Consider the following 54,555-nt stretch of genomic DNA (forward strand, 5'->3'; position numbering starts at 1 on the left):
ACCGAGTACGCCTTCGTTAGTTGGCACATCGCGCCAGCCAACGATAGACAATGTTTCGCGTTGCAGCTCTTCTTCAACGATACGGCGCGCAGCGCTTGCCAGCTCGGGGTCTTTATTCAGGAACAGCATCCCGACGGCGTAGTTTTTGGCTAAGCGCCAGCCGCGCTCTTCCGCCACAATCCGGAAGAAACGATCGGGTTTTTGTAACAGCAGGCCGCAACCGTCGCCGGTTTTACCATCGGCAAGGATCGCGCCGCGGTGCTGCATTCGGGCCAGTGCGTGTATAGCGGTGCGCACTACCTTGTGGCTAGGTTCGCCTTCTATGTGGGCGATCAGGCCGAAACCACAGTTATCCCGCTCAAGGGATTTGTCGTACAACATATCAGTGAACCTCCCCAGGCTCTACGGGACGCCCCCTTAATCGATTGCGCGCAAGGCACAGCAAGAGCATGGCGACGGGGTAAGGGCATCTTTGCCTACCTCGCATTCGCCCTCTTTAAATCCTTTTCGCATCGGTACACAAGTTTGAGGACTTGCTATTAAGAGGGAATCTCAATTACTGCATAAATATGATGAGCAGAGCGCTCATCCAGAAAGCTTCCAGCGGATTCCCAACTTATCGAGAATCCACACTTACGTCAAATGGCAATCTTATTTATACAAAAGTGTGCTAAGAGGTGTTTAATATTATGATTTTAAAAAGAATTGTTGTTTTTTTAAAGGCATATAAACTCTCAGGGATGCGTAATCTAGTGTGATCTGTCTCACTATATCCGCAGCCTAAGATTACCTTTCTGTGCTGAATTGTTTTTTTATAGCAGAGTATTTGACTGCTGGTGTTCTTAATGGCAGGAAATAAAACTGTTTTTTGCTGCGTCAAAGATAATTGAAACTCAGTATTGAAGTATAAGTAAATGTTATTACCGCGGGCGTGAATGAAACCGCGTTTATTTTGATTGATTATGCAATGAGGTAAGCGGCCGCGCTGACGATTGATCCAGGTCATCGCCGTCGGAGGCTAAAAATGGCAGGCTTGGCCCCTTTCTTGAGGCCGGTCTATCAGATTATGCAGTTACAAAAATTAGTCAACATGTTTGGTGGGGATCTTACGCGCCGCTACGGCGAAAAGGTACATAAACTGACGCTGCATGGTGGATTTAGCTGCCCGAATCGCGATGGCACAATCGGCCGCGGCGGCTGCACATTTTGTAATGTCGCCTCCTTCGCCGACGAGGCCCAGCAGTACCGTTCGATTGCCGATCAACTGGCGCACCAGGCGCAGTTGGTTAACCGAGCGAAACGCTACCTTGCTTATTTCCAGGCCTACACCAGCACCTTTGCCGAAGTACAGCTGCTGCGTTCAATGTATCAGCAGGCGGTGAGCCAGGCGAATATCGTTGGGCTGTGCGTCGGCACCCGTCCCGACTGCGTTCCCGATGCGGTGCTGGATCTGCTCAGCGAATATCGGGAGCAGGGCTATGAAATCTGGCTGGAGCTGGGATTGCAGACCGCGCATGATAAAACGCTGCATCGTATCAATCGCGGCCATGACTTTGCCTGCTACCAGCGCACCACCCGACTGGCGCGCGAGCGCGGATTAAAGGTCTGCGCGCATCTTATCGTCGGTCTGCCGGGCGAAACCCAGCAGCAGTGCCTGCAAACCTTGCAACGGGTAGTCGAAACCGGGGTCGATGGCATCAAGCTGCACCCGTTGCACATCGTGACCGGCAGCATCATGGCGAAAGCCTGGCAGGCGGGGCGCCTGAACGGTATTGCGCTGGATGATTATACAGTCACCGCCGGTGAGATGATTCGCCATACCCCGCCGGAGGTGATTTATCACCGTATCTCGGCCAGCGCCCGTCGCCCAACGCTGCTGGCGCCGCTGTGGTGCGAAAACCGCTGGACCGGTATGGTCGAGTTGGACAAATACCTTAATACCCATGGCGTTCAGGGGTCGGCATTGGGGACGCCGTGGGTCCTGCCCGCCTGATGTTCCACTTCCTTAACGGCTGATTACCGCCGCATTTTTTGCACAACTTACAGCGTAATGTTCAGAATTGGGTATTATTGTGCGGAGTTGGCGATAAGGAATCCCTCATGAAGCAAATTCGTATGCTGGCGCAGTACTATGTCGATCTGATGATGAAGTTAGGTCTGGTGCGCTTTTCAATGCTGTTGGCTCTGGCGCTGGTGGTGCTGGCTATCGTGGTGCAGATGGCCGTCACGATGGTGCTGCATGGGCAGGTTGAGAGTATCGATGTTATCCGCTCTATATTCTTCGGGCTGCTGATTACCCCCTGGGCGGTCTATTTTCTGTCGGTGGTGGTCGAACAACTGGAAGAGTCGCGCCAGCGACTCTCGCGGCTGGTGGAAAAGCTGGAAGAGATGCGCGAGCGCGATCTTAAGCTTAACGTGCAGCTCAAGGACAATATCGCCCAGTTGAATCAGGAAATTGGCGAACGTGAGAAAGCGGAAGCGGAACGTGAAACCACGCTGGAACAGCTGAAAATAGAGATGAAAGAGCGTGAAGAGACGCAGATTCAGCTGGAACAACAGTCCTCCTTCCTGCGCTCTTTCCTTGATGCCTCACCGGATCTGGTTTTCTATCGTAACGAAGATAAGGAGTTCTCCGGCTGTAACCGGGCGATGGAGCTGTTGACCGGAAAAAGCGAAAAGCAGTTGATTCACCTCAAGCCGCAGGATGTCTATAGCGAAGAAGCCGCGGTGAAAGTGCTGGAGACCGATGAGAAAGTCTTCCGCCATAATGTCTCGCTGACCTACGAACAATGGCTCGATTATCCCGATGGGCGTAAAGCCTGCTTTGAGATCCGCAAGGTCCCCTACTATGACCGCGTGGGCAAGCGCCGTGGCCTGATGGGCTTTGGCCGCGATATTACCGAGCGTAAGCGCTATCAGGACGCGCTGGAGCGCGCCAGCCGGGACAAGACCACCTTTATCTCAACCATCAGCCACGAGCTGCGTACGCCGCTCAACGGCATCGTTGGGCTCAGCCGCATCCTGCTGGATACTGAACTGACCAACGAGCAGGAAAAATATCTGAAAACTATCCATGTTTCAGCGGTGACGCTGGGGAATATCTTCAATGATATTATCGACATGGATAAAATGGAGCGGCGTAAAGTGCAGCTCGATAATCAGGAAGTGGACTTCACCAGCTTCCTTGCCGACCTGGAAAACCTCTCAGGCCTGCAGGCGCAGCAGAAAGGTTTACGCTTTGTGATGGAGCCAACCCAGCCGCTGCCGCATAAAGTGGTAACTGATGGTACGCGCCTGCGGCAGATCCTGTGGAACCTGATCAGCAATGCGGTGAAGTTTACCCAACAGGGCAATGTCACCGTGCGCGTCCGCTATGACGAAGGCGATATGCTGCACTTTGAAGTTGAGGACTCCGGTATCGGTATCCCACAGGCGGAGCAGGACAAAATTTTCGCCATGTATTATCAGGTGAAAGACAGCCACGGCGGTAAACCGGCAACCGGTACCGGGATTGGCCTGGCGGTGTCGCGCCGTCTGGCGCGTAATATGGGCGGCGATATCAGCGTGACCAGCCAGCCGGGGCAGGGGGCGACGTTTACCCTGACCGTACACGCGCAGGCGGTGGCTGATGAAGTCGAAGATACGCTGGCCGAAGACGATATGCCGCTGCCGGCGCTGAACGTGCTGCTGGTGGAAGATATCGAACTGAACGTGATTGTCGCCCGTTCGGTGCTGGAAAAATTGGGCAATAGCGTGGACGTGGCGATGACCGGTAAAGCCGCGCTGGAGATGTTCGAACCCGGCGAATACGACCTGGTGCTGCTGGACATTCAGCTACCGGACATGACCGGCCTCGATATCTCGCGACAGCTAAAACAACGCTATGCCGCCGATGAGCTGCCGCCGCTGGTGGCGCTGACCGCCAACGTCCTGAAGGACAAAAAAGAGTACCTTGATGCCGGCATGGACGATGTGCTGAGCAAGCCGCTGTCGGTACCGGCGTTAACCGCGATCATCAAGAAATTCTGGGATGCGCCGGAAGACGATGGCCATGAGCCGCCCGCGGTGGATGTGGCGAAATCGGCATCGGTACTGGATACCGACATGCTGGAACAATATATCGAGCTGGTGGGGCCGAAGCTGATTACCGACGGGCTGGCGGTGTTCGAGAAGATGATGCCGGGCTACATGTCCGTGCTGGAATCGAATCTCACCGCGCGCGACCAGAAAGGTATCGTCGATGAAGGCCATAAAATTAAGGGGGCGGCGGGGTCGATAGGCTTGCGCCATATCCAGCAATTAGGGCAGCAGATCCAAACGCCAGATTTACCCGCCTGGGAAGACAACGTAGGTGAGTGGGTGGAAGAGATGAAATCCGAGTGGCAAAACGATGTTGCGGTACTGAAGGCCTGGATTGCGGCGGCGGATAAAAAATGACCCCGGATAAACCGGGGTGCGCGAATACTGCGCCAACACCAGGGAACTGGTTGTTGAGCCAGGATTGTTCGAGTGATTTTTTTACACGGCGCAACCTGAGGATTTGGCTTGCTCGCTCATTAAGATAGCAAACCATAAATATTTTGTTACGTGAATCGGTAAAATATGTGAAGCATAGCGAGTAAATCAAAATTATTTACTTGTTTCATAGAGTTGCGCTAAGGGGTTAGCAAGATGAAGAAGATTGGCGTGGTACTAAGCGGCTGCGGCGTTTACGACGGCGCAGAAATTCATGAAGCGGTCATTACCCTGTTGGCCATTGCGCGTCGCGGCGCGCAGGCGGTTTGCTTTGCGCCGGATAAGGCGCAAAGCGACGTGATCAACCATCTGACCGGCGAAACGATGGCGGAAAGCCGCAACGTGCTGATTGAAGCGGCGCGCCTGGCGCGCGGCGCTATTCAGCCTTTGGCCAGCGCCCGCGCGGACGAGCTGGATGCGCTGATTGTGCCCGGCGGCTTTGGCGCGGCGAAAAACCTGAGTAATTTTGCCGCCCAGGGGAGTGAGTGCGCGGTTGACCGCGATTTGCAGACGCTAACGCTGGCGATGCACGAAGCGGGTAAGCCGCTGGGCTTTATGTGTATCGCGCCGGCGCTGTTGCCGAAGATTTTCCCGACGCCGCTGCGGATAACCATCGGTACCGATCCTGATACTGCCGAGGTGCTGGAAGAGATGGGCGCGGAGCACGTGCCGTGCCCGGTTGACGACATCGTGGTCGATGAAGACAACAAAGTGGTGACCACGCCTGCTTATATGCTGGCGCAGAATATCGCCGAGGCCGCCAGCGGTATTGAGAAACTGGTCGATCGCGTACTGGTTCTCGCTGAATGAGTAAGCGTGTTGCGCCGCTGGCGATGATTAAGCGCCTGCTGTTACGCCTGCTGCTGGTTTGTGTGGTGTTCTGGGGCGGCGGTATCGCCGTATTCAGCGTCCTGCCGGTGCCGTTCTCAGCGGTGATGCTGGAGCGCCAGGTTAGCGCCTGGTTCTCCGGTGATTTTCATTATGTCGCCCATTCTGACTGGGTTGGGATGGACGAGATTTCCCCCTGGATGGGGCTGGCGGTGATTGCCGCTGAAGACCAGAAATTCCCCGACCACTGGGGTTTTGACGTACCGGCTATAGAAAAAGCGCTGGCGCATAACGAGCGGAATGAAAATCGAATTCGCGGCGCGTCGACGCTCTCTCAGCAGACGGCGAAAAACCTGTTTTTATGGGATGGCCGTAGCTGGTTGCGCAAGGGTCTGGAAGTGGGGCTGACGGTCGGCATTGAAACGGTCTGGAGCAAGAAGCGCATTCTTACCGTGTACTTGAATATTGCCGAGTTTGGCGACGGTATTTTCGGCGTAGAAGCGGCGGCCCAGCGCTATTTTCATAAGCCGGCCAGCCGTTTGACCCCTGCAGAGGCCGCGCTGCTGGCGGCGGTATTACCGAACCCGATTCGTTTTCGCGCCGATGCGCCATCAGGCTATGTTCATAGCCGACAGGCGTGGATCCTGCGCCAGATGCGTCAGTTAGGCGGCGAAGGCTTTATGCAGGCCAATAAGCTGCATTAACCGCGATCCCGCCGGGAGATGATTAGTCTTCATCAAACCCGGCGTTGAACAGCGCAATCACCGCCGCCAGCGCTTCGACTTCCTGCGGGCCGCTGGCCTCAACCTCAATTTGGCGTCCTTTGGCGGAATCCAGCATCAGCAGGGCGATAACGCTGTTGGCTTCCGCTTCGGTGCCTTCGTCGTTGCGTAGCAACACTTCCGCATCGAAATTCTGCATCAGCTCGAAAAGCTTCATTGCCGGGCGCGCGTGCATGCCCAGCTTGTTGGTGATTTCAACGGTTTGCTTGACGGTCATGATTTACGTTTTTCCAGCGTCCGGTGACGAGATTGCACGTTCTTACCGCGCGAACGGAAGTAGTCAGCCAGCTGTTCGGCAATATAAACCGAGCGATGCTTACCGCCGGTACAACCAATGGCCACCGTCAGATAGCTGCGGTTATTGGTTTCCAGCATCGGCAACCATAGCTCCAGATAGCTACGCGTCTGGTAAATAAAGTTATGCACTTCCGTATGGCGATCGAGGAAGGCGGCAACCGGTTTATCGAGGCCGGTCATGGGGCGCAGCTTCGGATCCCAGTGCGGGTTTGGCAGGAAGCGGACGTCAAAGACGTAATCGGCATCGATAGGGATACCGTGCTTGAAGCCGAATGATTCAAAGACCATCGTCAATTCACGCTCGCGTTTACCTAACAGGCGGGTACGCAGCATCTCGGCCAGTTCATGCACCGACATTTCGGAAGTATCGACGATCAGATCCGCACGGGAGCGCAGCGGCTCAAGCAGATCGCTCTCTTCGTCGATCGCGCTTTCAAGCGACAGATTCTTGCTGGAGAGCGGATGTAAGCGACGAGTATCGCTGTAGCGGCGGATCAGGGTGTTGCGGTCGGCATCAAGGAACAGCAGCTGCGGGGAGAAGGATTCCGGCAGATTCTGCATCGCTTGTTCAAAGATTTCCGGTGATTCCGGCATATTACGCACGTCAATGCTGACGGCCGCGGAGATATCGCGGTCGGCCAGCGTTCGCGCCAGCTCAGGCAACAGCACTACCGGCAGGTTATCCACACAGTAGAAGCCCATATCTTCCAGCGCTCGCAGGGCGACGGATTTCCCCGAGCCAGAGCGGCCGCTGACGATCATCAGTACCATGTACCGTTTCTCCTCAGTACGATAAAGGTTAAGACGCGACTCACGTTAAGCGTCATCGCTGCTTCCTGCTTCGGTGATGATCTCATACAACTCTTCATCGCTCACCGCAGCGCGCAGGCGACGGCAGATGGTTTTGTCCGCCAGACGTTTGGCGACCAGCGAGAGCGTATGCAGATGGGTTTTGGTTTGATCGGCCGGCACCAGTAGCGCAAACAGCAGATCGACCGGCTGATTGTCGATCGCATCGAAGGCGATCGGCGTTTCCAGCTGCACAAAGACGCCAACGGCGCGCAGGGTATCCTCTTCAAGCTTGCCGTGAGGGATCGCAATGCCGTTGCCGATCCCGGTACTGCCCATTTTTTCACGGGTCAGGATCGCTTCAAAGACCACCTGCGGCGGTAAACCTAGCTGCTTCGCCGCCAGTTCGCTGATGATTTCCAGCGCGCGTTTCTTGCTCTGGCAGTGAACCTGGCTACGGGTACAATCCTGGTTAAGGACATTGCTCAGTTGTAGAGCGGAATCGTTGTTCATCATAATTTCACCTGAGCTGCCCTTATCCGCGGGCTGCGGATAAGGGCGATCGCCCGGACAATTAGTGTTGTTTCAGTTTATCTTTATGTTTTGTTAACTGTCTTGCCAGCTTATCGATAAGACCATCGATAGCGGCATACATATCCTGCCCTTCCGCACTGGCATGGATTTCGCCACCGTTGACATGCAAATTGGCGTCCGCGATTTGCGTCACCTTCTCTACTTTTAACACAATATAGACCTGGTTGATCCTATCGAAAAACTGCTCCAGTTTGCTGAACTTCGTGGTAACGAAGTCGCGCATAGCAGGAGTGATCTCGACGTTGTGTCCTGTAATGTTGAGCTGCATAGTGTCTTCCTTATCGGTTGTGTCAGACCAGTTGTTTGCGCTGGTTTGACGGCGGAATGGATAAAGACTCTCGGTACTTAGCAACAGTGCGTCGCGCCACCATAATACCCTGATCGGAGAGCATGGTGGTGAGCTTGCTGTCGCTCAACGGCTTCGCGGGGTTCTCCGCGGCGATTAACTTCTTCACCAGCGCGCGAATGGCGGTAGACGAGGCTTCGCCGCCGCCTTCGGTATTGACGTGGCTGGAAAAGAAATACTTCAACTCAAAAATACCGCGTGGACTGTGCAGATATTTTTGCGTGGTAACGCGTGAAATGGTTGATTCATGCATCTCGACGGCCTGGGCGATATCCGCCAGCACCATCGGTTTCATAAATTCTTCGCCCTGCTCAAAGAAGGCCTGCTGCTGTTCGACGATGCAGCGGCTGACGCGCAGCAGGGTATCGTTACGGCTCTCAAGGCTCTTAATCAGCCAGCGGGCTTCCTGCAGGTTGCTGCGGATAAATTGGCTGTCGGCGTCGTTGCGCGCATTATTGCCCATCGCCGCGTATTGCTGATTAATCTTCAGCCGCGGAATGCTATCGGAATTGAGCTCGACAACCCAGCGGCCGCTAACCTTGCGCACCAGCACATCCGGGATCACGTACTCCGGCTCGCTGGTTTGTATGGACTGCCCCGGGCGCGGATCCAGCGACTGGATCAGGCAAACCGCCTCTTTCAGAACGTCTTCTTTCAAGCGGGTGACGCGCATCAGGCTGCGGAAATCGTGGTTGGCCAGGAGATCAAGATGCTCGCTGATGATCAACCGCGCCTCTTCCAGCCACGGCGTCTCTTTGGCAAATTGTGAAAGCTGGATCAGCAGGCAGTCACGGAGATCCCTGGCGGCGACGCCGACCGGATCGAAACGCTGCACGCGTTTGAGTACCGCTTCCACTTCCTCAATGCCAATTTCATCATCTTCGATACTATCGACAATGTCCTGAATGGGAATAGTAAGGTAGCCGGTATCGTCAACGGCATCGACGATGGAGGTGGCAATCGCGCGGTCGGTATCGGTGAAAGGCGTGAGCTCAACCTGCCACATCAGATAATCCTGCAGGCTCTGGGTGGTTTCACCCTGATAGATCGGCAGTTCATCGTCCTGGTAGTCGACGCCATTACCCGACGGCGTGCCGGCGGTGTAGATTTCATCCCAGCTGGCGTCCAGCGGGAGCTCATCCGGCATCTCTTTTTGTTCGAGCGCGTCGACGGTATCCAGGGACTCGCGGTCCTCGGCTTCTGTGGTTTCAACCTCTTCGTGAAGATCGGTTTGCTCAAGCAATGGGTTACTCTCCAGCGCCTGCTGGAGTTCTTGCTGGAGTTCTAACGTAGACAGCTGCAACAAGCGGATGGCCTGCTGCAGTTGGGGCGTCATGGCAAGCTGTTGGCTTAGCCTTAATTGCAAACCTTGCTTCATGTTCAGGGTCAATATCTCCGGCTAAAACGTCTATAACCTCTACCCTATCAGAGTCTGAAGTCTTCCCCAAGGTACACGCGTTTAACCTGCTCGTCTTCAAGGATTTGCTGCGGGGTGCCGTGGGCGATGAGGTGGCCCTGGCTTACGATATAAGCTCGTTCACAAACCGCCAGCGTCTCCCTGACGTTATGGTCAGTAATGAGTACGCCCAGCCCGCTGTCGCGCAGGTGTTCGATGATGCGTTTAATATCGATAACGGAGATAGGGTCAACCCCGGCGAACGGTTCATCCAGCAGGATGAATTTCGGGTTCGCCGCCAGCGCGCGGGCGATTTCGACGCGGCGGCGTTCACCGCCGGAGAGCGCCTGACCCAGGCTATCGCGCAGGTGTTCGATGTGGAACTCTTCCATCAGCTCTTTAGCGCGATCTTCACGCTGCTCGCTGCTGAGATCGTCGCGGATTTGTAGCACCGCCATCAGGTTATCGTAGACGCTCAGGCGGCGGAAAATAGAGGCTTCCTGCGGCAGGTAACCGATGCCGCGGCGCGCGCGGGCATGTAGCGGCAGCAGGCTGATATCTTCATCGTCAATGATAATGTTGCCGGCATCGCGCGGCACGATGCCCACTACCATATAAAAGGTGGTGGTCTTACCGGCGCCGTTCGGGCCCAGCAGGCCGACTATCTCACCGGAGTTGACGGTCAGGCTGACGTCTTCCACCACGCGGCGGCCTTTGTAGGCTTTGGCGAGGTTTTTTGCAGTTAATGTTGCCATAACGGATTACTTACCTTTTTTCTGCTGATCGCCGCTTTTGTCCTGCAACTGCGAAGGCACCAGCACCGTAGTCACGCGACCGCCTTTGTTGCTGAAGGCCTGCATTTTCTGCTCTTTCACCAGATAGGTGATTTTGTCGCCCTGAATATTGCTATCCAGCTGTTCCAGATGCGCGTTGCCGGTCAGCACCACGAAATCGTTCTGCAGTTCATAATGCATTTTCGACGCGCGGCCTTTCACCGGCTTACCGTTGTCCTGCATCTGATAGAAGGTGGCCGGATTGCCGAAACCGTCGATCACTTCTTTGCCTTTTTCACCGCCAGGGCGGGTAACAACGACTTTGTCGGCATTGATCTTAATGGTCCCCTGGGTGACGACCACGTTGCCGGTGAAGGTCACGACGTTGCCCTGCATATCCAGCGACTGCTGATCGGATTCGATGTGAATCGGCTGATCGGTATCGCCGGTTTTTGCCAGAGCCGGCAGGCTGGCGGCCAGAAGCGCGCTTGCGAGCGCAATGTTAAGGCTGAGTTTGTTTGTTCTGAATTTCATAAGAGGTTCTAACCTTTTCAATCAGCTCGGCATTTTTGCTGCGTAGGTTCCCGCGCATTTTCAGGCCGCTGGAATTAAATGTTGTTCCGTATAACGTCACCATATCGTCAGAGGTTACATCCTGGGTCACCAGGTTTACCTGCGCGTTATCGGTGGTAATTTTGCGCAGTTGAGAGTCGGGACTCAACGCGTCGACCTCAACGTGGCCGTAAAGATACAGCATACGGTCGTTGGTTAACTTGGCTTTATCCGCTCTGATTGACCAGGTCGGAACCTTATTGGTATCAAAGGTGGTCATCACCGGGTTGGTGAACCACGATACTTCTTGTTCGGAAAAGTATTCGACATGCTCGGCTATCAGACGATAGCTCAGCGCGCCTTCCGGGCTGTACACCACGGTATCGGTATGCTCGCTTTTATACGTCGGATCGTTAGGATTGACCGCGACGGTCGCGGTGTCGTCCGTACTCGCCAGGTTCAGGCCGATCAGGATCAACGCGACCAGCGATAGTAAGATGATAACCCAACGTCTGGTTTTACTCATATTGATTGCCCTTTGGCCTCATCAAGCTTGCCCTGCGCCAATAGTAACAAATCGCAGACTTCGCGTACCGCGCCGCGTCCGCCGTTAATTCGCGTGACGTAATTCGCCCGTGGCAGCAGCAGCGGATGCGCATCGGCGACGGCGACGCTTAAACCGACTTCCGCCATTACCGGCCAGTCGATCAGATCGTCGCCAATATAAGCGACTTCATCCGGGCGAACCGCCAGTTTGCTTAATAATTCACGAAACGCCAACAGCTTATCGGACTGACCTTGATACAGATGCGTAATGCCCAGCGTCTGGCAGCGGTCTTCTACCAGTTTAGCTTTTCGCCCGGTAATAATCGCGACTTCAATACCGGAAGTCAGCGCACAGCGGATCCCGTAGCCATCGCGGACGTTAAACGCTTTCAGCTCTTCGCCGTTGTTGCCCATATAGATAAGGCCGTCGGAAAGCACGCCGTCGACGTCGAGGATCAGTAAACGGATCTTCGCCGCCCGGTCGATAAATTCCTGGCTTACCGGCCCGTAGCAGGTGTCGACCTGGGCATCAGCATTATTCATTATTTTATCCTTACTTACACTACGCCAGCGCGCAGCAGATCGTGCATATGTACCACACCTAGCAGTCGGTCGCCATCGGCAACCAGCACGCAGGTGATATGGCGGGACTGCATCAGGTTGAGCGCATCTACCGCCAGCATGCCCGGACGAATGCGGATCCCGCCTGGAGTCATGACTTCAGCGATGCTGGCGTTGCGCATATCGACGCCGGTATCGAAGACGCGGCGCAGATCGCCGTCGGTGAAGATGCCGATGATATTCATCTCGTCATCGCAGATGGCCGTCATGCCCAGATTTTTGCGGGTGATTTCCAGCAGCGCGTCGCGCAGGGTAGCCTGCAGGCCGACGTGGGGGATCTCGTCGCCGGTATGCATAATATCATTGACCCGCAGCAGCAGCTTACGACCGAGTGCGCCGCCGGGGTGCGACAGGGCGAAATCTTCGGCGGTAAAACCGCGCGCTTCGAGCAGCGCCACGGCGAGGGCGTCGCCCATCACCAGCGCGGCGGTGGTGCTGGAGGTCGGCGCCAGACCTAGCGGACAGGCTTCTTTCGGCACTTTCACGCACAGATGAATATCGGCGGCGCGCGCCATGCTGCTATCCGGACGGCTGGTGACGCAGATAAGCGGCACCTGCTGGCGTTTAAGCACCGGAATCAACGCCAGGATTTCATTGGATTCACCGGAGTTAGATAACGCGATGACCACATCCTGCGGCGTCACCATCCCCAGATCGCCGTGCGCGGCTTCACCGGGGTGGACAAAAAAAGCCGAGGTACCGGTACTGGCGAAGGTCGCCGCCATTTTGCGCCCGATATGACCGGATTTGCCCATACCCATCACGACGACCTTACCGCCGCAGCGGAAAATCGTCTCACAGGCGCGGGTGAAATCTTCATTAATATACTGATCGAGCTGGGCCAGACCTTCACGTTCAATTTCCAGAACCTGACGTCCTGCCTGTTGAAAGTCAAAATCCGTTGGCAAATCTATTTGCGACATGATGTTATCCCAATTCATTCAACGAAGTACGGCGCTGAACAAAACAGCAGCGCCAACCAAACCATAAAGCCGCCGACCAGCAAGGCGCCCGCTACGCGACCCGGCTGCCGTTTACGCCGCCAGCACAGCAGCGCGAAGATCGCGCTCACCAGCAGCATCACGCTGTAGTCGCGCGTAAAAGCTTCGGCAGGGAAGGCGCCAGGGGCGATTAACGCCGGCAGCCCGAGCACCAGCACGAGGTTAAGAATATTGGCGCCAATGATATTCCCGATGGCGATATCGTCTTCCCCTTTTCGTGCGCCGGCGATGGCGGTGGCCAGTTCCGGCAGGCTGGTGCCGATAGCAATAACCGTTAAGCCGACCGTCAGTTCGCTAATGGCGAAATAGTTCGCCAGCACCGTGGCGTTATCCACCACCATGCGGGTGGCCATCGGCATGACGATCATCGCCACCCCGAGCCACAGCAGGGCGACGGGCAGCGAACCGCCGCGCGGCAGCTCCGCCAGCTGTTCCCGCGTCAGGCTATCGCTGCCCTGACGTTCCGCCAGGCGCGCTATTTTTAGAGTGAATACCAGCCATAGTATGGCCAGCGCCAGTAAAAACAGACCATCCAGACGCGACAGCTGGCCATCGTAGAGCACAAATCCCGCCAGTAAACTAACCAGCAACATTAACGGCAATTCGCGGCGCAGGATATCAGAATGCACGGTAAATGGATGGAGCAGGGCGGCAAGACCGAGAATTAATAGAATATTCGTAATATTGGATCCCAACGCCGTACCGATCGCCAGATCGGTTTGCCCGTGAAGGGAGGCCGCGGTGGAAACGATGATCTCCGGCAGGCTGGTACCGATGCTCACGACAGTCATGCCGATGATGAGCGGCGGGATCCCCATCATGCGACACAGTATTGAAGCGGCGTATACCAGACGATCGGCGCTGTAAACTACCAGCAGTAAACCAATTATTAACAGAGCCGTTGCTAAGAGCATCTAAAGTCCTTTCTTCAGGTATAATCGTCGCCTCGCTGGCCGTCCGTACGCAGCGTAACGAATTCTTAATTTTGACTTTATGTGTGGCAAAAGTAAAACAAATGCCAGCTTTCGCTAACCCGGGCAGGTAAGATTCTGTAAAAATGTTGGGTTTGTGGTGAAAGAAAGCGCCATGCTTAGCCCGAAGGTTTAGTAAGGATGATTTTATGAGCCAAACTCTGGCGAATTTAGTCGAGGTTCGCGGTATTCGTTTCTCTCGGGGCGACCGCGTCATTTTCGATGATATCTCGCTATCGGTGCCTCGCGGCAAGATTACCGCCATTATGGGGCCATCGGGGATCGGCAAGACGACCCTGCTGCGTTTGATAGGCGGCCAGATCCCGCCGGACAGCGGCGAGATCCTGTTTGACGGCGAAAACGTGCCGCAAATGACGCGCTCGCGGCTGTATACCGTGCGTAAACGCATGAGCATGCTGTTTCAGTCCGGCGCGCTATTCACCGATATGAACGTGTTTGATAACGTAGCTTACCCGCTGCGCGAACATACGCAGTTGCCGGATGCGCTGCTGCATACCACCGTCATGATGAAGCTGGAAGCGGTTGGGTTACGCGGCGCGGCGAAACTGATGCCTTCGGAGCTCTCCGGCGGGATGGCGCGGCGCGCGGCGCTGGCGCGGGCGATTGCCCTTGAGCCGGATCTGATCATGTTTGACGAACCCTTCGTCGGACAAGATCCCATCACCATGGGCGTATTGGTTAAACTTATCTCAGAGCTGAATAGTACCCTGGGAGTGACCTGCATTGTGGTATCGCACGACGTGCCGGAAGTGCTGAGCATTGCGGATTACGCCTACATTGTGGCGGATAAGAAAATCGTTGCCCACGGCAGCGCGCAATCGCTGCGTGAAAATAGCGATCCGCGCGTGCGCCAGTTCATTGATGGCATCGCTGACGGCCCGGTGCCGTTCCGCTATCCTGCGGGCGATTACCACCATGATTTATTAGGCAAAGGGAGTTAAACGACTCATGCTATTTAATGCGCTGGCAGCGCTCGGACACCGCGGCATCAAAACCACCGCGACCTTCGGGCGCGCCGGATTAATGCTATTTAATGCCGTGGTGGGCAAGCCGGAATTTCGCAAGCATGCGCCGCTGCTGGTACGCCAGCTGTATAACGTCGGCGTGCTATCGATGCTGATTATTATCGTCTCGGGGCTGTTCATCGGTATGGTACTGGGGCTGCAGGGCTATCTGGTATTAACGACCTATAGCGCAGAGACCAGTCTGGGTATGCTGGTGGCGCTGTCGCTGCTGCGCGAGCTGGGGCCGGTGGTGGCCGCGCTGCTGTTCGCCGGACGAGCCGGTTCGGCGTTAACCGCTGAGATTGGCCTGATGCGGGCGACCGAGCAGCTCTCCAGCATGGAAATGATGGCGGTAGATCCGCTGCGCCGGGTGATTTCGCCGCGCTTCTGGGCCGGAGTCATCTCGCTACCGCTGTTGACGATCATTTTCGTCGCCGTGGGCGTCTGGGGCGGTTCGCTGGTTGGCGTCAGCTGGAAAGGCATCGACGCGGGGTTCTTCTGGACCGCGATGCAAAACGCCGTCGACTGGCGAATGGATCTGGTTAACTGCCTGATTAAAAGTCTGGTTTTTGCCGTTACGGTAACCTGGATTGCGTTATTCAATGGTTATGACGCTATCCCCACTTCCGCTGGGATTAGCCGGGCAACGACGCGCACCGTGGTGCATTCGTCGCTGGCGGTTCTGGGGCTGGATTTTGTGCTGACTGCGCTGATGTTTGGGAATTAAGTTCATGCAAACGAAAAAAAATGAGATCTGGGTAGGTGTGTTCTTACTGGCAGCGCTGCTGGCGGCGCTGTTTGTCTGTCTGAAGGCGGCGAACGTGACCTCGTTGCGTACCGAACCGACTTACCGTCTTTATGCGACCTTCGATAACATCGGCGGCCTGAAAGCGCGTTCACCGGTGCGTATCGGCGGTGTGGTGGTCGGTCGCGTTGCCGATATTACCCTCGATCCGAAAACCTATCTGCCGCGTGTTGCCATCGATATCGACGAAAGCTACAACCACATTCCGGATACCAGTTCGCTGGCGATTCGTACTTCCGGCCTGCTCGGGGAGCAGTACCTGGCGCTGAACGTCGGTTTCGAAGATCCGGAACTGGGCACCGCTATTCTTAAAGACGGCGGTACGATTCAGGACACCAAGTCCGCGATGGTACTGGAAGATCTGATAGGCCAGTTCCTTTATAACAGCAAGGGCGGCGATAATCAGAATTCTGACAATGATAAGGCGGCGGCTGAGGGTCATACTGACGCTACGCCGCAGGCCGGCATGACGCATTAATTTCAGGAGAGACAAGATATGTTTAAACGCTTACTCATGGTCGCCATGCTGGTGATTGCTCCACTGACCGCCGCGCATGCCGCGGATCAAACTAACCCGTATAAGCTGATGGACGAGGCGGCGCAGAAGACCTTCGATCGTCTGAAGAACGAACAGCCGAAGATCAAAGCGAACCCGAACTATCTGCGTGATATCGTCGATCAGGAACTGCTGCCTTACGTGCAGGTGAAATACGCCGGCGCGCTGGTGCTGGGCCGTTACTACAAAGAGGCTACGCCTGCACAGCGTGAAGCCTACTTCGCCGCCTTCCGCGAGTATCTGAAACAGGCTTACGGTCAGGCGCTGGCGATGTATCACGGCCAGACATACCAAATTGCGCCTGAGCAGCCGCTGGGCAGCGCAACCATCGTTCCGATTCGCGTCACTATCCTCGATCCGAACGGCCGTCCTCCGGTACGTCTGGACTTCCAGTGGCGTAAGAATACCCAAACCGGCAACTGGCAGGCTTATGACATGATCGCCGAAGGCGTCAGCATGATCACCACCAAACAAAACGAGTGGAGCGACCTGCTGCGTACGAAAGGCGTTGATGGTCTGACCGCGCAGCTGAAAGCTATTTCAGCCCAGCCGATCACTCTGGATCAGAAAAAATAATGAGTGAACAACTGAGCTGGAACCGCGACGGTGAACGCCTGGCGTTGCGCGGCGAACTGGATCAGGAATTTATACTGCCGCTATGGAATGCCCGCGCGCAGGCGACCGACGGCGTATCCACTATCGACCTCAGCGACGTTTCACGGGTCGATAGCGCCGGGGTGGCGTTACTGGTTCATTTTGTCGCGCTGGTACGTCGGCAGGGCAAAACGGCGCAAGTGGTGGGGAAAAGCGAAAACCTGCAAACGCTGGTCAGTCTTTACAACCTTCCGGCGGACATGATCCCGTAATTTTTTCAGTGAGTTAATGCTGAAGCTATTCTGAAAGCCCCATCAATCTGTTCGATGGGGCTTTTTGCTTGTTTAAGACAGCGCCACTTTCCTCTAAGATGTTGGGCTGTTTTCACTCTCAGAAAAATTTGATCCCATGGAAAATCATGAAATTCAGACCGTGCTGATGAACGCACTCTCCCTTCAGGAAGTCCACGTCTCTGGCGATGGCAGCCACTTTCAGGTTATCGCTGTGGGTGAGATGTTCGACGGCATGAGCCGGGTAAAAAAACAGCAGGCTATCTACGCGCCGCTGATGGAATATATTGCCGACAATCGCATTCATGCGCTGTCGATCAAGGCGTTTACCCCGCAAGAATGGGCGCGCGATCGCAAACTTAATGGCTTTTAAGCTGTAGGGATGTTCCCTACAGCATTGATGAATTTTTAACCGAGAACAGAATCAATGGATAAATTCCGTGTTCAGGGGCCGACTCGCCTGCAGGGCGAGGTCACCATTTCCGGCGCTAAAAACGCTGCCCTGCCAATCCTCTTTGCCGCGCTGTTAGCCGAAGAGCCGATTGAAATCCAGAACGTACCGAAGCTGAAAGATATCGATACCACCATGAAGCTGCTGAGTCAGTTGGGCGCGAAGGTTGAGCGCAATGGTTCCGTATGGATCGATGCTGGCCCGGTAAATGTTTTCTGTGCTCCGTACGATTTAGTGAAAACCATGCGTGCTTCCATTTGGGCGCTGGGGCCGCTGGTGGCGCGTTTCGGCCAGGGCCAGGTTTCTCTGCCGGGCGGCTGCGCTATCGGCGCGCGTCCGGTCGACCTGCACATTACCGGCCTGGAACAGCTGGGCGCGGAAATCAAACTGGAAGAAGGTTATGTGAAGGCGTCAGTCAACGGGCGTCTGAAAGGCGCGCACATCGTGATGGATAAGGTGAGCGTAGGCGCGACCGTGACTATCATGAGCGCGGCGACGCTGGCTGAAGGCACCACCGTTATCGAAAACGCCGCGCGCGAGCCGGAAATCGTCGATACCGCCAACTTCCTTAACGCGCTGGGTGCGAAAATCAAAGGCCAGGGCAGCGACCGTATCACCATCGAAGGCGTCGCGCGTCTGGGTGGCGGCGTTTATCGCGTACTGCCGGACCGTATCGAAACCGGTACCTTCCTGGTTGCCGCGGCGATCTCCGGCGGTAAAATTATGTGCCGCCATGCGCAGCCGGATACCCTGGATGCGGTACTGGCGAAGCTGCGTGAAGCTGGCGCGGATATTGAAGTCGGTGAAGACTGGATTAGCCTCGATATGCACGGTAACCGTCCGAAAGCGGTCAACGTGCGTACCGCGCCGCACCCGGGTTTCCCAACCGACATGCAGGCTCAGTTCACTTTGTTGAACCTGGTGGCTGAAGGGACTGGTGTTATCACCGAAACCATCTTCGAAAACCGCTTCATGCACATTCCGGAACTGATCCGTATGGGCGCGCACGCGGAAATTGAAAGCAATACCGCGATTTGCCATGGTGTCGCGAAGCTGTCTGGCGCACAGGTCATGGCGACCGACCTGCGTGCATCTGCAAGCCTGGTGCTGGCGGGTTGTATTGCGGAAGGGACGACCATCGTCGACCGTATCTATCACATCGATCGCGGCTATGAGCGCATCGAAGATAAACTGCAGGCTCTGGGCGCGAATATCGAACGCGTCAAAGGCGAGTAATCCCGCTTCGGTAGCAGCCCTCTGACGTCCGTCCGGGGGCTGTTATCGAGCTCTCCCTCACATTAGGTCTTATTTCTCTTCTGACGCATCATCTGCGTTCTGTCGATGAACTGATGGGTAATGGGATCGTGATAACGCGATGGCCAGATAACCCACGGCTCGGTTCCCAGCGCGTTAGCAATAATCAATTCGCCCTTTGGCCACGGACGGGTTAGCGCGTTGGCAAGCGTAGAAGAGCTTAAACCGTGACGTCGCGACTCAGCTGCGAGCGACGTCCCCTTTTTGCGAAGGCCGGCAATAATATCCGCTGAATGCCAGTCGATGAACTTATCCATAAATTCTCCCGGTGATAACTGTCTGCGCGTCAATACGGACGGCTGGAATACTATACCCTGGTTCTTATATGGTTTTAACAAGTTCCCTTATTGTTCCTGTATATTCAGAATATATTAAGTTTTCTGGCGTCATTTGAAGGATATTGGATTTTATTGGAACTCTCCCGCGCAATGCGCGCGGGAGAAAGGGGGGATTAGTGGTCGCGCTGAACGGCGATATGGGCAAGGCCGATGAGCGCCTCGCGCCACGGCGTATCCGGCAGAACCTGCAGCGCGGCGATAGCTTTATCGGCTTCTTCTTCCGCACGTTTCTGCGTCCACTCCAGCGAACCGCAGGCCGCCATGGTTTCAAGTACCGCGTCAAGCAAATGGCGCCCGTTCCCCTGCTCGATAGCGCCGCGAATCATCGCCGCCTGATCCGGGGTACCGTGATGCATCGCGTGCAGCAGAGGCAGCGTTGGTTTGCCTTCGTTCAGGTCATCACCGACGTTTTTGCCAAGGCGTTCGCCATCGGAACTGTAATCCAGCAGATCGTCAATCAGCTGGAACGCGGTGCCGAGGTAACGGCCATAATCCTGCAGCGCCTGCTCTTCTTCCGCGCTGCAACCAGCCAGGATGCCGGAACACTGCGAAGCGGCTTCGAACAGACGGGCGGTCTTACTGTAGATGACCCGCATATAGTTCTCTTCCGTGATATCCGGGTCGTTGACGTTCATCAACTGCAGGACTTCGCCTTCGGCGATGACGTTTACGGCTTCCGACATCACTTCCAGCACCTTCAGCGAACCGAGACGGGTCATCATCTGGAAGGCGCGGGTGTAGATAAAGTCGCCCACCAGTACGCTGGCGGCATTGCCGAATGCGGCATTGGCCGTCGCCTTGCCGCGGCGCATATCGGACTCGTCGACGACGTCGTCATGCAGTAGGGTCGCGGTATGAATAAATTCGATCAGTGCGGCAATGTTGACGTGCGCATTCCCCTGATAGCCGACCGCGCGAGCTGCAAGCACGGCGATCATCGGACGAATACGTTTACCGCCTCCGCTGACGATGTAGTAGCCTAACTGATTGATAAGCTGAACATCTGAGTTGAGCTGCTCAAGGATTGCCGCATTGACACCCGCCATATCCTGCGCGGTTAACTCATTGATTTTTTCTAAATTCATCGCAAAAGCCGGGCCAAATGTCCTGTTACCGCGAATCCAGGTGGGATCACAGAAGGATTAAGATAGAATTAAAAGAAGATATGATTGTACTGAAAAATCAGCGCAGATAAACGTTAGCGTGAAAGTTGTGTTTTTTTTCTGCGTTGATCGATGATCGCTCTTGTCAAAGGGTCGCGTTTTGCGTAATATTCGCGCCCTATTGTGAATATTTATAGCGCACTCTGAATCACACGAAGAGGTGCGCGGAAGCGGAGTTTTATATGTACGCGGTTTTCCAAAGTGGTGGTAAACAACACCGAGTAAGCGAAGGTCAGACCGTTCGCCTGGAAAAGCTGGACATCGCAACTGGCGAAGCTGTTGAGTTCGCTGAAGTTCTGATGATCGCAAACGGTGAAGAAATCAAGATCGGCGTTCCTTTCGTTGAGGGCGGCGTGATCAAAGCTGAAGTTGTTGCTCACGGTCGTGGCGAGAAAGTTAAAATCGTTAAGTTTCGTCGTCGTAAACACTATCGTAAGCAAGCAGGCCACCGTCAGTGGTTCACTGATGTGAAAATCACTGGCATCAGCGCCTAAGACTTGAGGGAGTAGATTTAAATGGCACATAAAAAGGCTGGCGGCTCGACTCGTAACGGTCGCGATTCAGAAGCTAAACGTCTGGGCGTAAAACGTTTCGGCGGTGAAGCAGTTCTGGCAGGTAGCATCATCGTTCGTCAACGTGGTACTAAATTCCACGCTGGCACCAACGTTGGTTGCGGCCGTGACCACACTCTGTTCGCTTTGACTGACGGTAAAGTCAAGTTCGAAGTTAAAGGCCCGAAAAACCGTAAATTCATCAGCATCGTTGCTGAATAAGTTTTTCGCGTCCTGGTGACGGATGAAAGCCCCGCAACACGTTGCGGGGCTTTTTACATTAGAATCCCGGAAAAAATTTCTGCAGGGAAAACGGGCATCATGAAGCAGCAGGCCGGCATTGGCATTCTTTTGGCGCTAACCACCGCGATGTGTTGGGGAGCACTGCCAATTGCAATGAAGCAGGTTCTCGAAGTGATGGAGCCGCCAACGGTGGTCTTTTATCGCTTTTTGATGGCCAGTATTGGTCTTGGCGCGATCCTCGCCATCAAAGGCAAGCTGCCGCCGCTGCGAATTTTTCGCAAGCCGCGCTGGTTGGTTTTATTAGCGATTGCTACCGGCGGTTTGTTCGGTAACTTCATTCTGTTCAGCTCTTCCCTGCAATATCTCAGTCCAACGGCCTCCCAGGTCATCGGCCAGCTATCGCCGGTCGGTATGATGGTGGCAAGCGTTGTGATTCTGAAAGAGCGCATGCGTGGTACCCAGGTTGTGGGGGCGCTGATGTTGCTCAGCGGGCTGGTGATGTTCTTCAACACCAGCCTGATTGAAATCTTTACCCGTCTCACGGACTACACGTGGGGGGTAATTTTTGGTGTCGCAGCGGCAACGGTGTGGGTAAGCTACGGAGTCGCGCAAAAGGTGTTATTGCGGCGCCTGGCATCACAGCAGATACTATTTTTGCTGTACACTTTATGTACGATTGCTTTACTGCCGCTCGCTAAACCGGGGGTTATCTCCCAACTGAGCGACTGGCAACTGGCTTGCCTGATTTTTTGCGGGCTGAATACCCTGGTCGGCTACGGGGCGCTGGCGGAAGCCATGGCGCGCTGGCAGGCGGCGCAGGTCAGCGCGTTAATTACCTTAACGCCACTGTTTACGCTACTGTTTTCTGATTTATTATCAATGGCCTGGCCCGATGTTTTCGCCAGACCGATGTTAAACCTGATTGGTTATCTCGGTGCGTTTGTCGTGGTTGCGGGCGCGATGTATTCCGCCATTGGCCATCGTCTTTGGGGACGTTGGCGCAAGCGAGAGGCGGTTGTACCGCTGCCCCGCTCAGGCGAATGATTTACGGAGAGTAAAATGAAGTTTGTAGATGAAGCAACGATCCTGGTCGTAGCAGGTGACGGCGGCAATGGTTGCGTTAGCTTCCGCCGCGAAAAATATATTCCGCGAGGCGGCCCTGACGGCGGTGATGGCGGTGACGGCGGCGACGTTTGGCTGGAAGCGGACGAGAACCTCAACACCCTGATCGACTATCGATTCGAAAAATCTTTCCGCGCAGAACGCGGACAGAACGGTCAGAGCCGCGACTGCACCGGTAAACGCGGTAAAGATGTTACGGTGAAAGTGCCTGTAGGGACCCGCGTCATCGACCAGGGGACCGGCGAGACCATGGGCGATATGACCAAGCACGGTCAGCGTTTAATGGTCGCAAAAGGCGGCTGGCACGGTCTGGGCAACACGCGCTTCAAATCATCCGTTAACCGTACCCCGCGTCAGAAAACCATGGGTACACCGGGCGATAAGCGGGATCTGCAGCTCGAACTGATGCTGCTGGCTGACGTGGGGATGCTGGGGATGCCGAATGCCGGTAAATCCACCTTCATTCGCGCGGTCTCCGCGGCGAAGCCGAAAGTAGCCGATTATCCATTTACCACCCTGGTGCCGAGCCTGGGCGTGGTGCGTATGGACAACGAGAAGAGCTTTGTGGTCGCCGATATTCCGGGGCTGATTGAGGGCGCGGCGGAAGGCGCTGGCCTTGGTATTCGTTTCCTTAAGCACCTCGAGCGCTGCCGCGTGCTGCTGCATCTTATCGACATCGAGCCTATCGACGGTTCCGATCCGGTTGAGAATGCGCGCATTATCATCGGCGAACTGGAGAAATACAGCGAGAAGCTGGCCTCTAAACCGCGCTGGTTGGTCTTCAACAAGATTGACCTGATGGACAAAGCGGAGGCTGAAGCCAAAGCGAAGGCCATCGCCGAAGCGCTGGGTTGGGAAGATAAATTCTATCTGATCTCCGCGGCCAGCCAGCAGGGCGTTAAAGACCTGTGCTGGGACGTGATGACCTTTATCATCGAAAACCCAATCGTGCAGGCGGAAGAAGAGCAGAAGCCGGAGAAAGTCGAGTTCATGTGGGACGACTATCACCGTCAGCAGCTTGAAGAAGCCGAACTGGAAGAAGATGACGAAGACTGGGATGACGACTGGGACGAAGACGACGAAGAAGGCGTCGAATTCATCTACAAACGTTAATCCTGAGTAAAAAGGGCCGCATCATCCAATGCGGCCCTTTTGTTTTTAGTTGTTCTGGTACAAATCTTTATACAGTCGACTTTCGAAGCGCACCAATGGTATGCGGCGGTTGCGCTGGTCACCCGGCGGCACCGCGTAGCCGGAGAGGTACTGTACGAAAGCCATCTTTTGCCCGCTGGCGGTGGTGATGAAACCTGCCAGGTTATATACCCCCTGCAGAGAACCGGTCTTCGCCGAAACCTTACCGTCTACGCCCGCCTGATGAAGACCGGCGCGATACTGCAGTGAACCATCGTGTCCGGCAAGCGGCAACATCGAGATAAAGTTGAGCTCGTTATCGTGCTGAGCGATGTACTGCAATACCTGCATCATCGTCGCCGGCGCGATAAGGTTGTGTCGGGACAGGCCTGAGCCATCGGCGATAATCGTGTTACCGAGGTCAATACCCGCCTGCTGGCGCAGGATTTGCCGCACCGCGTCGGAACCTGCGCGCCAGGTTCCCGGCACGCCCATCCGCGCGTGGCCGATAGTACGAAACACCGTATCAGCAATCATGTTATCGGATTTCTTCAGCATGATGCGCAGAAGGTCGTGCAACGGCGCCGATTGGGTCGTCGCCAGCACGGTGCCCGGATCGTTGGCCAGGGTCTGGCGCAAGAGAGTGCCGCTGTAGGTGATACCCGCATCGGTGAGCTCGGCTTTCAGGATCGCGCCTGCATAGCCTGCGCCGTCCTGAATGGCGAACGCCAGCGGCAGCGGCTCGCTGCGCTGCGGCAGGCAGCCGGTGAGGGTGTAGCGGTTGAGATCGCCCGGTACGACGTCCAGCTCGCAATACTGCGCCTCTGCGGAGCCGCGGGCGAGCGTCCGCACCTGGCTGAACATGGTGACCGGATAGTAAGAGGCCACGCGGATAAAGGCCAAATCGCCGGGTTTCTGCGCGCTATAGAGTGAGACGGAGAAACAGTTACGATCAACAATCGCTGCCGCTGGCGGGGCGCTGAAGCACTGCGTCATGTCATTCCATGGCCAGCCGGGGGCCTTATCGTGGCTAGCGAAAACCGAGGTATCGATAAGCACATTGCCTTCAATGCGCTGTACGCCGGCTTTTTTCAGCGACGCCACCATGTTGCGGATATCCTGACGCTTTAGCGTCGGATCGCCGCCGAAGCGGGCAATCAGGTCGCCTTTCAGCACACCGCCGTCAAGCGAGCCTTTGGTTTCCAGCGTCGTGGTGAAGCGGAAGTCCGGCCCCAGCTGCAGCAACGCCGCCAGCGCGGTGATCACCTTCTGGGTACTGGCAGGCAGCGCCATCTGTTGGCTGTGGAAGTCTATCTCCGGCGTCGGGGAGCCAACCTTCTGTGCCATGAAGGCAAGGTTCGCGCCAGCAGGAAGCTGACTGATGTACTCGTCAATATTCGCGGCCTGAGCGCTAAGCGCTATACCGGCAGTCAATCCGATGATAAATCTGGGAAATCGCATAATCTCGCGCTAACAACCTGAAACCAAGCCGTCATACTACGGTGCATCACCCTGTAAAGTAAACGATGACCCATAGTGAACTTCAGGGTAAAATGCGTATCAAATTGAAAATTGCTGCTGACCTGGGGAGTGTTTCCCGGGTCGGTTTTCTTTTTGCTTCGGCCATGGCTAAGACGTGACCGATGGCGGAACGACTCCGTCCGTTCCATGAAGGAATGATAAAGAGGTATAACAAATGCAAGCTATTCCGATGACCTTACGTGGCGCAGAGAAACTGCGCGAAGAACTGGATTTCCTGAAGTCCGTACGTCGTCCAGAGATTATTGCTGCTATCGCCGAGGCGCGTGAGCACGGCGATCTGAAAGAGAACGCGGAATACCACGCTGCCCGCGAACAGCAGGGCTTCTGCGAAGGTCGTATCAAGGATATCGAAGCAAAACTGTCGAATGCGCAGGTTATCGATATCACTAAGATGCCGAATAATGGCCGCGTGATTTTCGGCTCTACGGTCAGCGTGCTGAACCTGGATAACGACGAAGAGCAGACTTACCGCATCGTGGGCGATGACGAAGCGGATTTTAAACAGAATCTGATCTCTGTGAATTCACCGATCGCCCGCGGCCTGATCGGCAAAGAGCAGGATGACGTCGTCACTATCCGTACCCCGGGTGGTGAAGTGGAATACGAAATTACCAAGGTTGAATACCTGTAAGGCGTATTTCCCGCTACGATGTTTATAGATTGTAAAGAAAGGAAAAAGGCCGCATAGCGGCCTTTTATCAACGTCAGGAGCATGGCATTTTGCTCGCCTGGCCACAGAAATCCCTCGTTTTACACAATGTTGTGTCGGGATTCAGGATATTCTTAGCGTGGCAGCGAGATTTTACGCTCTGGCGTTGGGCGGTACAGAACCAGCGTTTTACCGATGACCTGTACGTTACAGGCGCCGGTTTCACGCACGATGGCTTCCACGATCAAGGCTTTAGTTTCGCGATCTTCTGAGGCGATCTTCACCTTGATGAGCTCATGGTGCCCTAACGCTTGTTCGATCTCGGCCAGTACCCCTTCGGTCAAACCATTATTGCCAAGCATAACTACCGGCTTGAGCGGATGTGCCAGACCTTTCAGGTGCTGTTTTTGTTTAGTACTCAGATTCATCGTATTTTTTTGCTTACGTTGGGATTGAAAACGGGTCATTCTACCGCCATCTCCCATATATCGCCAAACTACCGCGTCGATTTTTACGCAGTAAAGTACGATGAACCCGAATGGGAATGTTAAATGACAGGTAAAAAGCGTTCTGCCAGCTCAAGCCGCTGGCTTCAGGAACACTTTAGCGATAAATATGTTCAACAGGCACAGAAAAAGGGGTTACGTTCCCGTGCCTGGTTTAAACTTGATGAAATACAGCAAAGTGACAAGATTTTTAAGCCGGGGATGACGATAGTCGATCTCGGCGCTGCTCCCGGTGGCTGGTCGCAATACGCGGTTACGCAGATCGGAAACAGCGGCCGCATCATCGCTTGCGATCTTTTACCAATGGATCCAATCGTCGGTGTGGACTTCCTTCAGGGCGATTTTCGTGATGAATTAGTCCTGAAAGCGTTACTTGAGCGAGTAGGCGACAGTAAAGTACAAGTTGTCATGTCCGATATGGCGCCGAATATGTGCGGAACACCGGCGGTGGATATTCCCCGGGCTATGTATCTGGTAGAACTGGCGCTTGAAATGTCTCGTGATGTATTAGCGCCAGGTGGTAGTTTTGTTGTGAAGGTGTTCCAGGGCGAAGGCTTCGATGAGTATCTTAGAGAAATTCGCTCCCTGTTTACGAAGGTCAAAGTTCGTAAGCCGGACTCTTCCCGCGCTCGTTCGCGTGAAGTGTATATTGTAGCGACCGGGCGTAAACCATAACCGGTAGATTTCAAACGAAAGTTTGAAAGACGCTGGATATAGAGTATCCTGACGCTGTTTTTAACACAGTTGTAATAAGAGGTTAATCCCTTGAGTGACATGGCGAAAAACCTAATACTCTGGCTGGTCATTGCCGTTGTGCTGATGTCAGTATTCCAGAGCTTTGGGCCCAGCGAGTCGAATGGCCGCAAGGTGGATTATTCTACCTTCCTGCAAGAGGTCAATCAGGACCAGGTTCGCGAAGCGCGTATCAACGGACGTGAGATCAACGTTACCAAGAAAGATAGTAACCGTTACACGACTTACATTCCGGTTAACGATCCGAAGCTGCTCGACAACCTGTTGACTAAAAACGTCAAAGTGGTTGGCGAACCGCCGGAAGAACCGAGCCTGCTGGCTTCCATCTTCATTTCCTGGTTCCCGATGCTGCTACTGATCGGCGTCTGGATATTCTTTATGCGTCAGATGCAGGGCGGCGGCGGAAAGGGCGCGATGTCCTTCGGCAAGAGCAAAGCCCGAATGCTGACCGAAGACCAGATCAAAACCACCTTTGCTGACGTTGCCGGTTGCGACGAAGCGAAAGAGGAAGTGGGCGAGCTGGTTGAATATCTGCGCGAACCGAGCCGTTTCCAGAAGCTGGGCGGTAAAATCCCGAAAGGCGTCCTGATGGTCGGCCCTCCGGGTACCGGTAAAACGCTGCTGGCGAAAGCTATCGCCGGCGAAGCCAAAGTGCCGTTCTTTACTATTTCCGGTTCTGACTTCGTAGAAATGTTTGTGGGTGTCGGCGCGTCTCGCGTACGCGACATGTTCGAACAAGCTAAGAAAGCAGCGCCTTGCATCATCTTCATCGATGAAATCGACGCCGTCGGTCGCCAGCGTGGCGCCGGTCTTGGCGGTGGTCACGATGAGCGTGAACAGACCCTGAACCAGATGCTGGTTGAGATGGACGGCTTCGAAGGTAACGAAGGTATCATCGTTATCGCCGCGACTAACCGTCCGGACGTTCTGGACCCGGCACTGCTGCGTCCTGGCCGTTTCGACCGTCAGGTTGTCGTTGGTCTGCCGGATGTTCGTGGTCGTGAGCAGATCCTTAAAGTTCACATGCGTCGCGTACCGCTGGCGCCGGATATCGACGCGGCAATTATTGCCCGTGGTACTCCTGGCTTCTCCGGTGCTGACCTCGCGAACCTGGTGAACGAAGCAGCCCTGTTTGCTGCCCGTGGCAACAAACGCGTCGTCTCGATGGTTGAGTTCGAAAAAGCGAAAGACAAAATCATGATGGGTGCGGAACGTCGCTCCATGGTGATGACGGAAGCGCAGAAAGAATCGACCGCATACCACGAAGCGGGCCACGCGATTATCGGCCGTCTGGTACCAGAGCACGATCCGGTACACAAAGTGACGATTATCCCGCGCGGCCGTGCGCTGGGTGTGACCTTCTTCCTGCCGGAAGGCGATGCTATCAGCGCCAGCCGTCAGAAACTGGAAAGTCAGATCTCCACTCTGTACGGCGGGCGTCTGGCTGAAGAGATTATCTACGGTGCGGAACATGTTTCTACCGGCGCGTCCAACGATATTAAAGTTGCGACTAACCTGGCGCGTAACATGGTCACCCAGTGGGGCTTCTCTGACAAACTCGGCCCGCTGCTGTATGCCGAAGAAGAGGGCGAAGTGTTCCTCGGCCGTAGCGTCGCGAAAGCGAAGCATATGTCTGATGAAACCGCGCGCATCATCGACCAGGAAGTGAAATCGCTGATTGAGCGTAACTACGGTCGTGCTCGCCAGCTGCTGAACGACAACATGGATATTCTGCACGCGATGAAAGATGCGCTCATGAAATATGAGACCATCGATGCGCCGCAGATTGACGACCTGATGGCTCGTCGCGATGTTCGTCCGCCGGCGGGTTGGGAAGAACCTGGTTCTTCTAACAACTCTGGCAACAATGGCACCCCGACGGCGCCGCGTCCGGTTGATGAGCCGCGTACGCCGAACCCGGGCAATACCATGTCGGAACAGCTGGGCGACAAATAAGTCTCCACGCTTTGCTAAAGCGCTCTGACTAATAAGGGCCGCAGCCTAATCCGCTGCGGCCCTTTTGTTTTTATACGCCCGTCTTTACCGGCTGCGCGGGATCCTCTTTCAGAACATAACTATGGCGATGGCGTGCTATCGTCCATCGCGTAAAATGTTTTCGGGATGGCGGCGGCTGCAACACGCGCGGATGAGCCGTCTGTCTGATAATATTCATTTTTTGAATATTTAAACGCCGGTGCTTCATTATCCTCTTGAGGAATTGAATGATGTCACCGCCAGAATCTCTAAGATGGTGCGGGCCGAGCCCTGTCCGTACTACAACTGTATAAACCATAGCGGAAAGAAAACATGCAATTACACGCCCAGGGGTCAACGCTCGATCTCTCCCATCCGCATGTGATGGGGATCCTTAACGTTACGCCGGATTCCTTCTCCGATGGCGGCAGCCACAATTCACTGATTGAAGCGGTTAAGCATGCCAACCTGATGATTAACGCCGGGGCGACTATTATTGATATCGGCGGTGAATCAACCCGGCCTGGCGCGGCGGATGTCAGCGTCGAGGAAGAGCTGGCGCGGGTGATCCCGGTGGTTGAGGCAATTGCACAGCGTTTTGAAGTCTGGATCTCGGTTGATACCTCGAAAGCCGAGGTCATCCGCGAATCCGCGCGCACTGGCGCACATATCATTAACGATATCCGTTCATTAACCGAGCCTGGCGCCCTGCAGGCCGCCGCGCAAACCGGGCTACCGGTGTGCCTGATGCATATGCAGGGGCAGCCGAAAACGATGCAGGAAGCGCCGAAGTACGAAGATGTTTTTGCCGATGTTGACCGTTTTTTTGCTGAACACATTGTGCGCTGCGAACAGGCGGGGATCGCAAAAGAAAAATTGTTGCTCGACCCGGGATTCGGATTCGGTAAAAATCTTTCCCATAACTATGAACTGCTTGCCCGACTAGGGGAGTTCCATCATTTTGGGCTCCCGCTGCTGGTGGGGATGTCGCGTAAGTCGATGGTGGGTCAGCTGTTGAACGTAGGGCCGTCGGAACGGCTGAGCGGCAGCTTGTCCTGCGCAGTCATTGCTGCAATGCAGGGCGCGCAGATAATTCGCGTCCATGATGTCAAAGAAACGGTAGAAGCGCTGCGCGTGGTGGAAGCCACCCTGGCCGCTAAGGAAAATAAACGTTATGAGTAACCGCAAATATTTTGGCACCGATGGTATTCGTGGCCGCGTTGGCGACGCACCTATTACACCTGAGTTCGTGCTGAAGCTGGGTTGGGCGGCAGGCAAAGTGCTGGCACGCCATGGTTCACGTAAAATCATTATCGGCAAAGACACGCGAATTTCTGGCTATATGCTGGAATCCGCGCTGGAAGCTGGCCTGGCGGCTGCGGGTTTGTCCGCCTCGTTTACCGGCCCTATGCCGACGCCGGCTATCGCCTATCTGACCCGCGCCTTCCGCGCTGAAGCGGGAATCGTCATCTCTGCCTCTCATAACCCTTTCTACGACAACGGTATTAAATTCTTTTCCATCGAAGGCACTAAGCTTCCGGATGACGTCGAAGAAGCGATTGAAGCAGAAATGGAAAAAGAGCTGACCTGCGTTGATTCCGCTGAGCTTGGGAAAGCCAGCCGTATCGTCGATGCCGCCGGCCGCTATATTGAGTTTTGCAAAGGCACCTTCCCGAATGAGCTGAGCCTCGGCTCGCTGAAGGTGGTGGTGGATTGCGCCCACGGCGCGACTTACCACATTGCGCCGAATGTATTCCGCGAATTGGGCGCGCAGGTTATCGCGATGGGCTGTGAACCTGATGGGCTGAACATTAACGAAGAGGTTGGCGCAACCGATGTACGCGCGCTGCAGGCTCGCGTACTGGCGGAAAAAGCCGATCTGGGTATTGCCTATGACGGCGATGGCGATCGCGTCATCATGGTTGATCATGAAGGTAATAAAGTCGATGGCGATCAGATCCTCTATATTATCGCCCGTGAAGGCCTACGTCAGGGCCAGCTGCGCGGTGGCGCAGTCGGCACGCTGATGAGCAACATGGGTCTTGAGCTTGCGCTGAAGCAGCTTGGCATTCCGTTTACCCGCGCGAAAGTGGGTGACCGTTACGTGCTGGAAAAACTGCAGGAAAAAGGCTGGCGTATCGGTGCGGAAAACTCCGGCCACGTGATCCTGCTGGACAAAACCACCACCGGCGATGGCATTGTCGCCAGCCTGCAGGTGGTGGCGGCGATGGTGCGCAATCATATGAGCCTGCACGATTTGTGTAGCGGTATGAAAATGTTCCCGCAGATTCTGGTCAACGTACGCTTTACCGAAGGCAGCGGCAATCCGCTGGAGCATGAAAGCGTAAAAGCGGTCACTGCCGAAGTAGAGGCCGCTTTGGGGAACCGTGGACGCGTGCTGCTGCGTAAATCGGGCACTGAACCGCTGATCCGCGTGATGGTTGAAGGCGAGCATGAAGCGCAGGTGAAGGAATTTGCCCACCGTATCGCCGATGCGGTCAAAAGCGTATAACTATCGCAGCTAAGTGATTAAAAAGGCGGCTCTTGCTGCCTTTTTAAGCATATAAAAACGCTTTTTGCTGTTTTTTTCCGCAGTTGATACAATACGCCAAAATTGCCCTTGCGAAGGTTATTCGCTTTGGTTAGTATTCACACCCGCTTCAGTGGGAAATATTAAAACGTCCCGCTTTATTGGTGAAGCACTTGGTATGCGGCGAATCCGCAAGGAACAGGTTGATTATGTACGAAGCTCTTTTAGTAATTTTCCTTATTGTAGCGATTGCCCTTGTTGGCCTGATCATGCTGCAGCAAGGTAAAGGCGCTGACATGGGAGCCTCCTTCGGAGCAGGCGCTTCTGGCACGTTGTTTGGTTCTAGCGGTTCTGGTAACTTCATGACCCGTATGACCGGCATTCTGGCCGCGCTGTTCTTCATCATCAGTCTGGCGCTGGGTAATATCAACAGCAACAAGACCAATAAAGGAAGCGAGTGGGATAACCTGAGTGCGCCGAAATCTGAGCAGACTCAGCCAACCGCACCGGCTCAGCCGGCCAGCGATATCCCGCACTAAGTATTCTGTACCGAGGTGGTGGAATTGGTAGACACGCTACCTTGAGGTGGTAGTGCCCTAACGGGCTTGTGGGTTCGAGTCCCATCCTCGGTACCAATATTCCAGAAAAAAGACGCTGAAAAGCGTCTTTTTTTGTTTTTGTCCTTCCTGTTGGCTGTTTATTTATAAACAACACTCCGCTGGTTTTGAACCCCGTGAAATCGCTAAAGTCGCCCTCATCAATTTTGACGAGGTTCAGTGACGCCATGCGTACTTTAAAAGTAGTTATCATTGCCGGTATGTTGGGCCTGGCCGGATGCAGCAGCCATTCGTCGCCAGAAACAGTAGACACGTTGAATACCCTACAGGTGCCGGTTATTAATAATTCCGCGCCCGCGCCGGAATCATCAACGGTCGTTAACTGTTTTAAGGATAACAGTCTACTCATCAGCAAGTTAAGCCAGTCGCTTAAAAGCAACTATTTACAGGATGTGGATAAACGGGATGTCTTTGATAAGGATAGCGAGGCGTTTCAAGTCTACGGTGCGTTAACCAAACTTGAGCAAATGGCGTCGATGAACGATGTCTACCGTAAAGAGAACAATATGGCAGGCTTGCAGGAAATTAATAAGCTGCTGAAAACCATCCCATCAGTCGCATAATAAGGAGGGATTGCCGGCAGGCAATCCCTTTTGTCGAACTTAGAAACGGAAATTGAAACCCGCATAGGCGCCATCCGCCAGGACGTTATCGCGGTGGTCATGTTTCCCCGCCATATCAATGTAGCGATAGCCCGCTTCGATGCTCATGGATTTGATGATATTCACGCGTAAGCCGGCATTGGCTTCGAGATATTCATCAACGCCGCTGGACATGGAATCCGGGGAATAATAAGCCTCACCGAACAAGGTAAAGAAATCGCCAAGCGGTAGCTGAGCGCCGCCGCCGAGAGCAATCGCATAGCCTTCATCGCCATCGTTCGGATTCAGGTATACCGCTTTACCGCCGGCCGTCAGCAGGAACGGACCCAGATCGAAGTTATAACCCATACCTAATCCCACAGTATCGCCATCGTTATCGCTATGCGCCCAGTTACCGTTAAAGGTCATTCCGGGAGACTGCGGATTAAAGCTGGCTGATAAGTTGGTGAATTCTGAACCGGCTTCACCGTGAAGACTAACGGAAGCGAAGGCGGCGCTGCTGGCGCTCAGGGCGGCGATAAGCAGGATGGATTTCAGTCTGAACATGCTCATTATTCGTATTCCTTCGGGTAAAAAAATGCCCGATACGAGCGTTCGGGCAAAAATTAACGGGTTTCTGGTTTAATAGTTATGTGCAGAATAAAAGCATTTATCGCCCACCGTTACCGTTTATATGTTTAATTTTAAACAATGATGGGGCGATAAGTGGCAGGGTCGATAGGGGATTAAAACTTCTCAGGCAGGGAGGTGATACTCTGTAAATAACCACCGCGGGCAAACTCGATATAGCCACCCTTTTTCAACGCTGATAACACATTCAGAATGCTGCTGCGCGACAGGTGTGTGCGGTCCTGAATATATTCCAGCATGGATACCCGCAATCGGGTTTCTTCCGGAAGGAGTAACATTTCCATTAAATGATTACGAATGACCGAATAAGTCCGCTGTTGTAATACTAAATCGTCGCGATACACCAAATAAGAGGTGTGGTAAGCCAGCAGCCGGGTGACCTCTTCCCACATGTTATGCTCACTGATGAGTTGCATGGCTTTATCGCTGTCAATCCGCAGGATCTCCGTATCGACTTCCGCACGAAGGCCGTGGCTACGGCTGGGCTGCAGCATCTCGGCTACGCCAAACAGGTGCGGTTCATAGACGGTGACCATGAGTAATCTGTCCGATGAGCGAAAAATAGATAACTCACCTTTCTTAAACAGATAGAGCTGGATTTTGCCTTTATATTCCCAGCTAAGCCTTTTCCTTGCGACCATATTTATTGGCGTGGCATACGGTTCCAGCAGCGCCATCAGACGATTGATCGCCTCTTGCGGCCGAACGGGAGGTTTAATATTCATTGCGATCCTCTCGGTATAAGAGTACAGGTATTCGATAAATTATAGATGGTGATTATTAAAAATAGTGATGCCATAAACTATAACGATAAAGTAGGGTTGTCATTTAGGATTTATTGCGGAAATAAAAAAGCCGGCGGGTTAGCGCCGGCTGGTGAGTTTGGCTTCGCGGTTTATTTATCGCGATTTTCCAGGTTTTCAACTTGTGGCAGACCGGTGGCGGAAGATGCGCTGAGCAGCCCGGATTGGGCATAGCCGAAGAGCTTCTCACGGGTATCGGTAATGTCCAGGTTGCGCATGGTCAACTGGCCGATACGATCTTCAGCGGTAAACATGGAATCGCCTTTTTCCATGGTCAGACGCTCTGCTTTATAGGTCAGATTGTCTGAAACGGTATTCAGGATTGAGTAGTCGTTGCCGCGACGCAGTTCCAGCGTCACTTCGCCGGTGATCTGGCTGGCAACCCAACGCTGCAGCGAATCGCGCAGCATCAGCGCCTGGGAATCGAACCAGCGACCCTGATAGAGCAGGCGACCCAACTGGCGGCCATGAGCATGATATTGCTCAATGGTATCTTCGTTATGGATACCGGTCAGCAGGCGCTCGTAGGCGATATGCAGCAGTGCCATCCCCGGAGCTTCATAGATGCCGCGGCTTTTCGCTTCAATGATGCGGTTTTCAATCTGATCGCTCATGCCCAGACCGTGGCGACCGCCGATGCGGTTAGCTTCCAGCATCAGTTCGACGTCATCGCTGAACGTTTTGCCATTCAGCGCAACCGGGTGGCCCTGTTCAAAACGCACGGTCACTTCTTCAGCGGCGATTTTTACGCTTTCATCCCAGAACTTCACGCCCATAATCGGGTTGACGATTTTCACGCTGGAATTAAGGAATTCGAGATCTTTCGCTTCGTGCGTCGCGCCCAGCATGTTGGAGTCGGTGGAGTAGGCTTTTTCGACAGACATTTTGTAGTCGAAGCCGCAGGCTATCATAAACTCGGACATTTCATGACGACCGCCCAGTTCATCAATGAAGTCGCTATCCAGCCACGGTTTGTAAATCTGCAGTTCCGCATTGGTCAGCAGGCCGTAGCGATAAAAACGCTCGATATCGTTGCCTTTATAGGTGCTACCGTCGCCCCAGATGTTGACGCCGTCTTCTTTCATCGCGGCAACCAGCATGGTGCCGGTTACGGCGCGGCCCAGCGGCGTGGTGTTGAAATAGGTTAAGCCGCCGGTGGTGTTATGGAATGCGCCGCACTGAATCGCCGCGATGCCTTCCGCCACCAGTTGTTTGCGGCAATCAATCAGACGAGCGCCTTCAGCGCCATACTCTTTTGCACGACGCGGAATGGCCTCGTAGTCGTCTTCGTCAGGCTGGCCCAGGTTCGCGGTATATGCATAAGGAACCGCGCCTTTTTTACGCATCCACAGCAGGGCGGCGCTGGTATCCAGTCCACCAGAGAAAGCAATACCAATACGTTGACCAACCGGGAGATGCTTAAGAATCGTCGTCATAAAATAAAACCCTGCTAGATAGACTGTGGTGAGTTCGACTCAACAACAAATTTGCATTTTTATGCACTAATTGTGAGTTTTCATTTAATCATCTTTTGCTGGCGACAGGAAGAGCCTGATGGTGATTTTGCTAAAAAAGCCTGAAATGCCAGCATAAACGGCAAGCGGGTGGTGTAAAATGGATGTTGACAAAATATATGATTTATCGATACAATTCACCACGATTTTATGTCCCGTCCTCGGTACCAAATCCCAGCAGTATTTGCGTCTTTTACTCAGAAAGAGTAAAATATGCCACGTTTCAGGCGCGGGGTGGAGCAGCCTGGTAGCTCGTCGGGCTCATAACCCGAAGGTCGTCGGTTCAAATCCGGCCCCCGCAACCACTTTCCCATTAAGTACTTTTTCAAATATACTGTGAGGACTAGGTCCTTCGTAGCCGGATTTGAAAGAATTCTTCTGGAAGGTGTTCCAGATCGCAATTGCGGTCTCAGGGTTCAGTTATCTAAAGCCCCGATTTATCGGGGTTTTTTGTTATCTGACTTCAGAATAACTGGGCTATACGCCCTTTTTTTATGTCTTGGGGGTGGGTTTGTCCACATTAGAGCAAAAATTAACAGAGATGCTCACTGCGCCAGTTGAAGCGCTTGGCTTTGAGCTGGTCGGCATCGAATTTATTCGCGGTCGCACATCCACACTGCGCATCTATATTGATAGTGAAGATGGCATCAATGTTGATGATTGTGCTGATGTGAGCCACCAGGTCAGTGCTGTCATGGATGTCGAAGATCCAATCACCGTCGCTTACAACCTGGAAGTCTCTTCGCCTGGTCTCGACCGTCCGATGTTTACTGCTGAACACTATCAACGTTTCACCGGTGAAGAAGTTTCGCTGGTGCTGCGCATGGCGGTACAGAACCGTCGTAAATGGCAGGGCATTATCAAAGCGGTAGACGGTGAGATGATCACGGTAACCGTCGAAGGCAAAGATGAAGTGTTCGCGCTGAGTAACATCCAGAAGGCGAACCTGGTTCCCCACTTTTAACAGTCTGGATTGAGGTGAAAGGCCCCGATGAACAAAGAAATTTTGGCTGTTGTTGAAGCCGTTTCCAACGAAAAAGCGCTGCCGCGCGAGAAGATTTTCGAAGCGTTGGAAAGCGCTCTGGCAACGGCGACCAAGAAAAAATACGAACAAGAGATCGACGTTCGCGTAGAAATCGACCGTAAAAGCGGCGATTTCGACACCTTCCGTCGCTGGCTGGTGGTTGAAGAGGTGACTCAACCGACCCGCGAGATCACGCTGGAAGCTGCGCGTTACGAAGATGAAAGCATGAACGTCGGCGACTACGTTGAAGATCAGATTGAATCTGTCACCTTCGACCGTATCACTACGCAGACCGCTAAACAGGTTATCGTACAGAAAGTACGTGAAGCTGAGCGCGCGATGGTTGTCGATCAGTTCCGCGAGCACGAAGGTGAGATAATCACCGGCGTGGTGAAAAAAGTAAACCGCGACAACATCACTCTGGATCTGGGCAGCAATGCTGAAGCCGTGATCCTGCGTGAAGATATGCTGCCGCGTGAAAACTTCCGTCCGGGCGACCGTATTCGCGGCGTACTGTACGCCGTTCGTCCGGAAGCACGCGGCGCGCAGCTGTTCGTGACTCGCTCCAAACCGGAGATGCTGGTCGAACTGTTCCGCATTGAAGTGCCGGAAATCGGCGAAGAAGTGCTGGAAATCAAAGCCGCAGCCCGCGATCCGGGTTCTCGTGCGAAAATCGCCGTGAAAACCAATGACAAGCGTATCGACCCGGTTGGCGCTTGCGTAGGTATGCGCGGCGCGCGCGTTCAGGCGGTTTCTACCGAGCTTGGCGGCGAGCGCATCGATATCGTCCTGTGGGATGATAACCCGGCGCAGTTCGTGATTAACGCTATGGCGCCGGCTGACGTTGCGTCCATCGTGGTGGATGAAGATAAACACACCATGGACATCGCGGTAGAAGCAGGCAACCTGGCGCAGGCGATCGGCCGTAACGGTCAGAACGTCCGCCTGGCATCGCAGCTCAGCGGCTGGGAACTCAACGTCATGACCGTTGATGACCTGCAGGCTAAGCACCAGGCTGAAGCCCATGCCGCTATCGATACCTTCACCAAATATCTCGATATTGATGAAGATTTCGCAACCGTACTGGTTGAAGAGGGCTTCTCCTCGCTGGAAGAACTGGCCTATGTGCCGATGAAAGAACTGCTGGAAATCGACGGCCTTGATGAAGCGACCGTTGAAGCACTTCGTGAGCGTGCGAAAAACGCACTGACTACACTGGCGCTGGCTCAGGAAGAAAGCCTGGGAGACAACAAACCTGCCGACGATTTACTGAATCTGGAAGGTTTGGACCGTGCTCTGGCGTTTAAGCTGGCTGCCCGTGGTGTTTGTACGCTGGAAGATCTCGCCGAACAGGGCGTTGATGACCTGGCTGATATCGAAGGTATGACCGACGAGAAAGCTGGTGAACTCATCATGGCTGCTCGCAACATTTGTTGGTTCGGCGACGAAGCGTAATAAACTGTAGCAGGAAGGAACAGCATGACAGATGTGACTATTAAAGCGCTGGCCTCAGAAATTCAGACCTCTGTGGATCGCCTGATACAGCAATTTGCTGATGCAGGTATTCGCAAATCGGCTGATGATTCTGTGACCGCGCAAGAGAAGCAAACCTTGTTAACGCACCTGAACCGTGAACACGGCTCGGCGCCTGACAAGCTGACGTTGCAGCGTAAAACGCGCAGCACGTTGAATATTCCAGGTACCGGTGGAAAGAGTAAATCGGTACAAATCGAAGTCCGCAAGAAACGCACCTTTGTGAAACGCGATCCGCAAGAGGCTGAACGCCTGGCCGCGGAAGAGCAGGCGCAGCGTGAAGCGGAAGAGCAGGCCCGTCGTGAAGCTGAAGAAGCAGCTAAACGCGAGGCGCAATTAAAAGCTGAACGTGAGGCCGCAGAACAAGCTAAACGTGAAGTCGCTGATAAAGCGAAACGTGAAGCCGCGGAAAAAGACAAAGTGAGCAATCAACATACCGACGAAATGACCAAGACCGCCCAGGCTGAAAAGACCCGCCGTGAGAACGAAGCAGCGGAGCTGAAGCGCAAATCGGAAGAAGAAGCACGCCGCAAACTTGAAGAAGAAGCGCGCCGTGTAGCGGAAGAAGCACGCCGTATGGCTGAAGAAAATGAAAAAAACTGGAGTGAAACTCCGGAAACCCCAGAAGAAACGACCGACTATCACGTAACCACGTCTCAGCATGCGCGTCAGGCTGAAGATGATAACGATCGTGAAGTTGAAGGCGGTCGCGGCCGTGGCCGTAACAGCAAAGCTGCGCGTCCGGCGAAGAAAGGCAACAAACACGCTGAATCTAAAGCTGACCGTGAAGAAGCCCGTGCGGCCGTTCGCGGTGGTAAAGGCGGCAAACATCGTAAAGGTTCTTCTCTGCAGCAGGGCTTCCAGAAGCCGGCTCAGGCCGTTAACCGTGATGTTGTGATCGGCGAAACCATTACCGTTGGCGAGCTGGCCAACAAGATGGCGGTCAAAGGCTCTCAGGTCATCAAAGCGATGATGAAACTGGGCGCGATGGCGACCATCAACCAGGTCATCGACCAGGAAACCGCTCAGCTGGTTGCCGAAGAGATGGGCCACAAAGTTATCCTGCGTCGTGAAAACGAGCTGGAAGAAGCAGTAATGAGCGACCGTGACACCGGCGCTGCGGCTGAACCGCGCGCACCGGTAGTGACCATCATGGGTCACGTTGACCACGGTAAAACCTCTCTGCTGGACTACATTCGTTCTACTAAGGTTGCCTCCGGCGAAGCGGGTGGTATTACCCAGCACATCGGTGCGTACCACGTAGAAACCGACAACGGCATGATCACCTTCCTGGACACCCCGGGCCACGCCGCGTTTACCTCCATGCGTGCTCGTGGCGCGCAGGCGACGGATATCGTGGTTCTGGTCGTGGCGGCAGACGACGGCGTGATGCCGCAGACTGTGGAAGCTATCCAGCACGCCAAAGCGGCGCAGGTGCCGGTAGTAGTTGCAGTGAACAAGATCGATAAGCCGGAAGCGGATATGGATCGCGTGAAGAACGAACTCTCCCAGTACGGCGTTATGCCGGAAGAGTGGGGCGGCGAAGCGCAGTTCATCCCAGTATCAGCGAAAGTCGGTACCGGTATCGACGACCTGCTGAACGCTATCCTGCTGCAGGCTGAAGTTCTCGAGCTGAAAGCGGTACGTAACGGTATGGCGAGCGGCGCGGTCATCGAATCCTTCCTGGACAAAGGTCGTGGCCCGGTGGCTACCGTTCTGGTTCGCGAAGGTACTCTGCACAAGGGTGATATCGTACTGTGTGGCTTTGAATATGGCCGCGTACGTGCGATGCGTGACGAGCTGGGTCGTGAAGTGCTGGAAGCGGGTCCGTCCATTCCGGTGGAAATCCTCGGTCTGTCCGGCGTTCCGGCGGCGGGTGATGAAGTTACCGTCGTTCGTGACGAGAAAAAAGCGCGTGAAGTTGCGCTGTATCGTCAGGGCAAATTCCGTGAAGTTAAACTGGCTCGCCAGCAGAAATCTAAACTGGAAAACATGTTCGCTAACATGACCGAAGGCGAAGTTCACGAAGTGAACATCGTACTGAAAGCGGACGTGCAGGGTTCTGTCGAAGCGATTTCCGATTCCTTACTGAAACTGTCTACCGACGAAGTGAAAGTGAAGATCATCGGTTCCGGCGTAGGTGGTATCACCGAAACCGACGCGACCCTGGCTGCAGCTTCCAACGCGATTCTGGTTGGCTTCAACGTTCGTGCCGATGCTTCCGCACGTAAAGTTATCGAGTCAGAAAGCCTGGATCTGCGTTACTACTCCGTCATCTATAACCTGATCGACGAAGTGAAAGCGGCGATGAGCGGCATGCTGTCTCCGGAACTGAAACAGCAGATCATTGGTCTGGCTGAAGTGCGTGATGTCTTCAAATCGCCGAAATTCGGCGCCATCGCGGGCTGTATGGTTACCGAAGGTACGATTAAGCGTCACAACCCAATCCGCGTCCTGCGCGACAACGTGGTTATCTATGAAGGCGAGCTGGAATCCCTGCGCCGCTTCAAAGATGACGTTAACGAAGTCCGTAACGGCATGGAATGTGGTATCGGCGTGAAGAACTACAACGACGTTCGCGTTGGCGATATGATCGAAGTGTTCGAAATCATCGAAATCCAGCGTAGCATCGATTAATCGTCAGATAGCTAAGCGTAAGCCGGGTAAGCGAAGCGCCACCCGGCAATAATTTTAAAAAGGGGCTTTTGGCCCCTTTTTTGTCTTTATTCTGGAGAATTTATTATGGCGAAAGAATTTGGTCGCCCGCAGCGCGTGGCCCAGGAGATGCAAAAAGAAATTGCCATCATCCTGCAGCGTGAAATCAAAGACCCGCGTCTGGGCATGATGACTACCGTTTCCGGCGTAGAAATGTCCCGTGACCTGGCCTATGCCAAAGTGTATGTCACCTTCCTCAACGATAAAGACGAAGCCGCGGTGAAAGCGGGCATCAAAGCGCTGCAGGAAGCGTCTGGTTTTATCCGCTCTCTGCTGGGCAAAGCGATGCGTCTGCGCATCGTGCCGGAACTGACTTTCTTCTACGACAACTCGCTGGTAGAAGGGATGCGCATGTCCAATTTGGTTACCAGCGTGGTGAAACACGACGATGAGCGTCGTGTGAACCCGGACGACAGCAAGGAGGACTAATGAGTCGTCCTCGTCGTCGCGGCCGCGACGTGCACGGCGTATTGCTGCTGGATAAGCCTCAGGGCGCCTCCAGCAACGATGTGCTGCAGAAAGTAAAACGCATTTATAACGCCAACCGCGCTGGGCATACCGGCGCGCTGGATCCGCTGGCGACCGGTATGCTGCCGGTGTGTCTAGGCGAAGCGACTAAGTTTTCCCAGTATCTGCTGGACTCTGATAAGCGTTATCGCGTGATCGCCAAACTTGGTCAGCGTACGGATACCTCCGACGCCGATGGCCAGGTGGTAGAAGAACGCCCGCTCACCTTTAGCGAAGAACAGCTGGCGGCGGCGCTGGATAGCTTCCGCGGCGAAACGCAGCAGGTGCCGTCGATGTACTCGGCGCTGAAATATCAGGGTAAAAAGCTGTACGAATACGCTCGTCAGGGTATTGAGGTTCCGCGTGAAGCCCGGCCGATTACGGTCTATGAGCTGCTGTTTATTCGCCATGAAGGAGATGAACTGGAGCTTGAGATCCACTGTTCGAAAGGAACCTACATCCGTACGATTATCGATGATTTGGGCGAGAAGCTTGGCTGCGGCGCGCACGTGATTTTCCTGCGTCGCCTGGCGGTGAGCAAATACCCGGTCGAGCGGATGGTGACTCTTGAGCAGCTGCAGGCGATGGTCGAACAGGCGGCGGCGCAGGATATTCCCGCCGCTCAACTGCTTGACCCGCTGTTGATGCCGATGGACAGCCCGGCGTCGGATTATCCGCTGGTTCATATTCCAGAAACTTCCGCGGTCTACTTTAAGAACGGTAATCCGGTTCGTCAGTCAGGCGCGCCGCTTAACGGGCTGGTGCGGGTGATGGAAAGCGAGTCCGGCAAGTTCCTCGGCATGGGCGAAATCGACGATGAAGGCCGCGTCGCGCCTCGTCGTTTGGTGGTGGAATACCCGCAGTGAGCGCTTTTGTTGCGATAAAAGCCTGCTACGAGTAGAATATCGCCGCTTAACGTCCGCTAAAGTGTTTTAACATTTTCGGGCGTTGCATCAGGGGTTGCTGAATTAGAGATCGGCACCCTTTCTTTACTTATAATTTTGGAGTTTGAAAATGTCTCTAAGCGTTGAAGCTAAAGCACAAATCGTTTCTGAGTTCGGTCGTGGCGCAAACGACAGCGGTTCTACTGAAGTTCAGGTTGCACTGCTGACTGCACAGATCAACCACCTGCAGGGTCACTTTGCAGAGCATAAAAAAGATCACCACAGCCGTCGTGGTCTGCTGCGCATGGTTTCTCAGCGTCGTAAACTGCTCGACTACCTGAAACGTAAAGATGTTGCACGTTACTCTTCGCTGATCGAGCGTCTGGGTCTGCGTCGCTAATTCTGCGAGTTTCAGAAAAAGGGGCCTCACGGCCCCTTTTTTCGACCAGGCGGCAGCAATTCATTAAAAACTCATGTATTGTTGCTATTAATGATCTTCATGCAGAGGTTCGCGCGGCTAATGAGAGGCTTCATCCGCAGGGGCGGGTAAAGGTTGTCATTAGTCGCGAGGATGCAGAGGATCGGGTCATCAGACGCGATATCGTGGATATGGCGTCATTTTTAGATAAAAGGATAGAATTTTGCTTAATCCGATCGTTCGTAAATTCCAGTACGGCCAACACACCGTAACCCTGGAGACCGGCATGATGGCGCGCCAGGCAACGGCCGCTGTGATGGTTAGCATGGATGACACCGCGGTATTCGTTACCGTTGTGGGTCAGAAAAAAGCGAAACCGGGCCAGGACTTCTTCCCGCTGACTGTTAACTACCAGGAGCGTACCTACGCTGCCGGTAAAATCCCGGGTGGCTTCTTCCGTCGTGAAGGCCGTCCAAGCGAAGGCGAAACCCTGATCGCGCGTCTGATTGACCGCCCGGTTCGTCCGCTGTTCCCGGAAGGCTTCGTTAACGAAGTTCAGGTTATTGCCACCGTCGTTTCCGTTAACCCGCAGGTTAACCCGGATATCGTCGCGATGATCGGCGCTTCCGCAGCGCTGTCGCTGTCCGGTATTCCGTTCAATGGCCCAATCGGCGCCGCTCGCGTGGGTTACATCAACGACCAGTACGTACTGAACCCAACCCAGGAAGAGCTGAAGTCCAGCAAACTGGATCTAGTGGTTGCCGGTACCGAAGCGGCCGTACTGATGGTTGAATCCGAAGCTGAACTGCTGAGCGAAGACCAGATGCTGGGCGCGGTGGTCTTTGGCCACGAGCAGCAGCAGGTTGTTATTCAGAACATCAACGACCTGGTGAAAGAAGCCGGTAAACCGCGTTGGGACTGGCAGCCGGAAGTGGTTGACGCCGCCCTGAACGCGCGCGTTGCTGCGCTGGCTGAATCCCGCCTGAGCGATGCTTACCGTATCACCGACAAACAAGAGCGTTACGCTCAGGTAGACGTGATCAAATCTGAAACCATCGCGACGCTGGTTGCCGAAGACGAAACCCTGGACGCCAACGAACTGGGTGAAATCCTGCACGCTATCGAGAAAAACGTCGTTCGTAGCCGCGTACTGGCAGGCGAGCCGCGTATCGATGGCCGCGAAAAAGACATGATCCGTGGTCTGGACGTTCGTACCGGCGTACTGCCGCGTACCCACGGTTCCGCACTGTTTACCCGTGGCGAAACTCAGGCGCTGGTTACCGCGACTCTGGGTACCGCACGCGACGCGCAGAACATCGACGAACTGATGGGCGAGCGCACGGACTCCTTCCTGTTCCACTATAACTTCCCTCCGTACTCCGTAGGCGAAACTGGTATGGTTGGTTCTCCGAAGCGTCGTGAAATCGGTCACGGTCGTCTGGCTAAGCGCGGCGTTCTGGCCGTGATGCCGACAATCGACGAATTCCCGTACACCGTTCGCGTGGTATCTGAAATCACCGAATCCAACGGTTCTTCTTCCATGGCTTCCGTCTGTGGCGCATCTCTGGCGCTGATGGACGCTGGCGTGCCGGTGAAAGCCGCCGTTGCGGGTATCGCAATGGGTCTGGTGAAAGAAGGCGATAACTTCGTCGTACTGTCCGACATTCTGGGTGACGAAGACCACCTTGGCGATATGGACTTCAAAGTTGCGGGTTCTCGCGACGGTATCTCTGCGCTGCAGATGGATATCAAAATTGAAGGTATCACCAAAGAAATCATGCAGGTTGCTCTGAACCAGGCTAAAGGTGCGCGTCTGCACATCCTGGGCGTGATGGAACAGGCGATTAACGCGCCGCGCGGCGATATCTCCGAATTCGCACCGCGTATCCACACCATCAAGATCAACCCGGACAAGATCAAAGACGTTATCGGTAAAGGCGGTTCTGTTATCCGTGCCCTGACCGAAGAAACCGGCACCACCATCGAAATCGAAGATGACGGTACCGTGAAGATCGCAGCGACCGACGGTGACAAAGCGCAGCACGCTATCCGCCGTATCGAAGAGATCACCGCTGAGATCGAAGTTGGCCGTATCTACAATGGTAAAGTGACCCGTATCGTTGACTTTGGCGCATTCGTTGCCATCGGCGGCGGTAAAGAAGGTCTGGTTCACATCTCTCAGATCGCTGACAAGCGCGTTGAGAAAGTGACTGATTACCTGCAGATGGGTCAGGAAGTACCGGTTAAGGTTCTGGAAGTTGACCGTCAGGGCCGCGTACGTCTGAGCATTAAAGAAGCAACTGAGCAGGCTCAGCCAGCTAACGCGCCGGAAGCTCCGGCCGCAGAGCAGGGCGAGTAAGGTTGCCGATTGCCCTCCGCTTCGGCGGAGGGTCTATTCCGGGCAGGATGCCTTTTTGCAGCCGGGGAACTGGACGTTCATCCAATCGTTGTCTTCGGGAGTGGGAAATGAAGCCTTTTCTGCGCTGGTGTTTCGTGGCGACAGCTCTCACGCTGGCAGGATGCAGCAACTCTGCCTGGCGTAAGGACGCCGTCCTCGCGGTACCATTGCAACCGACTTTGCAGCAAGAAGTGATTCTGGCGCGCATGGAACAAATTCTTGCCAGTCGGGCTTTAACCGATGACGAACGCGCACAGCTTTTATATGAGCGCGGAGTGTTGTATGATAGTCTCGGTCTGAGGGCATTAGCGCGAAATGATTTTTCACAAGCGCTGGCAATCCGACCCGATATGCCTGAAGTATTCAATTACTTAGGCATTTATTTAACGCAGGCAGGCAATTTTGATGCTGCCTATGAAGCGTTTGATTCTGTACTTGAGCTTGATCCAACTTACAACTACGCGCACTTAAACCGCGGCATCGCTCTGTATTACGGTGGCCGTGCTAAGTTAGCGCAAGATGATCTGCTGGCGTTTTATCAAGACGATCCCAATGATCCTTTCCGCAGTCTGTGGTTATACCTCGCCGAGCGTAAGCTTGATGAGAAGCAGGCGCTTGAAGCACTGAAACAGCGCTTCAACAAGTCGGATAAAGAGCAATGGGGATGGAACATTGTCGAGTTCTACCTTGGCGACATTAGCGAAAAAGAGCTGATGACCCGTCTGAAGGCAGACGCAACGGATAACACCTCGCTCGCTGAGCATCTCAGTGAAACCAACTTCTATTTAGGTAAGTACTACCTAAGTCTGGGGGACAAGGACAGCGCTACGGCACTGTTCAAACTGGCGGTCGCTAACAACGTTCATAACTACGTTGAGCACCGATACGCATTGTTGGAATTATCGCTCTTGGGCCAGGAGCAAGATGACCTGGCAGAATCGGACCAGCAATAGCTGACGAACACACATCAGCCCATTTTTTGATTGCCATCACCTTCGCGGGTGAGGGCGTTGTTGTTCGTTAATACACCTACTTTGAGCCGGTTCACACTTTTCAATGAAAATTACTCTAAATTTTCACGATGAGTTATGTAGACTGGCCGCCATTAATTTTGAGGCACACGTACTACATGGCTGAATTCGAAACCACTTTTGCAGATCTGGGCCTGAAGGCTCCTATCCTTGAAGCGCTTAACGATCTGGGTTACGAAAAACCATCTCCGATCCAGGCTGAGTGCATTCCGCATCTGCTGGACGGCCGCGACGTTCTGGGTATGGCCCAGACCGGTAGCGGTAAGACCGCAGCGTTCTCTTTACCGCTGCTGAACAACATCGATCCTGAGCTTAGAGCACCACAGATTCTGGTGCTGGCGCCGACCCGCGAACTGGCGGTACAGGTTGCTGAAGCAATGACGGAATTCTCTAAACATATGCGCGGCGTAAACGTGGTTGCCCTGTACGGCGGCCAGCGTTATGACGTGCAGCTGCGCGCCCTGCGTCAGGGGCCGCAGATCGTCGTCGGTACCCCGGGTCGTCTGCTGGACCACCTGAAGCGCGGTACGCTGGATCTCTCTAAACTGAGCGGTCTGGTACTGGACGAAGCAGATGAAATGCTGCGCATGGGCTTTATCGAAGACGTAGAAACTATCATGGCGCAGATCCCGGAAGGTCATCAGACCGCTCTGTTCTCCGCCACTATGCCGGAAGCGATTCGTCGCATTACCCGCCGCTTTATGAAAGAGCCGCAGGAAGTGCGCATTCAGTCCAGCGTCACCACGCGCCCGGACATCAGCCAGAGCTACTGGACTGCTTACGGCATGCGTAAAAACGAAGCGCTGGTGCGTTTCCTGGAAGCGGAAGACTTTGATGCGGCGATTATCTTCGTGCGTACCAAAAACGCGACTCTGGAAGTGGCAGAAGCGCTGGAGCGTAGCGGCTATAACAGCGCCGCGCTGAACGGCGATATGAACCAGGCGCTGCGTGAGCAGACTCTGGAGCGCCTGAAAGACGGTCGTCTGGACATCCTGATCGCCACCGACGTTGCGGCCCGCGGCCTTGACGTTGAGCGTATCAGCCTGGTTGTTAACTATGACATCCCGATGGATTCCGAATCTTACGTTCACCGTATCGGCCGTACCGGTCGTGCGGGTCGTGCGGGTCGCGCGCTGCTGTTCGTTGAGAACCGTGAACGTCGCCTGCTGCGTAACATCGAACGTACGATGAAGCTGACGATCCCTGAAGTAGAACTGCCGAACGCGGAACTGCTGGGCAAACGTCGTCTGGAGAAATTCGCCGCTAAAGTTCAGCAGCAGCTGGAAAGCAGCGATCTGGACCAGTATCGTGCGCTGCTGGCTAAAATCCAGCCGACTGCGGAAGGCGAAGAGCTGGACGTAGAAACGCTGGCCGCTGCGCTGCTGAAAATGGCCCAGGGCGAACGTTCTCTGATCGTTCCGCCGGATGCGCCGATGCGTCCTAAGCGTGAGTTCCGCGATCGTGATGACCGTTTCGAACGCCGTGGCGACCGTAATGACCGCGGTCCGCGTGGCGATCGTGATGATCGTCCGAAGCGTGAGCGTCGTGACGTGGGTGAAATGGAACTGTACCGCATTGAAGTGGGCCGTGATGACGGCGTTGAAGTTCGTCATATCGTTGGCGCGATCGCTAACGAAGGCGACATCAGCAGCCGCTACATCGGCAACATCAAGCTGTTCGGTTCTCACTCCACCATCGAACTGCCGAAAGGTATGCCGGGCGAAGTGCTGCAGCACTTTACTCGTACCCGCATCCTGAACAAGCCGATGAACATGCAGCTGCTGGGCGATGCGCAGCCGCGCACCGAACGTCGTGGCGGCGGCGAGCGTCGTGAAGGCGGTCGTGGCTTCGGCGGCGAGCGTCGTGAAGGTGGCCGTAGCTTCGGTGGCGAACGTCGCGAAGGCGGACGTGGTGAAGGTCGTCGTTTCAGCGGCGAACGTCGTGAAGGCGGCCGCGCGCCGCGTCGTGACGATGCTTCTGCGCCGCGCCGTGATGACTCCGCTGGTCGTCGTCGTTTCGGTGGCGATGCGTAATAAGCGCAATCCGCTAGCGTAAAGTAAATAATACAGCCCCGATCGTCATGATTGGGGCTTTTTTTATTTCTTTTGTACTCGTGTACTGGTACAGTGCGTCATGCTCAACGTGAGCGAAGTATTTTCCACTGGAGATTTCGGCAAATGGCGACACTAACGACTACGGCCACCCGACCGTCTTTATTTGGCGGCGTGGTGATTATCGGCGGCACGATTATTGGCGCAGGCATGTTCTCGCTGCCGGTGGTCATGTCCGGCGCGTGGTTCTTCTGGTCGCTGGCGGCGCTGGTTTTTACCTGGTTCTGCATGCTGCACTCCGGTTTGATGATTCTGGAAGCCAACCTTAACTACCGGATTGGCTCCAGCTTCGACACCATTACCAAAGACCTGCTCGGCAAAGGCTGGAACCTGGTGAACGGCGTGTCGATCGCCTTTGTGCTGTATATCCTGACCTACGCCTATATTTCGGCGAGCGGTTCGATCCTGCACCACACCTTCAGTGAGATGTCGCTGAACGTACCGGCGCGCGCTGCGGGCTTCGGCTTTGCACTGCTGGTGGCCTTTATCGTCTGGATGAGCACGAAAGCGGTGAGCCGCATGACGGCTATCGTACTGGGCGCTAAGGTGATTACCTTCTTCCTGACCTTCGGCAGCCTGCTGGGGCACGTCGAGCCGACGACGCTGTTTAACGTCGTGGAGAAGAATGCCTCCTATGCGCCATACCTGCTGATGACGCTGCCGTTCTGCCTGGCCTCGTTTGGCTATCACGGTAACGTGCCGAGCCTGATGAAATATTATGGTAAGGATCCGCGTACCATTACCCGCTGTCTGATTTACGGTACGCTGCTGGCGCTGGGTCTGTATGTGGTCTGGCTGCTGGTGACGATGGGTAATATCCCTCGTCCGCAGTTTATCGGCATCGCCCAGAAGGGCGGCAACATTGATGTGCTGGTGCAGGCGCTGAGCGGCGTGCTGAATAGCCGCGGTCTGGATCTGCTGCTGGTGGTGTTCTCCAACTTTGCCGTCGCCAGTTCCTTCCTCGGCGTGACGCTGGGGCTGTTCGATTATCTCGCGGATCTGTTTGGCTTTGACGATAGCGCGATGGGACGCTTTAAAACCGCGCTCTTGACCTTTATCCCGCCGATGATTGGCGGGCTGGTGAAACCAGATGGGTTCCTTTATGCCATCGGCTATGCCGGCCTGGCGGCGACGGTATGGGCGGCGATTGTGCCGGCGCTGTTGGCTCGCGCTTCGCGTAAACGCTTCGGCAGCCCACAGTTCCGCGTTTGGGGCGGAAAACCGATGATTGCGCTGATCCTGCTGTTCGGGCTCGGCAACGCGGTGGTGCATTTCCTGTCGAGCTTTAATCTGTTGCCGGTTTATCAATAACCGCATTGCCCGGTGGCGTGACGCGCACCGGGCTTGCCGCGTCACTAACCTAACAATTCCTCTTTCACCTGCATCGCTAAATCAAACGAATGCAGGCGCGCCTGGTGGTCGAAGATCTGGCCGTTGACCATGATTTCGTCCGCTTCCGTTTCGCGAAGAATCGACGCTAACCCGTGGCGAACTTTGGTCTTATCGCCAACCAGCGACATGCTTAATGCCTGCTGTACACCATACTGCTCGGACGCTGACCACAGCTGATGCATATTTTCCACCGGCGGCGGCAACTGCCCGGTTTCACCGCGGCGCAGCTTAACGAACGCCTGCTGCATCGAGGTAAAGAGGAACTCCGCGTCGCGATTACTATCGGCGGCGATAATATTGATGCATACCATCGCGTACGGTTTTTCGAGCCGCGCCGAAGGTTTGAAGTTGCTGCGGTACAGATGCAGAGCCTGGAATAGCATGTCCGGCGCGAAGTGAGAGGCGAAGGCAAACGGCAGACCAAGCTGCGCCGCCAGCTGCGCGCTGTACAGGCTTGAGCCCAGCAGCCACACCGGAATTCGTTCGCCATAGCCGGGAACCGGGCGCACCTGCGGATTAGCCTCGCGAGCGTCAAACCAGTCCACCAACTCCGCCACATCGCGCGGGAAATTATCGACATCGCCGCTCATATGGCGACGCAGCGCGCGCATGGTCGGCTGATCGCTGCCCGGCGCGCGGCCAAGGCCGAGATCGATACGTCCGGGATACAGCGTATTCAGGGTGCCGAACTGTTCGGCGATCACCAGCGGCGAGTGGTTTGGCAACATCACGCCACCGGATCCCAGATGCAGGGTGGTGGTATTGGCGGCAAGATAGCCAATCAACACCGAGGTCGCCGCGCTGGCAATGCCCACCATATTATGGTGCTCAGCCAGCCAATAACGGTGGTAGCCGCGGGATTCCGCCAGTTGGGCGAGAGCGAGAGAATGGGAAAAGGCTTCTTTAGCAGAAGATCCCTGCGGGATCGGCGCCAGATCGAGCACCGAGAACGGAATGGTTTTATCAGTCATAACAGCTCACTTTGTCGACGGTGAATCTTTTAATAGTGCATTAAAAATTAATAACCGTTGTTAACAAAGTGAGCTTTTACACTTCACCTTACGCCTGCAGCTCCAGCCCGGCCAGCCGTTTCCAGTAGCCGTTGCAATCGCTGTTAGCGGTGAGATCCAGCGGCGCAGCGCCATTTTCATTGGCGCGGAAGGCGTCGAGCATGGCGAAGGTCTCGCTACCCATCGGCGACAGGCGCACCATATCAACCAGACCGTGCATCGAGGTTAACTCGTTGCCAAGGTTATAGACGTAGCCGCTCATCGTCTGAATGCCGTTAAGCACAAACACCAGCTGGTTCTCCTGCGACAGCATGCTGCGCCCGGTTGGATACTTGATGCAGCAGGTTTCGCATTCGTCTTTTGGCCGGTCTTCCGAGCGAGCGGTAAAGCAGCGCGCGGAATAGGCCAGCGGCAGATGGCCGTAGCTCAGCACTTCGACTTCAAACTGGTTGCGAATACCCAGCTCTTCACACTGGGTCAGTAAATTAGCCAGCCAGTCGCGGGAGAGTTCAACCGGCATACACCAGCGCACCATGCCCTGTTTCAGCAGCAGGCGCAGGGTGACGGCGTTGTAGCAGTTCAGCGCATGACCCGCGACGAAGGGCAACTTGCGTTCGGCACAGAGATTGACCACGCCGAGGTCGCTGGCTTCAATCAGGAATTCGCCGTTCTCGACATAGCGCTTCAGCTCGCCCAGTTCGGATGAGGCCTGCACCAGCGCGAGGGTGGAGAGCACCACCTGCTTGCCGCTGCCGGCCAGCGCTTTCGCCATTTCGATCCAATCGCCGACTTTAGTGGCGCGGCGTTTGCTGCATACCGCTTCGCCCAGATAAATGGTGTCAGCGCTACAGTTTGCCGCCTGCTGGTAAAAATCTTCCAGCGTCTCTTTTGGCCAGTAGTACAGCACCGGCCCTAATGAATATTTCATGTTTCTCACTGCCATTTTCGGTGATAGGCGCCAAGGGTGGTTTGCGTTCCTTCGGACATCGAACCAAGGGTTTCCATCCATGCAGATTGCGGCACGAAGTTCTGCGGATCGGCTTTACAGCGATCGATCGCCTGACGCCAGACTTTCGCTACCTGGGTGACGTATGCCGGGCTGCGCTGGCGGCCTTCAATTTTTACCGAAGCGATATTGGCGGCCATCAGTTCGGGCAACAGTTCCAGGGTGTTGAGGCTGGTGGGTTCTTCCAGCGCGTGGTAGCGCTCGCCGTCGACCAGGTAGCGGCCTTTGCACAGCGTCGGATAACCGGCATTCTCGCCATCCTGATAGCGATCGATCAGCACTTCGTTAAGGCGTGACTCCAGCCCCTGCGGCGTTTGCTGCCAGCGGACGAAGCGCGCGGGCGAACAGGCGCCGACGGTATTTGGCGATTCGCCGGTGAGATACGACGAGAGATAGCAGCGGCCTTCCGCCATGATGCATAAGCTACCGAAGGCGAAGACTTCCAGTGGAACCGGCGTGGCGCGCGCTAACTGTTTCACCTGGTGAATGGATAACACCCGCGGTAGTACGACGCGGGCGACGTCAAAGTTACGGTGATAAAAACGTATCGCCTCTTCGTTAGTGGCGGACGCCTGCACTGAAACGTGACGTTCAATGTGCGGATAGCGTTCCGCAGCGTACTCCAGCATGGCGATATCGGCGAGGATCAGCGCGTCGGCGCCCAATTGCGCGGCCATATCCACAGCACGCTGCCAACGGGCATAACCGTCGGGATGGGCGAAGGTGTTAATCGCGATATGTAGCTTGCGGCGATGCTGGTGCACAAAGCTGACGGCTTCCTGTAATTTCTTTTCGGTGAAATTAAGGCCGGCAAAGTGGCGGGCATTGGTGTCATCTTTCAGCCCGATATACACGGCATCGGCGCCGTTTTCGATGGCCGCCTTAAGTGCCGGGAGGTTACCGGCGGGGCAGAGCAGCTCCATAATTTTTCCTGAAAAACGCGGCCGGTCAGGGACGCAAAATGGTTAACGAGCTGGGATTTTAGTTAACCTTCTGGTGACAATTTTTGATTTGAGGCAGTTAAAAGCGTATTGGTGGGCTCAATAGCTGGCGGCCATCATCGCGATTTTGTTGATTTACGCCGCTATGTCGTTTATTTGATATGGCACAATAGCGAAACTATTGCATGCATGGAGTGAAGCTTGTGTTGGATGAACTGCGTTCCCGGCTGGTCCGTTTTGGCCCGTCTTTAATGAGCGTGCCGGTTAAGCTGGCGCCTTTTGCCCTCAAGCGCCAGGTGCTGGAACAAGTATTGAGCTGGCAATTTCGCCAGGCGCTGGCGGATGGAGAACTGGAGTTTCTCGAAGGTCGCTGGTTAAGTATTAATGTGCGCGATATTGGCCTGCTGTGGTATACCTCGGTAGTCGACGGTCGCCTGGTGGTCAGCCAGCAGGCTGACGCCGACGTCAGCTTTAGCGCCGATGCCAGCGATCTGTTGATGATTGCCGCGCGTAAACAGGATCCGGATACGCTATTCTTCCAGCGTCGTCTGGTGATTGAAGGTGATACCGAGCTGGGTCTATACGTGAAGAACCTGATGGATGCCATCGAGCTGGAGCAGATGCCGAAAGCACTGCGCGTCATGCTGCTGCAGATGGCGGATTTTGTCGAAGCAGGCCTGAAGAGCCCGCAGAAACCTGAACAGACATCGGTAGGTGAGGCATGCTGATTCGAGTGGAAATTGGGATTGATGCGCCGGGTATCGACGCGCTGCTGCGCCGTACGTTCGGCAGCGACGCGGAAGCGAAGCTGGTGCACGATCTGCGTGAAGATGGTCTGATCACGCTGGGCTTAGTCGCCACTGACGATGAAGGCCAGGTGGTTGGCTATGTCGCCTTTAGCCCAGTCACCGTCGAAGGCGAAGAGCTGCAGTGGGTAGGGCTGGCGCCATTGGCGGTAGATGAAAGCTATCGCGGCCAGGGTATTGGCCGACAGCTGGTCTACGAAGGGCTGGATTCATTAAATGAATTTGGCTACGCCGCGGTGGTCACGCTGGGCGAACCGGCGCTGTATGGCCGTTTGGGCTTTGAACCCGCGGCCGCGTTCGATTTACGCTGCCGTTGGCCGGACACCGCGGAAGCCTTCCAGGTGCATCGTCTGGCGGATGACGCGCTGCAGGGCGTACACGGTCTGGTTGAGTACAGCGATCATTTCAATCGCTTCTGAGCCCCTCCAGTAGGGTCTCGAACGAACCATCCCCGGCAACGAGGCGCTCTTTCTGGCGCTTCGTTAGCTGCTTGATGCGATACTCCAGCCGCAGCGCAAGTGAGTGGTCACCAACTTTCTGACTAAACGCCAGCGCCAGTTCTCCTTTGCCGCGCAGCGCTTTCGCCCCTTTGCCTTCCTGATGCTGAAGAAAGCGGCGTGGGACATCGGTGGTGATGCCGGTATACAGGCGGTTATCAGAGGTTCGAATAAGATAGAGAAACCAGCACACGGTAATAATGTCAGTCTGTTAGGGTGTGTGCACCATAACATAATGGAGAATAAAGATGGATACGCTTGCCGCGATTAGCCGCTGGCTTGGCAAACAGCACGTCATCACCTGGTGCGTGGCACGTGATGACGAGCTCTGGTGCGCCAATGCGTTTTATGTTTACGACCCGGATAACGTCGCTTTTTATCTACTAAGCGACGAAAAAACCCGTCACGGCCAGATGACCGGCGAAGGCGCGAAAGTCGCCGGGACGGTCAACGGCCAGCCAAAGACCGTTGCCTTGATCCGCGGCGTGCAGTTTAAGGGGGAGATCCGCCGCCTTCACGGTGATGAAGAGGCTGAGATGCGCAAGCGCTACGTCAAGCGCTTCCCTGT

59 protein-coding genes and 2 tRNA genes (2 of these 61 running past the window's edge) are annotated in these 54,555 nt (G+C 54.8%); 38 read left to right on the forward strand and 23 right to left on the reverse strand.

Translation table 11 applies throughout. The features are described 5' to 3' along the window. A protein-coding gene (gltB, locus tag ACSEMK_RS14340) for a glutamate synthase large subunit (RefSeq protein WP_087859935.1) crosses the window boundary here: on the reverse strand, nucleotides 1–381 show its start. It extends 4,080 nt beyond the left edge of the window; 381 of the gene's 4,461 nt are visible here — the first part of the coding sequence; the start codon lies at nucleotides 379–381; its stop codon lies beyond the left edge, outside the window. 685 nt (nucleotides 382–1,066) lie between these two features. Here gltB and ACSEMK_RS14345 point away from each other — a divergent pair. From ACSEMK_RS14345 to mtgA, 4 genes are all read left to right on the forward strand, one after another. Further along, nucleotides 1,067–1,993: a TIGR01212 family radical SAM protein gene (locus ACSEMK_RS14345; protein ID WP_213316678.1), complete on the forward strand. Its 927-nt coding sequence runs from the start codon at nucleotides 1,067–1,069 to the stop codon at nucleotides 1,991–1,993. A gap of 107 nt (nucleotides 1,994–2,100) precedes the next feature. Beyond that, nucleotides 2,101–4,437, forward strand: coding sequence for an aerobic respiration two-component sensor histidine kinase ArcB (gene arcB, locus ACSEMK_RS14350; RefSeq protein ID WP_087859934.1), 2,337 nt, complete (start codon nucleotides 2,101–2,103; stop codon nucleotides 4,435–4,437). Nucleotides 4,438–4,671: 234 nt separating this feature from the next. Then, entirely contained in the window at nucleotides 4,672–5,325 is a 654-nt protein-coding gene (gene elbB / locus ACSEMK_RS14355; protein WP_213316676.1) for an isoprenoid biosynthesis glyoxalase ElbB, read from the forward strand. Further along, complete coding sequence (gene mtgA, locus ACSEMK_RS14360; RefSeq protein WP_015369490.1) at nucleotides 5,322–6,047, forward strand: monofunctional biosynthetic peptidoglycan transglycosylase; 726 nt, start codon at nucleotides 5,322–5,324, stop codon at nucleotides 6,045–6,047. Before elbB ends, mtgA begins: the two co-directional genes overlap by 4 nt. Nucleotides 6,048–6,069: 22 nt before the next feature. Here the strand turns inward: mtgA and npr are convergent, their stop codons facing one another. Genes npr through ACSEMK_RS14415 form a run of 11 tightly spaced genes read right to left on the reverse strand, consistent with a single transcriptional unit; the run spans nucleotide 6,070 to nucleotide 13,954 of the window. Further along, on the reverse strand, nucleotides 6,070–6,342 hold the full coding sequence (gene npr / locus ACSEMK_RS14365) for a PTS phosphocarrier protein NPr (protein ID WP_002918431.1): 273 nt from the start codon (nucleotides 6,340–6,342) through the stop codon (nucleotides 6,070–6,072). Next, nucleotides 6,339–7,193, reverse strand: coding sequence for an RNase adapter RapZ (gene rapZ / locus ACSEMK_RS14370; RefSeq protein WP_015369491.1), 855 nt, complete (start codon nucleotides 7,191–7,193; stop codon nucleotides 6,339–6,341). The genes npr and rapZ overlap by 4 nt, the downstream gene beginning before the upstream one ends. 45 nt (nucleotides 7,194–7,238) lie before the next feature. Next, nucleotides 7,239–7,727, reverse strand: a complete 489-nt coding sequence (ptsN, locus tag ACSEMK_RS14375) for a PTS IIA-like nitrogen regulatory protein PtsN (protein ID WP_015369492.1) — start codon at nucleotides 7,725–7,727, stop codon at nucleotides 7,239–7,241. A gap of 58 nt (nucleotides 7,728–7,785) precedes the next feature. Beyond that, nucleotides 7,786–8,073: a ribosome hibernation promoting factor gene (gene hpf, locus ACSEMK_RS14380; protein ID WP_004125711.1), complete on the reverse strand. Its 288-nt coding sequence runs from the start codon at nucleotides 8,071–8,073 to the stop codon at nucleotides 7,786–7,788. Nucleotides 8,074–8,095: 22 nt separating this feature from the next. Beyond that, the gene (rpoN, locus tag ACSEMK_RS14385) at nucleotides 8,096–9,529 is read right to left on the reverse strand and encodes an RNA polymerase factor sigma-54 (protein WP_047044697.1); all 1,434 of its coding nucleotides are present in this window, start codon (nucleotides 9,527–9,529) and stop codon (nucleotides 8,096–8,098) included. Between the two features lie 47 nt (nucleotides 9,530–9,576). Then, on the reverse strand, nucleotides 9,577–10,302 hold the full coding sequence (gene lptB / locus ACSEMK_RS14390; protein ID WP_004206203.1) for an LPS export ABC transporter ATP-binding protein: 726 nt from the start codon (nucleotides 10,300–10,302) through the stop codon (nucleotides 9,577–9,579). Between the two features lie 6 nt (nucleotides 10,303–10,308). Then, nucleotides 10,309–10,854 carry a lipopolysaccharide ABC transporter substrate-binding protein LptA gene (gene lptA, locus ACSEMK_RS14395; protein ID WP_015369494.1) on the reverse strand — a complete coding sequence of 182 codons (546 nt, stop codon included), beginning with the start codon at nucleotides 10,852–10,854 and terminating at the stop codon, nucleotides 10,309–10,311. Beyond that, complete coding sequence (gene lptC, locus ACSEMK_RS14400) at nucleotides 10,823–11,398, reverse strand: LPS export ABC transporter periplasmic protein LptC (RefSeq protein ID WP_015369495.1); 576 nt, start codon at nucleotides 11,396–11,398, stop codon at nucleotides 10,823–10,825. Before lptC ends, lptA begins: the two co-directional genes overlap by 32 nt. After that, nucleotides 11,395–11,961: a 3-deoxy-manno-octulosonate-8-phosphatase KdsC gene (kdsC, locus tag ACSEMK_RS14405; protein WP_015369496.1), complete on the reverse strand. Its 567-nt coding sequence runs from the start codon at nucleotides 11,959–11,961 to the stop codon at nucleotides 11,395–11,397. The genes lptC and kdsC overlap by 4 nt, the downstream gene beginning before the upstream one ends. 14 nt (nucleotides 11,962–11,975) lie before the next feature. Continuing rightward, the gene (kdsD, locus tag ACSEMK_RS14410; protein ID WP_015369497.1) at nucleotides 11,976–12,962 is read right to left on the reverse strand and encodes an arabinose-5-phosphate isomerase KdsD; all 987 of its coding nucleotides are present in this window, start codon (nucleotides 12,960–12,962) and stop codon (nucleotides 11,976–11,978) included. Nucleotides 12,963–12,976: 14 nt separating this feature from the next. Continuing rightward, on the reverse strand, nucleotides 12,977–13,954 hold the full coding sequence (locus ACSEMK_RS14415; protein WP_113373138.1) for a calcium/sodium antiporter: 978 nt from the start codon (nucleotides 13,952–13,954) through the stop codon (nucleotides 12,977–12,979). Between the two features lie 206 nt (nucleotides 13,955–14,160). Here ACSEMK_RS14415 and mlaF point away from each other — a divergent pair, with 206 nt between their 5' ends. From mlaF to murA, 7 genes are all read left to right on the forward strand, one after another. After that, nucleotides 14,161–14,973, forward strand: a complete 813-nt coding sequence (mlaF, locus tag ACSEMK_RS14420; RefSeq protein ID WP_015369499.1) for a phospholipid ABC transporter ATP-binding protein MlaF — start codon at nucleotides 14,161–14,163, stop codon at nucleotides 14,971–14,973. Between the two features lie 7 nt (nucleotides 14,974–14,980). Next, the gene (mlaE, locus tag ACSEMK_RS14425; protein ID WP_015369500.1) at nucleotides 14,981–15,763 is read left to right on the forward strand and encodes a lipid asymmetry maintenance ABC transporter permease subunit MlaE; all 783 of its coding nucleotides are present in this window, start codon (nucleotides 14,981–14,983) and stop codon (nucleotides 15,761–15,763) included. Between the two features lie 4 nt (nucleotides 15,764–15,767). Next, nucleotides 15,768–16,319 (forward strand): outer membrane lipid asymmetry maintenance protein MlaD, encoded by a 552-nt coding sequence (mlaD, locus tag ACSEMK_RS14430; RefSeq protein ID WP_045378020.1) that lies wholly within the window; start codon nucleotides 15,768–15,770, stop codon nucleotides 16,317–16,319. 18 nt (nucleotides 16,320–16,337) lie between these two features. Further along, nucleotides 16,338–16,973 carry a phospholipid-binding protein MlaC gene (gene mlaC / locus ACSEMK_RS14435; protein ID WP_015369502.1) on the forward strand — a complete coding sequence of 212 codons (636 nt, stop codon included), beginning with the start codon at nucleotides 16,338–16,340 and terminating at the stop codon, nucleotides 16,971–16,973. After that, on the forward strand, nucleotides 16,973–17,263 hold the full coding sequence (gene mlaB, locus ACSEMK_RS14440) for a lipid asymmetry maintenance protein MlaB (protein ID WP_015369503.1): 291 nt from the start codon (nucleotides 16,973–16,975) through the stop codon (nucleotides 17,261–17,263). The genes mlaC and mlaB overlap by 1 nt, the downstream gene beginning before the upstream one ends. Nucleotides 17,264–17,399: 136 nt before the next feature. Beyond that, nucleotides 17,400–17,654 (forward strand): BolA family iron metabolism protein IbaG, encoded by a 255-nt coding sequence (gene ibaG, locus ACSEMK_RS14445; RefSeq protein WP_015369504.1) that lies wholly within the window; start codon nucleotides 17,400–17,402, stop codon nucleotides 17,652–17,654. Between the two features lie 54 nt (nucleotides 17,655–17,708). Further along, entirely contained in the window at nucleotides 17,709–18,968 is a 1,260-nt protein-coding gene (murA, locus tag ACSEMK_RS14450) for a UDP-N-acetylglucosamine 1-carboxyvinyltransferase (protein WP_045394960.1), read from the forward strand. A 62-nt stretch (nucleotides 18,969–19,030) separates the two neighbouring features. Here murA and sfsB read toward each other — a convergent pair whose 3' ends face one another. Together sfsB and ispB are read right to left on the reverse strand one after the other, a co-directional pair. Continuing rightward, nucleotides 19,031–19,303 carry a DNA-binding transcriptional regulator SfsB gene (sfsB, locus tag ACSEMK_RS14455; protein WP_087859930.1) on the reverse strand — a complete coding sequence of 91 codons (273 nt, stop codon included), beginning with the start codon at nucleotides 19,301–19,303 and terminating at the stop codon, nucleotides 19,031–19,033. Between the two features lie 194 nt (nucleotides 19,304–19,497). Next, nucleotides 19,498–20,469, reverse strand: a complete 972-nt coding sequence (ispB, locus tag ACSEMK_RS14460; RefSeq protein ID WP_045394958.1) for an octaprenyl diphosphate synthase — start codon at nucleotides 20,467–20,469, stop codon at nucleotides 19,498–19,500. A 260-nt stretch (nucleotides 20,470–20,729) separates the two neighbouring features. Here ispB and rplU point away from each other — a divergent pair, with 260 nt between their 5' ends. From rplU to cgtA, 4 genes are all read left to right on the forward strand, one after another. Next, nucleotides 20,730–21,041 carry a 50S ribosomal protein L21 gene (gene rplU, locus ACSEMK_RS14465; RefSeq protein ID WP_015703604.1) on the forward strand — a complete coding sequence of 104 codons (312 nt, stop codon included), beginning with the start codon at nucleotides 20,730–20,732 and terminating at the stop codon, nucleotides 21,039–21,041. 21 nt (nucleotides 21,042–21,062) lie between these two features. Beyond that, entirely contained in the window at nucleotides 21,063–21,320 is a 258-nt protein-coding gene (rpmA, locus tag ACSEMK_RS14470) for a 50S ribosomal protein L27 (RefSeq protein WP_002434222.1), read from the forward strand. Nucleotides 21,321–21,419: 99 nt separating this feature from the next. After that, nucleotides 21,420–22,385: a DMT family transporter gene (locus ACSEMK_RS14475; protein ID WP_015369509.1), complete on the forward strand. Its 966-nt coding sequence runs from the start codon at nucleotides 21,420–21,422 to the stop codon at nucleotides 22,383–22,385. A gap of 15 nt (nucleotides 22,386–22,400) precedes the next feature. Continuing rightward, the gene (cgtA, locus tag ACSEMK_RS14480; RefSeq protein ID WP_045377966.1) at nucleotides 22,401–23,576 is read left to right on the forward strand and encodes an Obg family GTPase CgtA; all 1,176 of its coding nucleotides are present in this window, start codon (nucleotides 22,401–22,403) and stop codon (nucleotides 23,574–23,576) included. 45 nt (nucleotides 23,577–23,621) lie between these two features. On the opposite strand, the gene dacB is transcribed toward cgtA, so the two are convergent. Further along, nucleotides 23,622–25,055: a serine-type D-Ala-D-Ala carboxypeptidase gene (dacB, locus tag ACSEMK_RS14485; RefSeq protein ID WP_047044712.1), complete on the reverse strand. Its 1,434-nt coding sequence runs from the start codon at nucleotides 25,053–25,055 to the stop codon at nucleotides 23,622–23,624. Nucleotides 25,056–25,290: 235 nt separating this feature from the next. On the opposite strand from dacB, the gene greA reads away from it, so the two are divergent. Beyond that, entirely contained in the window at nucleotides 25,291–25,767 is a 477-nt protein-coding gene (greA, locus tag ACSEMK_RS14490; protein ID WP_045394952.1) for a transcription elongation factor GreA, read from the forward strand. A 152-nt stretch (nucleotides 25,768–25,919) separates the two neighbouring features. On the opposite strand, the gene yhbY is transcribed toward greA, so the two are convergent. Beyond that, nucleotides 25,920–26,213 (reverse strand): ribosome assembly RNA-binding protein YhbY, encoded by a 294-nt coding sequence (gene yhbY, locus ACSEMK_RS14495; RefSeq protein ID WP_002918374.1) that lies wholly within the window; start codon nucleotides 26,211–26,213, stop codon nucleotides 25,920–25,922. Nucleotides 26,214–26,336: 123 nt separating this feature from the next. Here yhbY and rlmE point away from each other — a divergent pair, with 123 nt between their 5' ends. From rlmE to ACSEMK_RS14530, 7 genes are all read left to right on the forward strand, one after another. Then, entirely contained in the window at nucleotides 26,337–26,966 is a 630-nt protein-coding gene (gene rlmE / locus ACSEMK_RS14500) for a 23S rRNA (uridine(2552)-2'-O)-methyltransferase RlmE (RefSeq protein ID WP_008806638.1), read from the forward strand. Between the two features lie 99 nt (nucleotides 26,967–27,065). Then, nucleotides 27,066–29,000 (forward strand): ATP-dependent zinc metalloprotease FtsH, encoded by a 1,935-nt coding sequence (gene ftsH / locus ACSEMK_RS14505; protein ID WP_015369514.1) that lies wholly within the window; start codon nucleotides 27,066–27,068, stop codon nucleotides 28,998–29,000. 351 nt (nucleotides 29,001–29,351) lie between these two features. Further along, nucleotides 29,352–30,200: a dihydropteroate synthase gene (folP, locus tag ACSEMK_RS14510; protein ID WP_435336596.1), complete on the forward strand. Its 849-nt coding sequence runs from the start codon at nucleotides 29,352–29,354 to the stop codon at nucleotides 30,198–30,200. Further along, nucleotides 30,193–31,530, forward strand: coding sequence for a phosphoglucosamine mutase (gene glmM / locus ACSEMK_RS14515; protein WP_032712585.1), 1,338 nt, complete (start codon nucleotides 30,193–30,195; stop codon nucleotides 31,528–31,530). The genes folP and glmM overlap by 8 nt, the downstream gene beginning before the upstream one ends. Nucleotides 31,531–31,757: 227 nt before the next feature. After that, nucleotides 31,758–32,087: a preprotein translocase subunit SecG gene (secG, locus tag ACSEMK_RS14520; RefSeq protein ID WP_015369517.1), complete on the forward strand. Its 330-nt coding sequence runs from the start codon at nucleotides 31,758–31,760 to the stop codon at nucleotides 32,085–32,087. A gap of 9 nt (nucleotides 32,088–32,096) precedes the next feature. After that, nucleotides 32,097–32,183, forward strand: a tRNA-Leu gene (locus tag ACSEMK_RS14525). Between the two features lie 149 nt (nucleotides 32,184–32,332). Further along, nucleotides 32,333–32,728 (forward strand): hypothetical protein, encoded by a 396-nt coding sequence (locus ACSEMK_RS14530; RefSeq protein ID WP_113373136.1) that lies wholly within the window; start codon nucleotides 32,333–32,335, stop codon nucleotides 32,726–32,728. Between the two features lie 39 nt (nucleotides 32,729–32,767). On the opposite strand, the gene ACSEMK_RS14535 is transcribed toward ACSEMK_RS14530, so the two are convergent. The 3 genes from ACSEMK_RS14535 to argG all read right to left on the reverse strand — a co-directional run bounded on the left by ACSEMK_RS14535 (nucleotide 32,768) and on the right by argG (nucleotide 35,636). Beyond that, nucleotides 32,768–33,319, reverse strand: a complete 552-nt coding sequence (locus ACSEMK_RS14535) for a YfaZ family outer membrane protein (RefSeq protein WP_087859925.1) — start codon at nucleotides 33,317–33,319, stop codon at nucleotides 32,768–32,770. Nucleotides 33,320–33,492: 173 nt separating this feature from the next. Further along, complete coding sequence (locus ACSEMK_RS14540) at nucleotides 33,493–34,122, reverse strand: winged helix-turn-helix transcriptional regulator (protein ID WP_087859924.1); 630 nt, start codon at nucleotides 34,120–34,122, stop codon at nucleotides 33,493–33,495. 170 nt (nucleotides 34,123–34,292) lie between these two features. Further along, on the reverse strand, nucleotides 34,293–35,636 hold the full coding sequence (argG, locus tag ACSEMK_RS14545) for an argininosuccinate synthase (protein ID WP_015369521.1): 1,344 nt from the start codon (nucleotides 35,634–35,636) through the stop codon (nucleotides 34,293–34,295). Nucleotides 35,637–35,942: 306 nt separating this feature from the next. Here argG and ACSEMK_RS14550 point away from each other — a divergent pair. The 12 genes from ACSEMK_RS14550 (at nucleotide 35,943) to mtr (ending at nucleotide 49,646) form a co-directional block, all read left to right on the forward strand. Then, nucleotides 35,943–36,019, forward strand: a tRNA-Met gene (locus ACSEMK_RS14550). A gap of 206 nt (nucleotides 36,020–36,225) precedes the next feature. After that, on the forward strand, nucleotides 36,226–36,678 hold the full coding sequence (rimP, locus tag ACSEMK_RS14555) for a ribosome maturation factor RimP (RefSeq protein ID WP_015703598.1): 453 nt from the start codon (nucleotides 36,226–36,228) through the stop codon (nucleotides 36,676–36,678). 27 nt (nucleotides 36,679–36,705) lie between these two features. Continuing rightward, a complete protein-coding gene (gene nusA, locus ACSEMK_RS14560) occupies nucleotides 36,706–38,193 on the forward strand; it encodes a transcription termination factor NusA (RefSeq protein WP_015369524.1) in 1,488 nt (495 codons plus the stop codon). A gap of 24 nt (nucleotides 38,194–38,217) precedes the next feature. Beyond that, on the forward strand, nucleotides 38,218–40,908 hold the full coding sequence (gene infB, locus ACSEMK_RS14565) for a translation initiation factor IF-2 (protein ID WP_087859923.1): 2,691 nt from the start codon (nucleotides 38,218–38,220) through the stop codon (nucleotides 40,906–40,908). 105 nt (nucleotides 40,909–41,013) lie between these two features. Further along, nucleotides 41,014–41,415, forward strand: a complete 402-nt coding sequence (rbfA, locus tag ACSEMK_RS14570; protein WP_002918248.1) for a 30S ribosome-binding factor RbfA — start codon at nucleotides 41,014–41,016, stop codon at nucleotides 41,413–41,415. Beyond that, complete coding sequence (gene truB / locus ACSEMK_RS14575) at nucleotides 41,415–42,359, forward strand: tRNA pseudouridine(55) synthase TruB (RefSeq protein WP_430915028.1); 945 nt, start codon at nucleotides 41,415–41,417, stop codon at nucleotides 42,357–42,359. Before rbfA ends, truB begins: the two co-directional genes overlap by 1 nt. Nucleotides 42,360–42,507: 148 nt before the next feature. Next, entirely contained in the window at nucleotides 42,508–42,777 is a 270-nt protein-coding gene (gene rpsO / locus ACSEMK_RS14580; RefSeq protein ID WP_015369527.1) for a 30S ribosomal protein S15, read from the forward strand. A gap of 241 nt (nucleotides 42,778–43,018) precedes the next feature. Next, complete coding sequence (gene pnp / locus ACSEMK_RS14585) at nucleotides 43,019–45,154, forward strand: polyribonucleotide nucleotidyltransferase (RefSeq protein ID WP_015369529.1); 2,136 nt, start codon at nucleotides 43,019–43,021, stop codon at nucleotides 45,152–45,154. Nucleotides 45,155–45,261: 107 nt separating this feature from the next. After that, complete coding sequence (gene nlpI, locus ACSEMK_RS14590) at nucleotides 45,262–46,146, forward strand: lipoprotein NlpI (protein ID WP_020077841.1); 885 nt, start codon at nucleotides 45,262–45,264, stop codon at nucleotides 46,144–46,146. Nucleotides 46,147–46,249: 103 nt separating this feature from the next. Then, on the forward strand, nucleotides 46,250–46,330 hold the full coding sequence (yrbN, locus tag ACSEMK_RS14595; protein ID WP_086538083.1) for a protein YrbN: 81 nt from the start codon (nucleotides 46,250–46,252) through the stop codon (nucleotides 46,328–46,330). Beyond that, complete coding sequence (locus ACSEMK_RS14600; RefSeq protein WP_430915031.1) at nucleotides 46,323–48,257, forward strand: DEAD/DEAH family ATP-dependent RNA helicase; 1,935 nt, start codon at nucleotides 46,323–46,325, stop codon at nucleotides 48,255–48,257. Before yrbN ends, ACSEMK_RS14600 begins: the two co-directional genes overlap by 8 nt. A gap of 144 nt (nucleotides 48,258–48,401) precedes the next feature. Then, nucleotides 48,402–49,646, forward strand: a complete 1,245-nt coding sequence (gene mtr, locus ACSEMK_RS14605; protein ID WP_015369532.1) for a tryptophan permease — start codon at nucleotides 48,402–48,404, stop codon at nucleotides 49,644–49,646. Nucleotides 49,647–49,690: 44 nt separating this feature from the next. On the opposite strand, the gene ACSEMK_RS14610 is transcribed toward mtr, so the two are convergent. The 3 genes from ACSEMK_RS14610 to ubiU all read right to left on the reverse strand — a co-directional run bounded on the left by ACSEMK_RS14610 (nucleotide 49,691) and on the right by ubiU (nucleotide 52,666). Further along, the gene (locus ACSEMK_RS14610) at nucleotides 49,691–50,698 is read right to left on the reverse strand and encodes a luciferase-like monooxygenase (protein ID WP_015369533.1); all 1,008 of its coding nucleotides are present in this window, start codon (nucleotides 50,696–50,698) and stop codon (nucleotides 49,691–49,693) included. 88 nt (nucleotides 50,699–50,786) lie between these two features. Next, nucleotides 50,787–51,665, reverse strand: coding sequence for a U32 family peptidase (locus tag ACSEMK_RS14615; protein WP_430915032.1), 879 nt, complete (start codon nucleotides 51,663–51,665; stop codon nucleotides 50,787–50,789). Nucleotides 51,666–51,670: 5 nt separating this feature from the next. After that, nucleotides 51,671–52,666 carry a ubiquinone anaerobic biosynthesis protein UbiU gene (gene ubiU, locus ACSEMK_RS14620; RefSeq protein WP_004206164.1) on the reverse strand — a complete coding sequence of 332 codons (996 nt, stop codon included), beginning with the start codon at nucleotides 52,664–52,666 and terminating at the stop codon, nucleotides 51,671–51,673. Between the two features lie 221 nt (nucleotides 52,667–52,887). Here ubiU and ubiT point away from each other — a divergent pair, with 221 nt between their 5' ends. Both ubiT and ACSEMK_RS14630 read left to right on the forward strand, forming a co-directional pair. Continuing rightward, nucleotides 52,888–53,412, forward strand: coding sequence for a ubiquinone anaerobic biosynthesis accessory factor UbiT (ubiT, locus tag ACSEMK_RS14625; protein ID WP_015369536.1), 525 nt, complete (start codon nucleotides 52,888–52,890; stop codon nucleotides 53,410–53,412). Continuing rightward, nucleotides 53,406–53,909: a GNAT family N-acetyltransferase gene (locus ACSEMK_RS14630; RefSeq protein WP_015703593.1), complete on the forward strand. Its 504-nt coding sequence runs from the start codon at nucleotides 53,406–53,408 to the stop codon at nucleotides 53,907–53,909. Before ubiT ends, ACSEMK_RS14630 begins: the two co-directional genes overlap by 7 nt. Here the strand turns inward: ACSEMK_RS14630 and ACSEMK_RS14635 are convergent. Next, nucleotides 53,896–54,186 (reverse strand): GIY-YIG nuclease family protein, encoded by a 291-nt coding sequence (locus ACSEMK_RS14635; RefSeq protein ID WP_162750130.1) that lies wholly within the window; start codon nucleotides 54,184–54,186, stop codon nucleotides 53,896–53,898. The genes ACSEMK_RS14630 and ACSEMK_RS14635 overlap by 14 nt on opposite strands. A gap of 49 nt (nucleotides 54,187–54,235) precedes the next feature. Here ACSEMK_RS14635 and ACSEMK_RS14640 point away from each other — a divergent pair, with 49 nt between their 5' ends. Continuing rightward, a protein-coding gene (locus tag ACSEMK_RS14640; RefSeq protein ID WP_087859919.1) for a YhbP family protein crosses the window boundary here: on the forward strand, nucleotides 54,236–54,555 show its 5' portion. The gene runs 124 nt beyond the window's last position; the window shows 320 of its 444 coding nt (coding positions 1–320); its start codon is at nucleotides 54,236–54,238; the stop codon falls past the right edge of the window.

It is taken from the genome of Klebsiella sp. K-3, assembly GCF_051207495.1.
GTDB lineage: Bacteria > Pseudomonadota > Gammaproteobacteria > Enterobacterales > Enterobacteriaceae > Klebsiella > Klebsiella aerogenes.

Bases quoted from the DNA above. Each gene is read 5' to 3' on its own strand.
- ACSEMK_RS14345 (WP_213316678.1), top strand. From the start codon at position 1,067: ATGCAGTTACAAAAATTAGTCAACATGTTTGGTGGGGATCTTACGCGC.
- arcB (WP_087859934.1), top strand. From the start codon at position 2,101: ATGAAGCAAATTCGTATGCTGGCGCAGTACTATGTCGATCTGATGATG.
- elbB (WP_213316676.1), top strand. From the start codon at position 4,672: ATGAAGAAGATTGGCGTGGTACTAAGCGGCTGCGGCGTTTACGACGGC.
- mtgA (WP_015369490.1), top strand. From the start codon at position 5,322: ATGAGTAAGCGTGTTGCGCCGCTGGCGATGATTAAGCGCCTGCTGTTA.
- npr (WP_002918431.1), bottom strand. From the start codon at position 6,342: ATGACCGTCAAGCAAACCGTTGAAATCACCAACAAGCTGGGCATGCAC.
- rapZ (WP_015369491.1), bottom strand. From the start codon at position 7,193: ATGGTACTGATGATCGTCAGCGGCCGCTCTGGCTCGGGGAAATCCGTC.
- ptsN (WP_015369492.1), bottom strand. From the start codon at position 7,727: ATGATGAACAACGATTCCGCTCTACAACTGAGCAATGTCCTTAACCAG.
- hpf (WP_004125711.1), bottom strand. From the start codon at position 8,073: ATGCAGCTCAACATTACAGGACACAACGTCGAGATCACTCCTGCTATG.
- rpoN (WP_047044697.1), bottom strand. From the start codon at position 9,529: ATGAAGCAAGGTTTGCAATTAAGGCTAAGCCAACAGCTTGCCATGACG.
- lptB (WP_004206203.1), bottom strand. From the start codon at position 10,302: ATGGCAACATTAACTGCAAAAAACCTCGCCAAAGCCTACAAAGGCCGC.
- lptA (WP_015369494.1), bottom strand. From the start codon at position 10,854: ATGAAATTCAGAACAAACAAACTCAGCCTTAACATTGCGCTCGCAAGC.
- lptC (WP_015369495.1), bottom strand. From the start codon at position 11,398: ATGAGTAAAACCAGACGTTGGGTTATCATCTTACTATCGCTGGTCGCG.
- kdsC (WP_015369496.1), bottom strand. From the start codon at position 11,961: ATGAATAATGCTGATGCCCAGGTCGACACCTGCTACGGGCCGGTAAGC.
- kdsD (WP_015369497.1), bottom strand. From the start codon at position 12,962: ATGTCGCAAATAGATTTGCCAACGGATTTTGACTTTCAACAGGCAGGA.
- ACSEMK_RS14415 (WP_113373138.1), bottom strand. From the start codon at position 13,954: ATGCTCTTAGCAACGGCTCTGTTAATAATTGGTTTACTGCTGGTAGTT.
- mlaF (WP_015369499.1), top strand. From the start codon at position 14,161: ATGAGCCAAACTCTGGCGAATTTAGTCGAGGTTCGCGGTATTCGTTTC.
- mlaE (WP_015369500.1), top strand. From the start codon at position 14,981: ATGCTATTTAATGCGCTGGCAGCGCTCGGACACCGCGGCATCAAAACC.
- mlaD (WP_045378020.1), top strand. From the start codon at position 15,768: ATGCAAACGAAAAAAAATGAGATCTGGGTAGGTGTGTTCTTACTGGCA.
- mlaC (WP_015369502.1), top strand. From the start codon at position 16,338: ATGTTTAAACGCTTACTCATGGTCGCCATGCTGGTGATTGCTCCACTG.
- mlaB (WP_015369503.1), top strand. From the start codon at position 16,973: ATGAGTGAACAACTGAGCTGGAACCGCGACGGTGAACGCCTGGCGTTG.
- ibaG (WP_015369504.1), top strand. From the start codon at position 17,400: ATGGAAAATCATGAAATTCAGACCGTGCTGATGAACGCACTCTCCCTT.
- murA (WP_045394960.1), top strand. From the start codon at position 17,709: ATGGATAAATTCCGTGTTCAGGGGCCGACTCGCCTGCAGGGCGAGGTC.
- sfsB (WP_087859930.1), bottom strand. From the start codon at position 19,303: ATGGATAAGTTCATCGACTGGCATTCAGCGGATATTATTGCCGGCCTT.
- ispB (WP_045394958.1), bottom strand. From the start codon at position 20,469: ATGAATTTAGAAAAAATCAATGAGTTAACCGCGCAGGATATGGCGGGT.
- rplU (WP_015703604.1), top strand. From the start codon at position 20,730: ATGTACGCGGTTTTCCAAAGTGGTGGTAAACAACACCGAGTAAGCGAA.
- rpmA (WP_002434222.1), top strand. From the start codon at position 21,063: ATGGCACATAAAAAGGCTGGCGGCTCGACTCGTAACGGTCGCGATTCA.
- ACSEMK_RS14475 (WP_015369509.1), top strand. From the start codon at position 21,420: ATGAAGCAGCAGGCCGGCATTGGCATTCTTTTGGCGCTAACCACCGCG.
- cgtA (WP_045377966.1), top strand. From the start codon at position 22,401: ATGAAGTTTGTAGATGAAGCAACGATCCTGGTCGTAGCAGGTGACGGC.
- dacB (WP_047044712.1), bottom strand. From the start codon at position 25,055: ATGCGATTTCCCAGATTTATCATCGGATTGACTGCCGGTATAGCGCTT.
- greA (WP_045394952.1), top strand. From the start codon at position 25,291: ATGCAAGCTATTCCGATGACCTTACGTGGCGCAGAGAAACTGCGCGAA.
- yhbY (WP_002918374.1), bottom strand. From the start codon at position 26,213: ATGAATCTGAGTACTAAACAAAAACAGCACCTGAAAGGTCTGGCACAT.
- rlmE (WP_008806638.1), top strand. From the start codon at position 26,337: ATGACAGGTAAAAAGCGTTCTGCCAGCTCAAGCCGCTGGCTTCAGGAA.
- ftsH (WP_015369514.1), top strand. From the start codon at position 27,066: ATGGCGAAAAACCTAATACTCTGGCTGGTCATTGCCGTTGTGCTGATG.
- folP (WP_435336596.1), top strand. From the start codon at position 29,352: ATGCAATTACACGCCCAGGGGTCAACGCTCGATCTCTCCCATCCGCAT.
- glmM (WP_032712585.1), top strand. From the start codon at position 30,193: ATGAGTAACCGCAAATATTTTGGCACCGATGGTATTCGTGGCCGCGTT.
- secG (WP_015369517.1), top strand. From the start codon at position 31,758: ATGTACGAAGCTCTTTTAGTAATTTTCCTTATTGTAGCGATTGCCCTT.
- ACSEMK_RS14530 (WP_113373136.1), top strand. From the start codon at position 32,333: ATGCGTACTTTAAAAGTAGTTATCATTGCCGGTATGTTGGGCCTGGCC.
- ACSEMK_RS14535 (WP_087859925.1), bottom strand. From the start codon at position 33,319: ATGAGCATGTTCAGACTGAAATCCATCCTGCTTATCGCCGCCCTGAGC.
- ACSEMK_RS14540 (WP_087859924.1), bottom strand. From the start codon at position 34,122: ATGAATATTAAACCTCCCGTTCGGCCGCAAGAGGCGATCAATCGTCTG.
- argG (WP_015369521.1), bottom strand. From the start codon at position 35,636: ATGACGACGATTCTTAAGCATCTCCCGGTTGGTCAACGTATTGGTATT.
- nusA (WP_015369524.1), top strand. From the start codon at position 36,706: ATGAACAAAGAAATTTTGGCTGTTGTTGAAGCCGTTTCCAACGAAAAA.
- infB (WP_087859923.1), top strand. From the start codon at position 38,218: ATGACAGATGTGACTATTAAAGCGCTGGCCTCAGAAATTCAGACCTCT.
- rbfA (WP_002918248.1), top strand. From the start codon at position 41,014: ATGGCGAAAGAATTTGGTCGCCCGCAGCGCGTGGCCCAGGAGATGCAA.
- truB (WP_430915028.1), top strand. From the start codon at position 41,415: ATGAGTCGTCCTCGTCGTCGCGGCCGCGACGTGCACGGCGTATTGCTG.
- rpsO (WP_015369527.1), top strand. From the start codon at position 42,508: ATGTCTCTAAGCGTTGAAGCTAAAGCACAAATCGTTTCTGAGTTCGGT.
- nlpI (WP_020077841.1), top strand. From the start codon at position 45,262: ATGAAGCCTTTTCTGCGCTGGTGTTTCGTGGCGACAGCTCTCACGCTG.
- yrbN (WP_086538083.1), top strand. From the start codon at position 46,250: ATGAAAATTACTCTAAATTTTCACGATGAGTTATGTAGACTGGCCGCC.
- ACSEMK_RS14600 (WP_430915031.1), top strand. From the start codon at position 46,323: ATGGCTGAATTCGAAACCACTTTTGCAGATCTGGGCCTGAAGGCTCCT.
- mtr (WP_015369532.1), top strand. From the start codon at position 48,402: ATGGCGACACTAACGACTACGGCCACCCGACCGTCTTTATTTGGCGGC.
- ACSEMK_RS14610 (WP_015369533.1), bottom strand. From the start codon at position 50,698: ATGACTGATAAAACCATTCCGTTCTCGGTGCTCGATCTGGCGCCGATC.
- ACSEMK_RS14615 (WP_430915032.1), bottom strand. From the start codon at position 51,665: ATGAAATATTCATTAGGGCCGGTGCTGTACTACTGGCCAAAAGAGACG.
- ubiU (WP_004206164.1), bottom strand. From the start codon at position 52,666: ATGGAGCTGCTCTGCCCCGCCGGTAACCTCCCGGCACTTAAGGCGGCC.
- ACSEMK_RS14630 (WP_015703593.1), top strand. From the start codon at position 53,406: ATGCTGATTCGAGTGGAAATTGGGATTGATGCGCCGGGTATCGACGCG.